This window comes from Nonomuraea sp. NPDC004702, from assembly GCF_053601695.1.
Window position 1 is genome coordinate 109894 of the sequence record NZ_JBSGCE010000018.1, and the last position, 54867, is coordinate 164760.

The following is a 54867-nucleotide window of genomic DNA, read 5'->3' on the forward strand; positions in this document are numbered from 1 at the left end:
GTCCTGGCCCTCGTCCTGCTGCTGGCCGGCTGCGGCCTCACCCGGCCCGCGTCCAGGGACGTCCAGGGGGCCGACACGTTCGAGGACGACATCCGGGCCGCGCGCACGCTCACCGAGTCGTTCTGGACGGAGTTCTTCGACCAGCAGGGGATGACTTATCGGCCTATCGCCGACTTCATCCCTTACTCCGGGAGTTCGGGGCCTTCCTGCGGGGGCGAGCCGTCCGTGCCGAACAACGCCTTCTACTGCCCCGAGGGCCATTTCATCGCCTACGACCAGGCCTGGATGGAGTCCCTGTGGAACGACATGGGCGACGGCTCGGTGTACGTGATCATCCCCCACGAGTTCGGGCACGCCGTCCAGGCCCAGCTCAGGACCGGCTTCGAGCTGAACGTCCAGGCCGAGCTGCAGGCCGACTGCTACGCCGGCGGGACGCTGGCGGCCCTGGTCGGCTCAGGCTCCCTGCGCGCCCAGCCCGGTGACGAGGACGAGCTCATGACCAGCCTGGAGGCCGCCGGCGACCCCACGGACGACTGGCTGGACCCCGCCGCCCACGGCACCGCCGAGCAACGCCAGTCCTCCTTCGCCGGCGGCTACGAGGACGGCGTGGGCGCCTGCTGAGGGTGTACGCGCGGGTCAACCCAGAGGATGATGTGTCTGATCATGACCTGCCTCTACGGTGGAGGCATGCCACTGGAGGAGATCGGCTGGCTGCGCAGAGGCGCGTGCAGGTCCAGCGACCCTGACCTCTTCTTCCCGCTCGCGCCCTCACCGTTGCAGGAGGCCCGCGCGAAGGCGGTCTGCGCCCGCTGCCCGGTCATCGACGAATGCCGCTCCTACGCCTTACGCGAGGGCGAGACGGAAGGCATCTGGGGCGGCCTCACCCCCCAGGAACGCCGCCGCACCCGCTTCCCCGCCGGCTGGCGCAACTCCGCCGCCTCCTGACCCCACCCACCGACCACCCCGCCCTCACCGGGCGCCGGCGTTCTGTGATGCGACGTAGCCTGCAAGGGTGCTGTTGCGCTCGATCGCCGTCCTCACCGCCGCCAACGTCCTCAACAACAAGATCGCCCCCAGGCTCGCTCCGCTGACCTCCGCCGCCGCCACCGCCGCACTCGTGGCCATGGCACGCGGGCACGGGGTGTCGTGGCGTGAGCTGGGGTTCGAGAAGGCGTCCCGCGGAGCGGCCGTCGGCGGCGCGCTGGCGACAGCGGTGGCCGCCGTCTACACCGTGGGCATCTCCGTGCCCCGCACCAGGCCGCTCTTCCACGACGAGCGCGCCCTGTCGCTCTCGCGCGCCCGCGCCCTGGAGGAGGCCCTGCTCCAGGTCCCCCTGGGCACGGTCCTGCTGGAGGAGGTCGGGTTCCGCGGCGCGCTGCACGGCATGCTGGCCCGCCGCCACGGCCCGGCCGCCGCCACGGCGGTCTCCTCGGCCCTGTTCGGCCTCTGGCACATCCTCCCGGCGATCGACATGGCCCGCGCGAACCCGGCGCTCGGCGCGCTGACCGCGGGCGAGTCGCCCGCCCGTCTCGACGTCGCGCGGGTGGTGGCGGGCAGCGTGGTGTCCACGGCGGCGGCGGGGGTGCTCTTCTGCGAGCTCCGACGGCGCGGCGGGCTGCTGGCGCCGTCGATGCTGCACCTGGCGACCAACTCGCTCGGCTACCTCTTCGCGAGGATCTCGGCGAAGGCTGGGCGCGACGGCCGGGGGAAGACTTCCTCCGGCGGGGGATGAGATTTCCACCTCAGAAGATGAGAATCCTTCCTCACGTCCTTGGAACGGTCCAGGAAGTTCGCCTCGCTGCCTTTACCTTCACCCGAGACACGCATCGCGGGAGCTCTCACTGACTCCCTGAATGCGTCTATCAAGATCAGAAGTCCTGATATGCGGTGGAGGTACGGAGGTGGTGCTGCATGCGTACGGTGATCGACGTCGACAAGGAGCTGCTGGAGACCGCGCAGGCCAGGCTTGGCTCGCCGACCATGAAGGAGACGGTGCGTGCCGCGTTGCAGGCAGTCGTCGACCGTGGCCAGGAGAGGGCCGGCGCATTCGAGGCATTCGAGTTCTGGCGTACCGAGGGAAGCCCGGATCTCCTGGACCGGGAGATCATCCGGCATGTGTGGCGACCACAGGACTGACGTACCTCCTCGACAAGAGCGCCCTCACCCGCATCCGGACGAGCGACGCGGTCGCCAGGGCTCTTCACCCGCTCTATCTGGCCCGGGTCGTCGCGACCTGCGCCGTCATCGATCTGGAGGTGCTCCGCAGCGCCTGTGATCTCCCCCATTACCGGCGCATCCTGCGTGCGCAGCGCCAGTGCGTCAGCCTGCCTCTGAACCAGGAGGTGCAGTCGCGGGCCGTCGAGGTGCAGAGGCAGCTGGTCGGGATCTCTCACCACCGCGGCATCGGGCCGAGCGACCTGCTGATCGCCGCCTGTGCCGAGGTGCACCAGGCGACGATCCTGCACTACGACCGGGCCTTCGACATCATCTCCGAGGTCACCGGGCAGCCCGCGCTCTGGGTGGTGCCGCCGGGCTCGATCCCCTGAGCCGGGAGCGGAACGACCGGGTCAGGCCGTGGGCACGACCTGGAAGCCCTCCGCGTAGTGGCCCTCGCCGAAGCCGGCCTGCTCGGCCCAGGCGGCGAAGCGGCCACGGACGAAGTCGACGAAGCCCTCGACGTGGGCGACCTGGCTGACGTGCGACTGCAAGGCCGCGAGCTTGCGGTCCATGACCGCGGTGATGTCCACCCAGTGGTTGGGGGTGGAGCCGCCGTTCAGCCAGACCTCCCTGACCGTCCACGCCTCCAGGCCCTCCTCGCGCAGCAGCTCGGGGAAGGCGTAGGGGTTGCGGGCGTCGGGGTAGACCGCGTCGAGCGCGGCCCCGCCCACGGCCCGGTGGTCGGGGTGGCTGGGGGCGACGAACTGGTAGTTGCGGTCGGGGTGGTGGGTGATGACCAGGTCGGGGCGTACCTGGCGGATCACCCGGGCGATGTCGCGCCGGAGGTCGAGCGAGGGCACCACCCGGCCGTCGGAGTAGCCGAGGAAGCGCACGTCCGTCACGCCGACGGCCTTGGCCGCGGCGAGCTGCTCGGTCCTGCGGAGCTCGGCCATGCCGGAGTTGTCGAGGGTGCGCTCGTTGCCGCCGGCGTCGCCGTCGGTGACGAGCAGGTACGTGACCTCCACGCCCCGCTCCACGAACAGCGCCACGCTTCCCGCCGCCGCGAAGTCGACGTCGTCGGGATGCGCGGTCACGACAAGTACCCGGTTGATCTCGGCTTCCGCCAGCATGGCTTCCCTTCCTGGACCCTGTACGGAGGACAACCGGCACCCCGTCGGAGGCATTCCGGGCGCCGTTTGTCGGTGGCGCGTCTTAACCTAGGTGGGTGCCGACCCAAGTCTCTGTTGACCACCCCTTGCTCGACGGCCTCAACCCCCAGCAGCGCGAGGCCGTGATCCATCATGGCAGCCCCCTGCTCATCGTGGCGGGGGCGGGGTCGGGGAAGACGCGGGTGCTCACCCACCGCATCGCCTACCTGCTGGCCGAGCGCAACGCGCATCCGGGCGAGATCCTGGCCATCACCTTCACCAACAAGGCCGCCCGGGAGATGAAGGAGCGCATCGACAAGCTCGTCGGGCCGCGTTCCAAGGCGATGTGGGTGATGACGTTCCACAGCGCCTGCATGCGCATCCTGCGGCGCGAGGCCAAGCGGCTGGGCTTCCCGTCCAGCTTCTCGATCTACGACCAGGCCGACTCCCAGCGGCTGATGGCGATGGTCTGCAGGGAGATGGAGCTCGATCCGAAGCGCTACCCGCCGCGTTCGTTCTCGGCGCAGGTCAGCAACTTCAAGAACGAGCTGGTCGACTACGAGACCGCGCTCGACAGGGCGGGCTCCCACCTGGAGAAGACGCTCGCGCAGGCGTACAAGGCCTATCAGCTCAAGCTGACCGAGGCCGGCGCGATGGACTTCGACGACATCATCATGAACACGGTGACGTTGTTCCAGCTCTTCCCCGACGTGGCCGAGCACTACCGGATGCGGTTCAGGCACGTGCTGGTCGACGAGTACCAGGACACCAACCACGCCCAGTACATCCTGATCCGCGAGCTGGTGGGCCATCCCGAGCTGCGCACCGCCGACGGCGACGTCGTGCGTCCGGGCGCCGACATGTCCGAGCTGTGCGTGGTGGGCGACGCCGACCAGTCGATCTACGCCTTCCGCGGCGCGACGATCCGCAACATCCTGGAGTTCGAGCGCGACTACCCCGACGCCCGCACGATCCTGCTGGAGCAGAACTACCGCTCCACCCAGAACATCCTGGCCGCGGCCAACGCGGTGATCGCGCGCAACGAGGGCCGCAAGCCGAAGAACCTCTGGTCCGACCAGGGCGACGGCCCCAAGATCGTGGGCTACGTCGCCGACAACGAGCACGACGAGGCCATGTTCGTGGCCCAGGAGGTCGACCGGCTCAGCGACGAGGAGGGCGTCAAGCCGAGCGAGGTCGCGGTGTTCTACCGGACCAACGCCGCCTCCCGCGTGTTCGAGGAGATCTTCATCCGCACCGGGCTGCCGTACAAGGTGGTCGGGGGCGTGCGCTTCTACGAGCGCAAGGAGGTCAAAGACCTGCTGGCCTACCTGCGGGTGCTGGCCAACCCGGCCGACGTCGTGTCGATGCGGCGCATCCTCAACGTGCCCAAGCGCGGCATCGGCGAGCGGGCCGAGGCCATGATCGAGGCGCTGTCCTCGCGCGAGCGCATCTCGTTCTGGGACGCGCTGCGCCGGGCCGACGAGGCGTACGGCATGGCGACGCGCTCGCTCAACGCGGTGCGCGAGTTCGTGGCGATGCTGGAGGAGCTGATCGCCAAGGCCGAGGGCGTGCCGCCGTCGACGCTGGCCGAGGAGATCCTGGTGGCCACCGGCTACCGTGCCGAGCTGGAGGCCTCCGAAGACCCCCAGGACGAGTCCCGCCTGGAGAACCTCAACGAGCTCGTCTCGGTGGCCTCGGAGTTCGAGGAGGCCAACCCCGAGGGCACGCTGGTGGAGTTCCTGGAGCAGGTGTCGCTGGTCGCCGACGCCGACCAGATCCCCGACGCCGACGGCGGGCAGGGCGTCGTCACGCTGATGACGCTGCACACGGCCAAGGGGCTGGAGTTCCCGGTCGTCTTCCTGACCGCGATGGAGGACGGCGTGTTCCCGCACGTCCGGTCGCTGGGCGAGCCGAAGGAGCTGGAGGAGGAGCGGCGGCTGGCCTACGTCGGCATCACCCGGGCGCAGAAGCGGCTCTACCTCACGCGGGCGGCGGTGCGCAGCTCGTGGGGGTCGCCGTCGTTCAACCCCGCCTCGCGGTTCGTCAACGAGGTGCCGGGGCAGCTCATCGACTGGCGTACCGACCCCGAGAAGTCCGCCTGGAGCGCGGCGACGCGGCGGGAGCCGGCTGCGCGGCCGGCGCCCAAGAGTGGCGGGTCGCGGCAGATCCTGTCGCTGACGCCCGGCGATCGGGTGACGCACGACAAGTGGGGGCTCGGCACGGTGGTGGCCGTGGACGGGGTGGCGGAGAAGACCAAGGTCAAGATCGACTTCGGCGCCGACGGGGAGAAGACGCTGCTGCTGGCGTACGCCCCCCTGGAGAAGCTCTGACCCCTGGGGGTCGACGGGCGCCCACCCCTCGCCGGGGGCCGGGCGCCCGACGGCGCAGGGCGGATCGGAGCTCTGAAGCACTGACCCTCGACAGCGGGGGGCCAGGCTCTGAGGAGCCGGGTCCCGGCGGCGGGCCGGGGGTGTGAGGCGCCCGGTTCGCGGTGGTGAGGGCAGGGCGCTTGGAGGTGGCCCTGCCGCTCCGCCTCCGGGTCAGGGCTTGAGGGCGCTGCCCTGCTTCCACTGGGTCCAGTTGAGCTGCCAGTAGCTCCAGCCGTTGCGCCAGTCGAGCTTGCGCTTGGTTCCGGTGATCTTGACGACGTCACCGCGCTGGGCGATGCCGTAGAACCACTTGGCGCCCTGCGGGGTGGCGCGCACGCAGCCGTGGCTCTGGTTGGAGCGGCCGAGGTACTGGTAGTAGCCGGCGCTCTGGTGCACGTACTCGCCGCTGTCGGAGATGCGCACCGCCCAAGGGATCTCCTCCTTGTAGTAGCGCGGGTCCTTGGGGTCGGTCACCCCCATCCAGGACGACGTCATCGTCTCGACGGACTTCTTGCCCATGGTGAGGTGCACGCCGCTGGTGGTGAGGTAGACGTCCACGCCGTTGCGCACGAGACCGCCCCGGCCGGCGCTGATCGCGATCTTCTTGGCGATCTTGCCGTCCCGGTAGACCTTCATCTGGTGCCTGCGGGTGTCGACGACCGAGATGTTCGCGGTGCCGACGGCGAAGCGGCGGGTGACGTCCTCGGCCTTGTTGCCGGGCAGCTGGCTGAGGCGCGCGGTGAACAGCACCTTCTGGTGCGGCTTCCAGTACGTCTTCGTCCGGTAGATGACCTTGCGGGCCGACACCCAGCGCCAGGCGCCCTCGACCGGTTTGTCGGCCTGGACCTCCAGCAGCGCCTCCACGGCGGCCTTGTCCTTCACATCCCGGTCGAACGTGACGATGATCGGGAAACCGACACCGACTTTCTCCGCCGTCTCCGCCATGGGCGTGATGTCGGCGATGTCGAGCTTGACCTTCTTGGCCGGAGCCGCGACGTGGGCAGCCGCGGCGACGCCCACGGGGGCGGTCGTCCGGACCGCCGGGGCCTGCGAGGCTGGCACGCCTTCTGCCGAACAGGCCGCAGCCGAGACCAGTGCGACCATGGCAAGCAACCGGGGGACGCGATTCAAGGGGGTTACTCCTGGATTATGTGCTTCTCCTTCCATGTGTGACTACTGAGACGCCTGATTCGTCTACGAATCGCCGTAACGACCTTGTAACGGTCCAGAAAGCAGGGTCAGACCAGGCGGCGCGCGGTGGCCCAGCGGGACAGCTCGTGCCGGTTGGAGAGCTGGAGCTTGCGCAGCACGGACGACACGTGCGTCTCCACGGTCTTGACCGAGATGAACAGCTCCTTGGCGATCTCCTTGTACGCGTAGCCGCGGGCGATCAGCCGCAGCACCTCGCGCTCGCGCTGGGTCAGCGAGTCGAGCTCGGGATCGATCGAGGGCGCCTCGGAGGAGGCGAAGGCGTCGAGGACGAACCCGGCCAGCCGCGGCGAGAAGACCGCGTCGCCGTCGGCCACCCGGCGGATGGCGTCGGTGAGCTCCTTGCCGCTGATGTTCTTGGTGACGTAGCCGCGCGCGCCGCCCCTGATGACGCCGATGACGTCCTCGGCGGCGTCGGAGACCGACAGCGCGAGAAAGCGCACCTGCGAGCCGGTGCTGAGGACGCGGCGCAGCACCTCCTGGCCGCCGCCGCCGGGCATGTGCACGTCGAGCAGGACCACGTCGGGCTGGTGCTCGGCGATGGCCTTGACCGCCGTCTCGACGTCCTCCGCCTCGCCCACGACCTCGATCGAGTCGCCCAGCTCCGCGCGTACGCCGGATCTGAACAGCCGGTGGTCGTCGACGATCAACACGCGTGTCATTGCTTGTCCACCTTCATCGTCAGCATCACTTCCGTGCCCTCGCCGGGCTCGGTGCGGACCCTGGCCGTGCCGCCGTGACGTTCCATTCTCCCGATGATGGACTCCCTGATGCCCATTCTGTCGAGGGGCACCGCCTCAAGGTCGAAGCCCTTGCCGCGGTCCTTCACGAAGATGGTCACCTCCAAGCCCTCCACCTCCGCGTAGACGGAGATGGCCGGGCTCTCAGAATATTTCGCCGCGTTGACCATCGCCTGCCTGGACGCCTTGAGCATCGCCGCCAGCTTGCCCTGCGGGTCGAGGTCGATGTCGCCGACGCAGACGACCTCGATGGGCACGCCGTGCGAGTCCTCCTCCTCGGCCGCGATCCGGCGTACGGCGGCGGCCACGGTGGCGTCGGCGTCCTGGGCGGGCTGGTAGAGCCAGTTGCGCAGCTCGCGCTCCTGGGAGCGGGCCAGCCGGGTGACCTCGCGGGGGTCGTGGGAGACGCGCTGGATGAGGGTGAGCGTGTGCAGCACGGAGTCGTGCACCATGGCGGCCACCTCGGCGCGTTCCTCCTGGCGGATGCGCTCGCGCCGTTCGAGCTGCAGCTCCTTCCACAGGCCGGCCAGCCAGGGCGCGGCGATGACCGCGATGCCGCCGACCACGACGACGGTGAACAGCAGACCGGGCCTGGCCTGGGCCAGCTCGCCCTGGGCGTACAGGAAGCCGGCCGCGCCGATGACGACCAGCGTCACGCCGAGCAGCGTGCGCACCCGGTTGGTCCGGATGCTCTTGGTGGCCCCGCTGACCCAGTTCTTGCGGCGTTCGGGGTCGGCCTGCTGCCACAGGATGAGCGCGCCGATGCCGCCGACGGCGAACGGCAACATGCCGATCCCGCCCTTCGAGGCCCCGGTCAGCCAGCCGAACGCGGCCAGCGCCACGCCGATCGCGCTGAACGCGGCGAGCTGGCTCCAGTCGCGCTGCGGCGGCTGCCCCTCGTACGGCTCACGCGGAGTGATCATCCACAGCACGGCGTACGCCACCATGCCGACCCCGTCCACGACGCTGAGCAGCACGAACATCAGCCTGATCACGACGGGATCGAGGGAGAGCTGCGCCGCCAGCCCCTGGGCCACGCCGCCGAGCAGGCGGCCCTCCATGGGGCGGAGCATCCGGCGATAGGGTCGATCGCCGGTGGGCTCGGCAAGTGTCTTCTGGTCTGCCATAACATCGCCATCGTCACATGTCGCGGGCACTTCGGGCATCAGGGAACAACCCCCAGGGTCGAGTCAGGGGTCTCCCGGATGCGACCACCCCGCCCGACGGTCCACGATGGTTCCATGACAGAAGCTCCGCCCAGGGAACCCGCCGCCCCGCCCCGGGAGCTGCGACGCAGCAGCGAGGGGCGCTTCCTCATGGGCGTCTGCGCCGGTCTCGGGCGGCACACCGGCATCGACCCCGTGGTGTTCCGCGTGGCGTTCGCCGTGCTCCTGCTCGGTTCGGGCATCGGGATCTTCCTGTACATCGCGGCCTACCTGCTGATGAAGGAGCCCAACGGCGGGCCGGGGATCATCGAGCAGTGGACCCGCCGCGACCTCGACGCCGAGGCCGTGATGGCGCTGCTCACGGCGGTGCTCGGGTTCGGCCTCGCGCTCAACCTCGCGACCGTCTGGCTCGACACCGGCACGCTGGTGGTCGGCGTGCTGCTGGCCGTCTCGCTGCTCGCGGCCCACTCCAGAGGCGTCGACCTGCTGGGCCTGGCCCGCTCGATGCCCGAGCGGCTCGGTCGCCGGCGCTCCCCCGACGCGGAGCCGCCCGCGCCGCCCTACGCGCCGCCCGCGTCCGCACCTCGGGTACGTCCCGCCGAGCCCGGCTGGTCCGGCCTCGGCGACACCGTGGCGGCCCACCCCGAGTCCCCGGCCCCGGCTCCCCGGCCGACGGCCGCCGCGCACGCCGAGGCCGTGGCCGCGCGGCTGCGGGCGATGTCCGCCGGCCGGCAGGCCGGGACACCCCGTACGGACCGGCCCGAAACCCCTGAAGCGGGACAGGCGGAGGCCGGCCGGGCCGAGATGTCGAAGATCGAGGCCGCACAGGCGATGGAGGACGCCGGCGCCGTGACGGCGGAGCACCAGCTCCCCCGCGACGCGACCCGCCAGGCACAGACGCCAGGCACAGAGGCCCCTGAGGCCCCTGAGGCCCCGAAGACACAGGTCGAGGCCCCGCAGCCGCGGCCGCAGGCCGAGGCTCAGGCGGCGTCGCGGCAGGAGCCGTCCGCCTACCGCCCGCAGCCCAGGACCGCGATCGACTACAGCGGCTACGGCGAGCCCTTCGCCCCGAAGGGCCCCTACCGCCCGCTCGACCCGGCCAGGCGGTCCGGCCAGTCGCCCTACGACCCGGCCCTGTACGGCCGCCCGGCCCCCGCCCCGGCCCCCCGGGCCCGGCGCCCCAAGTCGTTCATCGGGGTCATCACCATCTTGCTCGCGATCATAGTGGGAGGGATCGTCGTGGCGGTCCAGGCCAGGTCGGCCGCGGGCGTGAGCCCGACCATCGTCGGCGGCGCCGTGCTCATCACCATCGGCGCCGGGCTGCTCATCGCCGCCTGGTGGGGCCGCGGCGCCGGTCTCGTCGCGGCGGGCACCACGGTCGCGCTGCTGATCGGCGTGGGGCTGATGCTGGGCGGCCTGCCGCGCAACTTCGGCGACTCCACCTGGTACCTGACCAAGCCCTCGGAGGCGGGCAAGGTCTACGACGTCGGCGTCGGCGACGGCCGGCTGGACCTGACGGAGTTGAAGGCGCTGCCGGGGACGAGCCTGACGTTCGACGCCCGGGTCTCCGTGGGCGAGCTGACGGTGATCGTGCCGCCGACGGCCAGGGTCGAGGTGCACGCGATGAACAAGGTCGGCGACATCAAGGTCGACCAGTCGATCAGGGGCGGCGTGGACGTCAAGTTCGACAAGGTGCTGGAGCCCGAGGTCAGGTCCGAGGACGAGGAGTTCACGATCGTGCTGAACCTGCGGGGCGGCCTGGGCGACATGGAGGTGCGGCGTGGCGCGTGACGTCGAGCGGGTCCGGCGCGTGCACCGGACCGACTGGATGGCCCTGCTGAGCGGCACGTTGTTCGTGGTGCTCGGCATCCTGGTGGTGACCCGCGTGCTCACGGACGCGCTGCTCCTGGTCGGGCTGACCGTGGTGGGGCTGGCCTTCGCGGGGGTGGTGGCGATCATCGCTCGGGTGGTTCGCGGCAAGTAACCCTTGACCGGGAAAAACACCGGCGTAGTTTCGGGTGTGTCCGCCTTTCCCCCTGCTCCTGAGGGAGGACGTATGCCCCGAATCACCGTCACCGTCGACGGGATCAAGTACGAGGAGGACGTCGAGCCGCGGCTCCTCCTCGTCCATCTACTCCGTGAGCGGCTCGGCAGGACCGGCACCCCGGTCGGCTGCGACACCAGCAACTGCGGCGCCTGCACGGTGCTGCTCGACGGCAAGAGCGTGAAGAGCTGCTCCGTGCTCGCCGTGCAGGCCGACGGCGGCGACGTCGTCACCGTCGAGGGCCTGGGCGCGAACGGGTCGATGCACCCGATGCAACGGGCCTTCCACGAAGAGCACGCCTTGCAGTGCGGCTACTGCACCCCCGGCATGGTCATGGCCGCGATCGACCTGGTCCGGGAGGACCCGGAGCCGTCGGAGGAGTCGATCAGGCACGGGCTGGAGGGCAACCTGTGCCGCTGCACGGGCTACTGCAACATCGTGCGCGCGGTGAAGCGCGGCGCGCAGGAGATGGGGCAGGCGGTGAGGACGCAGTGAGCGAGCTGAGCCCCGAGGCCGTCGCCGGGCAGATCGCCGGCAGCGGCCAGATCAACGAGCCGGCCGGCGTGCACGAGGTGGGCCGGCCGCGCCGGCGCAAGGAGGACGCCCGGCTGCTGACGGGGCGTACGCGCTGGACGGACAACCTCTCCAGGCCCGGCACGCTGCACGTGATGTTCCTGCGCAGCCCGATGGCCCACGCCCGGATCACCCGGGTGGACGTGTCGGCGGCCCGCGGCCTGCCCGGCGTGGTGGCCGCCTTCAGCGGCCAGGACTTCGCCGCCGAGCAGGGCAGCCTGCCGTGCGCGTGGCCAGTGACCGACGACGTCGTCATCCCCGACCACCCGCCGATGGCCACCTCCGAGGTCCGGTACGTCGGCGAGGCCGTGGCCTGCGTGGTCGCGACCGACCGGTACCGGGCGGCCGACGCGCTGGAGGCCATCGAGGTCGACTACGAGCCGCTGCCCGCGGTGCTCGACATGACCGAGGCGCTGTCGCCGGACAGCCCGAAGGTGCACGAGGCGGGCAACCAGGCGTTCTCCATGAAGATCACCTCTGGTGACGTCGACGCGGCGTTCGAGGGCGCCGCCGTCGTCATCGACCGGACGTACGTGCAGCAGCGGCTCATCCCGACGGCCATGGAGCCGCGGGCGGTGCTGGTGGACACCGACGGCGACTCGTTCACGATGTGGACCTCCACCCAGATCCCGCACATCCTGCGCGTCATGCTCGCGGTGGTGACCGGCATCCCCGAGCACGACCTGCGGGTGATCGCCCCCGACGTGGGCGGCGGCTTCGGCTCGAAGTTGCAGGTCACCGCCGAGGAGGTGCTCTGCCTGCTGATGGCGCGCCGGCTGGGCCGGCCGGTCAAGTGGACGGAGTCCCGCTCCGAGGGCAACCTGACCGTGCACCACGGCCGCGACCAGCTCCAGCACATCCGGCTCGCGGCCGACGCCGACGGGCGCATCCGGGGGCTCCAGGTCGACCTGCTGGCCGACATGGGCGCGTACCTGATGCTGGTGACGCCGGGGGTGCCGCTGCTCGGGGCGTCCATGTTCAACGCGATCTACAAGATGGACGCCTACGAGTTCGGCTGCCGGGGCGTGTTCACCACCAAGATGGCCACGGACGCCTACCGGGGCGCGGGCCGTCCCGAGGCGACGTTCGGCATCGAGCGGACGATGGACGAGCTCGCCGCCGAGCTGGGCCTGGACCCGCTGGAGGTGCGCCGGCGCAACTGGATCAGGCACGAGGAGTTCCCGTACACGACGATCTCGGGGCTGACCTACGACTCGGGCAACTACGAGGCGGCCACGGAGCGGGCGCTGTCGCTGTTCGGCTACGACAAGCTGCGGGCCGAGCAGGCCGACCGGCGGGACCGGGGCGATCCGGTGCAGCTCGGGATCGGGGTCAGCACGTACACGGAGATGTGCGGGCTGGCGCCGTCGAGGCTGCTCGGGGCGGCGCGGTTCGGTGCGGGCGGCTGGGAGCACGGCTCGGTGCGCATGCTGCCGACCGGCAAGGTCGAGGTCATCACCGGCACGTCCCCGCACGGCCAGGGGCACGTGACGGCGTGGAGCCAGATCGTGGCCGACGCGCTGGGCGTGCCGTTCGAGGACGTACGGGTGCTGCACGGCGACACGGCCGTCGCGCACAAGGGCATGGACACCTACGGCTCGCGCTCGCTGGTCGTGGGCGGCATCGCCGTGCTGCAGGCGTGCGAGAAGGTCAGGGAGAAGGCCAGGAAGCTGGCCGCCCACATGCTGGAGTGCTCGCCCGACGACCTGGAGTTCGACGGCGGCGTGTTCAAGGTGCGCGGCACCGGGTCGGGCCGGACGATCCAGGAGCTGGCCTACGCCGCGTTCCAGGCGCACGACCTGCCCGACGGCGTGGAGGCACGGCTGGACTCCGACGCCACCTTCGACCCGGACAACTACTCCTTCCCGCACGGCACGCACCTGTGCGCGATGGAGGTGGACACCGAGACGGGCATGACCAGGATCCGCTCGTACGTGGCCGTGGACGACGTCGGCAAGGTGGTCAACCCGCTGATCGTCGAGGGCCAGGTGCACGGCGGCATCGCGCAGGGCGTGGCGCAGGCGCTGTTCGAGGAGGCCGTCTACGACTCCGAGGGCAACCTGCTGACCGCGACCATGGCCGACTACCTGCTGCCGTCGGCGGCGGACCTGCCGTCGTTCACGACGGACCGCACCGAGACCCCCGCGACCGGCAACCCGCTGGGCGTCAAGGGCGTCGGCGAGGCGGGCACGATCGCCTCCACCCCGGCGGTGGTGAACGCGATCGTGGACGCGCTGCGGCCCTACGGCGTCGGCGACATCCGGATGCCGTGCACGCCCGAGCGTGTCTGGCGAGCGCTGGAAGGAGCGCGGCGATGATCCCCGCACCGTTCGACTACGTGCGTCCCGACTCGCTCTCGGCGGCCTGCGCGGAGCTGGCCGCCGACGAGGACGCCAAGGCGCTGGCCGGTGGGCAGTCGTTGCTGCCGTTGTTGCGGTTGCGGCTGGCGTATCCGTCCAAGCTGGTGGACATCGGGCGGCTGCCCGGCCTGAACGGCGTGCACGACCGGGGCGACCACGTCTTCATCGGCGCGCTGGCCACGCACGACGAGGTGATGCGGTCGCCGGTGGTGAACGCCGGCGCCCCGCTGGTGGCACTGGCCACGGCCAGGGTGGCCGACCCCGCGATCAGGCACCGGGGCACGTTCGGCGGCTCGCTGGCGCACGCCGACCCGGCCGGTGACCTGCCGGCCGTGGTGCTGGCGCTGGACGGCGTGATCGTGGCCGCGTCGGCGCGGGGCGAACGGGAGATCCCGGCCGCCGAGTTCTTCGTCGACTACCTGGAGACGTCGCTGCGCGCCGGGGAGATCCTGGTCGGCGTGAAGGTGCCGAAGCTGGGCGAGGGCTGGGGCTTCCACTACGAGAAGTTCCACCGGACCGCGCAGTCGTGGGCGATCGTCGGCGTGGCGGCCGCGGTCAGGCGTGCCAACGGCTCGATCGCCGAGGCCAGGGTCGCGCTGACGAACATGGGCCCGACCCCGGTGCGCGCCCGCGCGACCGAGGCCGCGTTGCGCGGCGTCGAGCTCGGCGACCGGGTGCGGCAGGCGTGCGAGGAGGCGGCGGAGGGCACCTCGCCCCCCGCCGACCTGCACGCCCAGCCCGACTACCGCCGTCACCTGGCCCGGGTGCTGACCCATCGGGCAGTGCGCACGGCCGCCGGGACCCCCTGAGTGAGGCGGGGGCGCCTCTTCCGGGCGCCCCCGCCCCGACGTAGTGTCGCAACCAACCTCGGAAGGAGCGGATCGATGGCGATGCGGTTCGAGCACGAGTTCACTGTCCCGGTTCCGGTCGAGCAGGCGTGGGCGGTGCTGCTCGACGTCGAACGGGTCGCGCCGTGCCTGCCCGGGGCGACGCTCGACATCTTCGAGGGCGACGAGTTCACCGGCCGGATGAAGGTCAAGGTCGGCCCGATCACCGTCACCTACCGGGGCTCGGCCAGGTTCGAGGACGTCGACAAGGATTCCCACACGCTGGCCATCCAGGCGTCGGGCAAGGAGGCCCGGGGCTCCGGCACGGCCTCGGCCACGGTCAGGGCGCGCATGACGCCGGCCGAGGGAGGCACGTCAGTGGCCGTGGAGACGACGTTCAACGTGACCGGGCGGCCGGCGCAGTTCGGGCGCGGGGTCATGGCCGAGGTCGGGGCCAAGCTGATCGACAGGTTCGCCGGCAACCTGGCCCAACTGCTCTCCGAGCCCATGGTGGAGCCGGTCGCACCCCAGGAGCAGGAGCAGCCTCAGGAGGAGGAGCGGCACCTGAGCACGGTGACCGTCCCCGAGCCGGACGTGCGGCCCGCGGGCACGCTGCGGACCTCGCGCACGCCCGACGAGGAGGCGCTCGACCTGATGGAGATCGCCGGGCAGCCGCTGCTCAGGCGGCTCGCGCCGATCGCGGGCGGCCTGCTGGCGCTCACGATCCTCATCTGGGTGGTTCGTCGCCTTATGCGCTGATTTTCAGCAAAAACCACATAAAGTCCGGTCACTTCCCGCTATCAGGGGGAAGTGCCATTCCCGCAGGTCATTTCTGGGGGGACATGGGCATGCCGGACTGCAGCGTCGTCGTGATCTCGTACAACGACGCGGCCCGCCTGCCCAGGGCCGTGCGTTCGGTGTTGCGGCAGACGTTGCGCGACCTGGAAGTGATCATCTCCGACGACGCGAGCACCGACGGCACGCCCGAGGTGGCCGCGCGGCTCATGGCCGAGGACCCGCGGGTGCGCTACCTGCGCAGGCAGAGCAACAGCGGCGGCTGCGGAGCCCCGCGCAACGACGGCATCGACGCGGCCAGGGCGCCGTACGCCATGTTCCTCGACAGCGACGACGAGCTGCCCAGGCACGCGTGCAAGAGCCTGCTCACCGAGATCGAGCGCACCGGCGCCGACTTCGTGTCGGGGCAGATCTCCCGGCTGTTCGAGCGGGACGGACGGCTGCGCCCGTACTATCCGTCGTTGTTCGCCCGGCGGCGGGTGGTCGAGGGCATCCGCGCGGAGCCCGAGCTCTTCCTCGACTCCTTCAGCACCAACAAGCTCTACGACGTCGCCTGGCTGCGCGACAACGTGCTGCGCTTCCCCGAGGACATCCACTACGAGGACCACGTCTTCGCCACCGAGCTGTACGCGCTGGCCCGCCGGTTCGCGATCGTGCCGTGGGTGGTCTACCACTGGCACCGGGCGAGCTCGAACGAGTCGATCTCCCTGAGCATCGACGAGATGGACAACGTGCGGCAGCGGGTGATCGCGGCGCGGCTGAGCGACGACATCCTGCGCGGCTACGGCGCGCACGACCTGGTGCCGCACCGGCAGTACCGGTTCCTGCGGCAGGACCTGCGGGTCTACCTCAACCCGCTGCCCGCGCGCGACCTGGTGTGGGTCAAGGAGTTCGCCTCGGTCGTGCGGCCGTACCTGGAGGAGATCCCCGGCGCGGTGTTCGACCGGATCGAGCCGATGGACCGGGTCTGCTGCCGGCTCATCCTGGACGACCGGATCGAGGACCTGCGCGTGGCGGCCGGCTCGCTGACCGGCCCCCGGGCCGCGCCGCGGGCGGCCGTGCAGGTGGACGGGCGCACGTACTGGGGAACCACGGCCGCGCCCGGGCTGGACATCACCGCGCTGCGCCTGGCCGAGCTGCCCTACACCGACTCCCGGCTGCGGCACGAGGTGACCGGCCTGGCCACGAACGGCGAGCGGGTGCGGATGACCGTGCGCACCTACGACCCGTTCGGCGTGCTGCCGGCCGAGTGGGACGCCTTCCTGGAGGCGGGCCGGGAACGGGTGCCGATCCGGCCGGTCCCCTCGGGCGACGGCGGCTACGTCAGCGAGGTCGTCTTCGCGCCCTGCGGCAGGAGCGACCCGCGCATCGGCTTCCGGCGCCGCTCCGACGGCCACGTCACCACCGACCGGCTGATCGTGGACCCCAACCTGGAGCCGATCGAGCTGCCCGGCTGCACGGTGAAGGCCGAGGGCTACGCCGCCTACCTGTGCGTGCGCACGCACTCGCGCACCCGCTCGGCGCTGCGGCGGGCGCGACGGCTGCTGCTCAGGAAGCTCAACACGCCGCGCGCCAAGCTGCGCGCGTACAAGCTGCTGATCAGGGTGGTGCCGCGGCGCGAAGACCTCGCCCTGTTCGAGTCGGACGTCGGCAAGGGCTACAACGGCAGCCCCCGCGCCATCTACGAGGAGGTGCGGCGGCGCGGCCTGCCGATCGAGGCGGTCTGGTCGGTCGCCAAGGGCCGCAAGAACTTCCCCGCCGACGTGCGGCTGGTCCGCCGGGGCAGCTGGCGCTACCTGTGGACGATGGCCCGCGCCGGGATCTGGGTGGACAGCCACGGCTTCCCGCTGGACTACCCCAAGCCGCCCGGCACCCGCTATCTGCAGACCTGGCACGGGCAGGGCATCAAGTCGATCGGCTTCGACGCGCCCGACCTGCGCGGCGACTTCGACCGGCCGCGCGAGCAGTGGCGGGCCGCCGTCGCCCGGTGGGACGCGCTGGTCTCGCCGAGCGCCGAGTTCTCGCGGGTGTTCCTGCCCTCCAACGGCTACGACGGCAAGGTCTACCGGTGCGGCACCCCGCGCTGCGACGCGCTGGTGCGGGCGGAGGCGGCCGGCGACGTGCGGGCCCGGCTGGAGATCCCGCCGGGGCGCAAGGTCCTGCTCTACGCGCCCACCTACCGCGACCGGGACAGGATGAGCGGCCGTTCGGTACGCGCCGACCTGGACCTCATGGCCGCGGAGCTGGCCGGCGAGTGGGTGGTGGTGCTGCGCACGCATCCGGTCGAGAAGTACGACCCGCCCGAGCGGCTCAGGCACTTCGTGCGGCCGGCCGCGTCCTATCCGGAGATCAACGACCTGATGCTGGCCTCCGACGCGCTGCTGACCGACTACTCGTCCGTGATGTGCGACTACGCGCTGACCGGCCGGCCGATGGTGTTCCTCATCGACGACTGGGACGACTACCGGCTCTCCGAGCGCGGCGTCTACCACGACCTGCCCGCCATCGCCCCTGGCCCGTGCGTGACGACCACGGCGGAGCTGGTGGACGTGCTGCGGAACCTGCCCGAGGTGCACGCCGCCTTCGCCGCCAAGTACGCCGCCTTCCGCGCCCTGTGGTGCGCCGACGAGCACGGGGACGCCTCCGCCCGCATCGTGGACGACTTCTTCGAAGGGCGCACGCGATGACCGTCGTCTTCGCCTGCCTGGACGCCGACACGCTCGGCGGCGTCCAGCGGGTCACCCACACCCTGGCCCAGGGCCTGGCCGAACGCGGCCACGAGGTGCACGTCGTCGGCCTGCACCGCGCCGCCGCGCCCTTCCGCTACGTGGACCGGCCGCTCTACCGGCAGCACGTCGTGGGCGGCCCGCTCGGCGAGCAGGGCCCGCTGGCCAGGCGGCTGGCCGACCGCAGGGTGAAGGAGCTGCTGCGCGGCGTGCGCCCCGGGTACGCGGTGCTGACGTCGCCGTCGGTGGTGACCAGGCTGTCAGGGTTGCTGCCCGCCGGGTTCCGCTCGATCGGCCAGTACCACGGCTCCTACGACCACGCCCGCGACTGCTGGCACCTGGCCTCGATCAAGAAGCACTACCCCGACCTCGACCAGGCGCTCTTCCTCAGCGACGACGACGCCTGGGCCTTCTCCGAGCACGCCCTGCTGCCCAACGCCTGGACGCTGCCCAACCCGCTGGGCGCCTGGCCGCGGGAGACGTCGCCGCTGGACGTGCCGCGGGTGCTGGGCGTGGGGCGGCTGGAGGGCGTCAAGCGCTTCGACCGGCTGATCAGCGCGTTCGCCCGTGCCGAGCCGCCGCCGTCCTGGGAGCTGCATCTGATCGGCGACGGCGCGGAACGCGAGCGGCTGCGGGCGCACGCGGCCCGGGAGGGCGTCGCGGACCGGGTGGTCTTCCGCGGCCTGGTGCCCGCTCACCGGATGCGGGAGGAGTACCTGAACGCCTCGCTGGTGGCGCTGACCAGCGAGCACGAGGGCCTGCCGGTCGTGCTGCTGGAGGCGTGCGCCCACGGGGTGCCGTCGGTGGCCTTCGACGTGTCGGGCGGCGTGCGCTCGGCGGGCCCGGTACGGGTGCCGCCGGGGGACGTGGACGCGTTCGCCGCCGAGCTGGCCGCGCTGATGGGATCGGCGCCGGAGCGGCGGCGGCTGGGGGCCGCCGCCCGGGCACGGGCCGAGGCGTTCCGCCTCGACCACGTGCTGGACCGCTGGGAGCGGCTGTTCGCGCACATCCAGCGCTAGACGGTCACCTCGGGACGCTGCTGCGGGATGCCGGCCAGCGACTTCTGCGTGGAGGTGAGCAGCGCGCCGACCGGGCTGGGCTCGCGCAGCCGGTTGAAGCGGTCGCGCATGGCCTTGCGCGACCGGCTGGCCTTGCGCTTCTGCATGGTCTTCTGGCAGGCCGTCAGGTGCTCCTTGGCAGGCCTGGGCGCGCCGGTCAGCTCGTAGCCGTTGGCCTGGAGGCGCTCGCCGAGGACCTGCTCGCAGAGCGCGATCTCCCAGTCGTCCAGGCGGTTGGCCCAGCTCCCGACCCGGCTGCGGGTGACCTCGCGGTGGGTGTTGCTGTGCCAGACCTTGTGCTGCGGGACGGCCTGGACGGCGGCCTCACGGGGGGAGATCATCGACGGCGCGAAGTCCTCCTCCAGGAAGTGGCAGAGCTTCTTCATCTCGGTCATCGGGTCGTCGGTGAGGTCTTCGTAGCGCAGCTCGTAGTAGGTGTCGTCGGGCAGCGTGCGCCGCAGCCGCTCGCCGGCGTCGATGGCCTCGGCCCAGGTGGAGATCGCGTGGAAGGAGTCCAGCGTGTACCAGGGCATCTCCTTCAGCGAGGCCACGCAGTCGCGGCCGTCCCTGATCAGGTGGATGAACTGGGCGTCGGGGAAGAGGCGCAGCAGCAGGTCGGTCTGCTTGACGTAGCTGGGCCTCTTGTCGCCCCAGCGGGCCTTGTCGAAGCGGTCGGCGTACATGCGGAAGGCGGTGCCGATGACCGAGCCGAGCGAGCCCGGCCCCTCCACGGCCTGCCGGATGAACTCGTCCTTGTCGATCTTGAGCTCGCGGAACTTCGTGCTGCGGTCGGTCGCGATCCACTGCGCCAGTGCCTTGCGCCGCTGGGGGACCCGCAGGTCGCCCCATGTGCGGCGCCGGTAATAAGCGGGAACGAGGAAGCGCGTCTCCGGCGGCACCGCCATGCGCGGGTGCGAGTGGAGCATGAGCTGGAGCATCGTGGTGCCGGACCGCGGGCATCCAATGACGAAGACTGGCCGGTCGGACATTTCGTACTAACCCCCGAAAACTTAGACGAGAACGTGCTCTCGGCTCTCCTGGGAGGGCACGCTGTGCCTGCGCGTGAAGAGCCACATCCGGTAGACAAGGAAGATCTCGTTGGCCAGGAGCAGGACGCCGGCGGCCATGGCGAGCGGGATCAGCGCCCACGCCCCCGCGAGCGGGGCCACCACGAAGACCGCGGCGTGGAACTCGATGCCGCTGATCAGGTGCGACCGCACCCGGTGCCTGGCCAGGAACCTGTTGAGGCGCCTGAAGAAGGAAGGCAGCCGCCGCCTGCGGCCGCCGGGGCGCGGACCGCGCTCCACGAGCAGGTGCAGGTCGAGGTCCGCGGGCGCACACTCCAGCGGGACGGTGTCCTCGCCGGGCAGCTCCGGCTCGCCCCGCTCCTCCCTGACCGCCTCGCGCACCCGCTTCATCTGCGGGGCGTTGACGTACCTGAACAGGTCGAGCACGGCCACCGCCGCGCCGAGCACCACGTAGCGGACATCGTCCGTCAGGACGTACTGCCCGTACGCCAGCCCCCCGGCGCACAGGACGACCCTGACCCGGTCCCCCACGTAGTCCAGCCAGAGGCCGAAGGGCGTCCCCGTGCCCTTGAGCCGGGCTATCTTGCCGTCCACGCAGTCGATGGTGAAGCTCAGGTAGAACATCAGGGCGCCGGCGACGAGCTGGTCCAGCGCGAAGCAGGCCGCGGACACCATGCCGAGGACCAGCGAGAACACCGTGAGCCCGTTGGGCGTGATCCGGGTGCGGTTGGCGACGGGAAGGGCGACCCGGCAGGCGACCGGATCCACGAAATACACGGTCCACCAGGAGTCTCTCCGCTTGCGTGTCTCGTAGACGTCATCCAGCGAATAGGTCCTCATGGATCCCAGCATGGCTACGGAACGCCGTCTGACGATTACTGTCTGGAACTACTGGGGCATGTCCATGCCGCTTCTTGACCAACCCTGCAGGGAAAACCGCCACGCACCGTGCGCGTCTCCGTCCCGGAACGAGCCCTTGAGCACCAGCCCGCGGGTCTCGGCCTTGACCAGGAGCCGCCAGGTCGGGCCGCCGCCTTCGAGCGCCCTGGGGTCGATGTCGGCCACCACGCCGTGGCGCCCGGTGCGCCGGACCTCCAGGGGCACCCGGCGGCGTCCGTCGCTCAGCCACACGTTGACCTTGCCCACCTTGCGCTCGACCCGGTGGATGGCCACCTCGCCGCGCAGGCGGTACGCGGCGCCCGTCCAGGAGCAGTCGTCCACCCTGGCGATCAGCTTGAGCTCGTCGCGGGCGTCGTAGACGTCGTCGGGGATGCCGAGCCGCCGTCGCCGCCGGAAGTAGGGGTAGTCGCCGTACCAGTTGACCGTGCGGAAGCCGCGGGGGCGCACCCGGGTGCCGTCCACGCGGCTGCGCCGGAAGTCGCGGACCGCGCGCAGCTCGTCGATCATGCCGCGCCGGACGAGGTGCAGCTCCAGGCGGCGCAGCGAGGGCGCGCCGGCCAGCGCGCGGGGGCTCAGCTCGTCCAGCCAGGCGTCGGCCAGCCCCAGCAGCGGCACCAGGTCCTCGCCCGCCTCCCGCGCCGACTCCAGCGCCTGGAACAGGAAGACGATGTCCTTCTCCAGCACCAGGGCGTCGAACTCGGGCAGCAGCTCCGGCGCGCCGTCGTCCAGGAAGGCGCGCACGGCGCGGATGGCGGCCAGGCGCTCGTGCAGGTTGGGCAGCTGCGAGCGGCGTTGCGTGATCGAGGTCTCCCCCTCGTCGCGCCGGCGCCAGTGGTAGACGACGTCGTCCACCATGTCCACGCTGGTGGCCAGGACGTGAGCCTGCATGGCGACCGGCACGTCCTCGTAGATGCCGGCGGGGAAGCGCAGGCCGTGCCGCCGCCAGAAGTCGGCGCGGTAGACCTTGTTCCACACCGTACGGTCCCTGACCAGCACCTTCTTGTCGGTGATGTGGGTGCACAGCACGGGCCGCCGGAAGACGCGCTCGTGCAGGATCGACTCCTCCAGCACGCCGTCCACCATGCGCCTGACCGCGCCGCACGCCAGGTCGGAGCCGGTCTCCCCGAGCTTGGCGATCAGCACCTCGTACGCGTGCGGCGGCACGACGTCGTCGCTGTCGGCGAAGGCCAGGTAGGTGCCCCTGGCCCGCCTGACGCCCTCGTTCCGGGCCGGCCCCGGCCCCAGGTTCTGCTGCTCGATCAGCGTGAAGCGGGGATCTCGGGCCACGAAGTCGTCGGCCAGCCGCCGGCTGCCGTCGATCGAGCCGTCGTCGACCATGATGACCTCGAAGTCCTCCATGGTCTGGGCGGCCAGCGATTTCAGGCACTCCGTCAGGTACGGCTCCACGTTGTGGACCGGGACGACGACACTGAGCAGGGGGATCATGACGCTCCTTGGCTTTCGTGGAAGGCGGTCGAGGGCAGCATGCCGTGGCCGCCTCGCCTGTTCCGCGTTCGATGCCCGTCCCTGATGAGCTCTTTACCCGGCACCGAATCCGCTACGTTGTGCAATGAGTCGAGCACGAATGGTAGGGGGAGCGGTGCTGAGACGCGTCCGGGACGATGATCTGCCCGTTATGCGCCACTGGCGCAACCATCCGAAAGTGCGCGCCGCCAGCTTCACCGGCCACGAGATCTCCGAGGACGAGCACGCCCGCTGGTGGGCCGCCGTCCGCGCCGACGCGACCAGGCAGGTGCTGATCTACGACCACGACGGAACCGGCGCCGGGGTGGTGACGTACTCGGAGCTCGGCGGCGACAGCGCCTACTGGGGCTTCTACCTCGACCTCGACGGCCTCGAACGGTCCGGCGCGGTGCTGAGGGCGTGGGTGGGCCTGGAGCGGGCCGCCATCGACCACGCGTTCGGCCCGCTCGGGCTGACGACCCTGCGCGGCGAGGTGCTGGCCGACAACGAGTCGGTACGGCGGCTGCACAGGCGCTTCGGGTTCGCCGAGGTCGCGACCTACCGGATGCCGGTCGACGGGGTGCCGCGCGAGGTCGTCGCCGTCCAGCTGACCAAGGAGGAGCAAGGATGATGTCCATCGGAGGGCGGACGATCGGGGCCGACCGGCCGCCGTTCGTGATCGCCGAGATGTCCGGCAACCACAACGGCAGCCTGGAGCGGGCCCTCGCCATCGTCGACGCGGCGGCGGCCGGCGGGGCGCACGCGCTGAAGCTGCAGACCTACCGGCCCGACACGATCACCGTCGACGCCGACGGCCCCGCCTTCCGCGTGGGCGACGGGCACGCGCTGTGGGGCGGCGAGAACCTCTACCGGCTGTACGAACGCGCCCACACCCCCTGGGAGTGGCACGAGCCGATCTTCGAGCGGGCCCGCGAGCACGGCCTGCTGGCCTTCTCCGCGCCCTTCGACCCCACGGCCGTGGAGCTGCTGGAGAAGCTCGACACGCCGGCGTACAAGATCGCGTCGTCGGAGATCGTCGACCTGCCGCTGATCAGGCTGGCCGCCTCCACCGGCAAGCCGCTGGTCATCTCCACCGGCATGGCCACGGCGGGCGAGATCGAGGCGGCGGTGACGGCGGCCCGCGAGGCGGGCTGCACGCAGCTCGCCGTGCTGTCCTGCACCGCCTCCTACCCCGCCTCCCCCGCCGAGAGCAACCTGCGCTCGCTGCCGCTGCTGGCCGCGCTCACCGGCGCCGAGGTCGGCGTCTCCGACCACACTCCCGGCATCGGGGCCGCCCTGGCGGCGGTCGCGCTGGGCGCGTGCCTGATCGAGAAGCACGTGACGTTGTCGCGGGCCGACGGCGGCGTCGACGCGGCCTTCTCGCTGGAGCCGCCCGAGCTGGCGGCGCTGGTGGAGGAGAGCGAGCGCGCGTGGCAGTCGCTGGGCCGGCCGGTGCTCGGGCCGCGCGAGTCCGAGCGCGAGGGCCTGCGTTTCCGCCGCTCGCTCCACGTGGTGCGCGACGTACGCGCGGGCGAGGCGGTGACCAGGGAGAACGTCCGGTCGATCCGCCCCGCCGGCGGCCTGCCCCCCGACGCCATCGATGAGGTGACCGGCCGCCGCTTCACCCGTGACGCGCCCCTCGGCACGCCGCTGACCTGGGACCTCATCTGACCCACAGGTCGAGGAAGGCGTCGGCGACGCGTTCCCTGCCCTTGCCGTCGACCAGCCCGCCGCCCCGCCTGCCGTGCTCCTCCCGCAGCGCGGGGTCGGCGAGCAGCCGGGCGAGCACGCCGACGGCCTCGGCGTCGGCCGCCCGGCCCAGCCCGGCGGCCACCCCCCGGCCCACCAGCGCCCGGTAGCCGGCGAGCTGGTTGTCGGCCACCCAGCTCAGCGCCGTGGGCACGCCGAGGTGCAGCAGCTCCCAGATGGCCGACCCGGCGGCGGTGACCACGAGGTCGGCGGCCGCCATCAGCTCGGGCAGGCGGTCGGTGGGCGGGATGACGGTGATGCCCTCGCCCGCCTCGAACGGCTCCGGGCTGACCAGCGTGGCCTGGAACGGCACGCCCGTGCAGGCCAGCGCCTCCGCCCAGGCGGGGGCCACGCCCGCGCTGTCGGTGCCGCCGAAGAAGCACAACACCCGCGGCACCGGCCCCGGCTGCCGCACCCTGCGCCGCCCCCGGACGCTGTCGCGCAGCAGCGCGTACCGGGTGCCGGCGAGCCGCCAGGAGTCGCGCGGCAGCGGGAAGGGCCGGTCCTCGGCCCCGAGGTTCTGGTCGAGGTAGAGGTCGGCCTCCTGGCCCAGCGGGTCGCCGTCGACGATCGCCAGCACCGGGAAGCCCGCCGCCCGCAGCGCCCCGCCGGTGCCCTCGGGCAGCTCGTAGGAGTCCAGCACCACGGCGTCGAGCCGCAGCTCGCACGCCAGCGCGGCGAGCCGGTCGGGCCGCCCGGGGGCCGCCACCAGCGGCAGGCCACGGCTCCTGAGCTGGTCCATGGCCCATTCCGAACCGGAGACCGCGCCGAGGAAGACCACCTCGACGCCCCGCGCGCACAGCTCCTCGGCCAGCGCCACGCACCGCACCAGATGTCCGGCCCCACTCCCCGCCGCGGCGTCGCAGCGCACGCCCACCCGCCCGCTCATGCGTCCTGCAGCTCCTTCTGGCGCACGTGGGCGTTGAGCTCGCAGACCTCGGGCCGGGCCCGCAGCCAGCTCACCAGCGTGCGCACCGGGACGCAGGCGTCGCCCAGCTCCTCGACCACGCGGGCGATGAGCCGCCAGTCGTCCTCGGTGTCGAGGGTGACCCGCAGGTCGTCGGCCGCGGGCTGGTGGGCGAGGCCGAGCAGCCGCGACTCGCCCGGGTGCGCGTAGACGTGAGAGGTCACGTGGGTGCGGTGGAAACCGGTGGCCTCGGCGTCGGCGCGCTCCAGGGCCGCCCGGCCGACGATCTCCACGTCGAGCCCGCGCGGCAGCGTCCTGGCCAGGCTCGTGCTGAGGTAGTCGAGGCCCGGGACCGCGCGGAAGACCAGCGCCGCCTCCCTGATCACGACGGGGTCGAGCAGCGGGCAGTCGGCCGTGAACCGCATCACCGCCTCCGCCTCCCGGCCGGCCAGCGCCTGCATGAACCGGGTGAGCACGTCGTCGACGGGCCCGCGATGGCAGGCCACGCCGAGCCGGTCGCACTCGGCCGCCACCGCGTCGTCGGCGGCCTGCGTCGTCGTGGCCACCACGAGGTCGTCGAGCGCCCGCGACTCGCGCGCGGCGCGCACGACCCAGCCCAGGACGGACCGCCCCCCGAGGTCGCGCAGCACCTTCCCGGGCAGCCGAGTGGAGCCCATCCGAGCCTGGATGATTCCGACAATACGCATCAAAACCACATTCCCCCGTGTGACCATACGTGGTTGATCGATCGCGCTATGCTACCGGCCTGCTCCAACGACCACAGTTCGTCAGCGCGATTTTCAGGGGGCCGCGTGAGCATTCTCAGTGGATCGTCCATTCTGATCACCGGAGGCACGGGGTCGTTCGGGAAGGCGTTCATCCGCCACGCGCTCGACTCGCTCGGGGTGCGCCGCCTGGTGGTCTTCTCCCGCGACGAGCTCAAGCAGTACGAGCTCAAGCAGCTCTTCCGCGACGACGACCGGCTGCGCTGGTTCATCGGCGACGTCCGCGACCGCGACCGCCTCACCCGCGCCATGCACGGCGTCGACCACGTCGTCCACGCCGCCGCGCTCAAGCAGGTCGACACCGCCGAGTACAACCCGTTCGAGTACGTCCGCACCAACGTCGCCGGGTCCCAGAACGTGGTCGAGGCGGCCATCGACTGCGGCGTGCGCAGGGTCGTCGCCCTGTCCACCGACAAGGCGTCCAGCCCGATCAACCTCTACGGCGCCACCAAGCTGGTCGCCGACAAGCTGTTCGTCTCGGCCAACCACTACGCCGCCGCCCACGAGACCCGCTTCGCCGTCGTCCGCTACGGCAACGTCGTGGGCAGCAGGGGCTCGGTGGTGCCGTTCTTCCTGCGGCTGGCCGAGCAGGGCGGCAGCCTGCCGATCACCGACAAGCGCATGACCCGGTTCTGGATCACCCTCGACCAGGCCGTGCGGTTCGTGGTCGACTCCTTCGACCTCATGCAGGGCGGCGAGCTCTACGTGCCGCGCATCCCCAGCATGCGCATCACCGACCTGGCCGAGGCGCTGGCCCCCGACAGCCCAGTCTACGAGATCGGCATCAGGCCGGGTGAGAAGCTGCACGAGGAGATGATCGGCCCCGACGACGGCCGCCGCACCCTCCGCCTGGCCGACCGCTACGTCGTCCAGCCCACGATCGCGACCTGGGGCTACCAGGCGCCGCAGACCGGCGAGCTGCTGCCCGAGGGCTTCTCCTACCGTTCCGACACCAACGACCGGTGGTTGTCCGTGCGCGACCTGCGTGACATGGTGGCCGGCTGATGCTGCCCTACGGACGGCAGTCCATCATCGAGTCCGACATCGAGGCGGTGGCTGAGGTGCTGCGCGGCGACTGGCTGACCACGGGCCCCGCGGTCCGGCTGTTCGAGGACGAGCTGGCCCGCTGGACCGGCGGCGTGCCCTGCGTGTCGGTCACGTCCGGCACGGCCGCGCTGCACGTCGCCTACGTGGCGGCCGGCGTCGGTCAGGGCGACGAGGTGATCACCTCGCCGCTCACGTTCGTCGCCACGGCGGCCACGGCCGTGCTGCGCGGCGCGCGGGTGGCCTTCGCCGACGTCCAGCCCGACACCGGCAACATCGACCCCGACGCGGTCGCCGCGCTGGTCACCCACCGCACGAAGGCCGTCACCGGCGTCGACTACGCGGGCCATCCCGCCGACTACGACGAGCTGCGCACGGTCGCCGAGCGGGCCGGCGCGGTGCTGGTGGCCGACGCGGCCCACTCGATCGGCGCGTCCTACAAGGACCGGCCGGTGGGGTCGGTGGCCGACCTGACGACGTTCTCGTTCTTCCCCACCAAGACCGTCACGACCGCCGAGGGCGGCGCGGTGGCGGTGGCCGACCCCGGCCGTCTCGAACGGGCCGCCCGGTTCCGCGACCACGGCCTGGTCCGCGACCCGGCCGGGCAGCGCGACCCCGGCCACGGCGGCTGGCACCAGGAGGTGCACGAGTTCGGCCTCAACTACCGGCTGCCCGACGTGCTCTGCGCGCTGGGCGTCAGCCAGCTGCGCCGCCTCGAACGGTTCCGCGCCCGCCGCGCCGAGCTGGTCGCCCGGTACGACACGCTGCTGCGCGACGTGCCCGGCCTCACGCTGCCCGGCCGGCGGGCCTACGTCACGCCGAGCTGGCACCTCTACCCCGTCCGGGTGCGCGACGGCCGCCGCCGGGAGGTCTACGACCGCATGCGGGCCGCGGGCATCGGCGTGCAGGTCAACTACATCCCGGCGTACTGGCACCCGGTGTTCGAGGACCTCGGCTACCGGCGTGGGCTGTGCCCGCGCGCGGAGGCGTACTACGCCGAGGAGCTGTCGCTGCCGCTGTTCGCCGACCTGACCGACGGCGAGCAGGACCTCGTCGTCGAGACCCTCACCTCGATCCTCGCCGGATGAGCCCGGCCCTCAGCGTTCGGCCAGCAGCAGGCAGCCGTCCTCGCTGCGGTCGATGAGGAAGCGCCGGTCGTCCACGGTGGCGACCTGGCGCCCGGCCCGCCGCACCAGCGGGCGGATGGGCCGGCCCTGGTCGATGACCACCTCCCACCACGACTCGCGGCCGACGCTCTCGTCGATGCCGGCCAGCGGCACCCGCGCCGAGAAGTCCTGGCCGGCCAGCGCGACGGGGAAGTACATCTCCTCGCCGTCGCTCTTGCGCCGCAGCCGCACCACCGGCTCGCCGTCGCCGAGGTCGTTGATCCGGCCCGAGAACACCAGGTCGCCGTCGTCCACGCGGCACTCGCCGATGAGCGCCTGGGCGTTGCGCAGCCGCAGCCCCCACCCGCCCTTGGAACCGCGCGCCGGCACCAGCCACACGCCCGACCTGCGGCGCGGCGCGGGCACCTGCGGCGGCAGCCAGCGCGGCCCGGCCACCCTGGCGTCGAGCCTCAATCCGTGGCCCCTGAGCTGCACGCGCAGGTCCCAGTGGCCGCGACGGGCGAGCTGGACGGGCGTGAACACCGCAGGATCGACCGCGAACGCGAAAGGGAAGGCGTGCTCGGGCGCCTCGACGCCCTCCTCCAGCTCGACGGTCTCCCAGACCGGGGCGCTCTGCTCGTCCGACAGGCGGATGATCTCGCCGGTCGCGCGCTCGGCCAGCCAGGCGCGCAGGCGCACCCGGCGCAGCGCGCCGGCGTCGAAGCGGCCCAGCGCGGCCCGGCCCGCGCCGGTCAGCACGCCGTCGCGCCACTCCAGCGACACCAGGCGGGCGGTCAGGGCCAGCTCCTCGGAGACCTCCGACAGGTGCGCCGGGATCGCCGGGTGGCGGCCGTACCAGCGCCTGCGCAGCAGGCCCGCCGGTCTGACGCGGGGTTGCAGCCGGCCCTCGCGGGCCTGCTCGTGCACCCCGGCCAGCTCCTGCAGCCGCCGCCGGTGCAGCAGGTGCACCTGGATCCGGTGCTCGAACGGGACGCTCAGCCAGGACTCGCGGGACACGCCGTCGAGGTAGCGGACCATCAGGTCGAGCAGCTCGGGCCGCATCCCCGTCGTGGCGGCCGCCTCGACCGCCACCGTCATGTCGATGTCGAGCGTGTCGCGGTCGAAGTCGGGCTTGAGCCCCGGCGCGTCGCGGGCCAGCAGGTCGGCGGTCTGCAGCACCGACAACATCCGGTCGCGCAGGTTGCCCGGCTCCAGGCGGCGCTGGGTGATCGAGGAGCCGGGCTCGTCGCGCTGCCGCCAGTGGTAGACGACCTTGGACAGCACGTCCACCGACCGGCTCGGCGAGGTGGGCGCGGACCGCGTCCGGCCCCAGCGCGTGGTGCTCCAGGACGGCGACGCCGAGGCCGATCCGCGCCGCGACCGCCGACTCGGCGCTCTCGTAGCGCGCGGCGCCGGGCAGCGGCCCGGTGCGCGCCGGGTCCTCCAGCCAGACGTGGCCGCCGAGCGCGGGGGCCGCCGCGTCCATGTCCTCGGTGAGGCCGGGCACGATCAGGAAGCCGACGCCGCGCGGCCCGGCCAGCCACTTGCGGGAGGTGCCGACGTAGGCGGTGGCCCGCGCGCCGGTGACGTCCAGGTGGCCGAGGGACTGGCACACGTCCAGGACCAGGGGCACGCCAGCCTCCCGGCACAGGCGGCCGATCTCGCCGACCGGCTGCGCGGTGCCCCGGTGGGAGGGCAGGTGCGGCAGGGTGACCAGGTCCAGGCCGCGGCGCAGGGCGGCGGACAGGGCGTCGAGGTCGAGGTGGGCGTCGTCGTCGGCGGGCAGCTCGGCGAGGGTCCAGCCGCGGTCGGCGGCCAGGCGGCGCAGCAGCATGAGCGTGCTGCCGTACTCCGAGCGGGTGAAGCCGACCCGGGCGCCCGGCGGCAGCCGCCAGCCGCCGAGCAGCGCCGCCATCGCGGCCGTGCCGCTCTCCAGGAAGGCGACGTCGGCCGCGTCCGCGCCGGTCAGGGCGGCCAGCGCGGCCCTGGGCGCGGTCAGTCCCGGCACGGCGGCGTACCCGCCGAGCTCGCGTTCGCGCCGCAGGTGCTCGACCGTCGCGTCCAGTGTCCGGTCGCTGGGCACGTTGCAGCCGGCCGCGTCCAGGTGTCCGGGCGGCGCGGCCGAGCGGGCGGCCCGCCAGCGTGCGGCGATCACGCCCCGGCCAGCAGCAACCCGAAGTCGCCGGCGGGGTCGGTCCACGACCGCAGGACGGTGAACCCGGCCGCGGCCAGCTCCTCCCCCAGCGGCTCCAGCCGGAACTTGGCGCTGATCTCGGTCCGCATCTCCTCGCCCGCGGCGAAGTCCACGGTCAGGCCGAGCGCGCCGACCCGTACCCGCATGTCCCGGGTGGCCCGCAGCCGCATCTCGATCCAGTCGTTGCGCTGGTCGTACAGGGCGACGTGCTCGAACGCCTCCGGCTCGAACCCGGCCGCCAGCTCCCGGTTCACCACGCGCAGGACGTTCCGGTTGAACGCGGCCGTCACCCCGGCGGCGTCGTCGTAGGCCGCGACCAGCCGCCCGGTGTCCTTCACCAGGTCGGCGCCGAGCAGGAACGTGTCGCCGGGCCGCAGGGTGGCGCGGACCTCCTTCAGGAACACCTCGCGGGCGGCCGGTTCGAGGTTACCGATCGTGCCGCCGAGGAAGGCCACCATGCGCCTGCCCGAGCGCGGCAGCAGCCGCAGGTGCCGCTCGAAGTCGGCGCACACCGGCCGCACCTCCAAGCCGGGGTGGCGGCCGCCCAGCCGGCGCGCCGCCGCCTCCAGGGTGACGGCGTCCACGTCCACCGGCGTGTAGGCGCGCAGCGTGCCCGCCGCGGTGAGCGCGTCCAGCAGGACCACGGTCTTCTCGCTCGTGCCCGACCCCAGCTCGACCAGCGTGTCGGCGCAGCTCGCGGCGGCGATCTCGGCCGCCCGCGCGCGCAGGATCGTCAGCTCGCGGCGGGTCGGGTAGTACTCGGGCAACCGGGTGATGCGCGAGAACAGGTCGCTGCCCGCCTCGTCGTAGAACCACTTGGGCGGCAGCCACTTGGGCGTGGCCGTCAGCCCGGTCCTGACGTCGTGTTCGAGCGCCTGGCGCAGGTAACCGGGGTCAAGATGGTTGATCACATGGACGGTCGGCTGGGTGACGGGCACGAGATCCTCCTGAAAAGGTCACAACGGCTGGACGCGTACGTCGTCCGGCGTGGCGGTGAGCAGGCTGCGGTCGGGCGCCGCCTGCCAGCCCGGCCGGTCGTCGAGCGGCTCGCTGGCCACGTACACGCCGTCCCGGTCGGCGCGGAAGAAGAGGGTGTCGCCCCAGGCGGTCGCGGCGAGCGCCGTGCCGTCGCAGGCGAGCAGGTTCAGGCGGGCGGCGGGGTCCTTCTCCCCCGCGCGCACGACGACGTCGGCCAGCGCCGCGGCCAGGCCGAGCCCGGCGCTGCCGCGGGCGAACACGGCGGCGGCCAGCCAGGCCGAGTCGCAGGGGCTCTCGGGCAGGTCGTCGGCCAGGTCCATGACCGCGTCGCGCTCGACCCGGCCGTTGTGGCTGAGCAGCCAGCCGCCCCCCGCGAACGGCGCGGTGGCGCTCTCCTCCACCGGCATCCCGGTCGTGGCGCACCGCACGGCCGCGATCAGGCAGCCGGAGCGGGCGATCTCGGCGAGCGCGGGCAGGTTGGCGTCGGCCCAGATGGGGATGGCGCGGCGGTAGCGCACCGGCTCCGGCCTGGCCGGGTCGTACCAGGCCATGCCGTAGCCGTCGGCGTTGACCGTGCCGTGGCGCTGCCGCCGGGGCGCGTACGACTGGGCGAGCAGGCCGTGCGGCGGCTCATGGATCAGCGTGGTCAGCGGGCGCGGGGCGCCCAGCCAGGCTGCGTGCCGGCACATCTAGGCCCGCTCGGCGTCGCGGGCGCAGCGGAAGCCGGTGAAGATCTGCCGCCGGACCGGGTAGTCCCAGTTGCGGAACGTCGTCCGCACCGCCGCCGGGTCGGCCGCCCACGAGCCGCCGCGCAGCACCCGGTACTCCTGCCCGAAGAAGACCTCGCTGTACTCCTTGTACGGGAAGCTACGGAACCCGGGATAGGGCTGGAACCACGACCCGGTCCACTCCCACACGTCGCCGACCATCTGCTCGGCCCCGTACGCGCTCGCCCCGGCGGGGTAGGCCCCCAGCGGGGCCGGCCGGGCCGCCCGGTGACCGAGGTTGGCCAGGTCGGGACGGGGGTCCTCGTCGCCCCACGGGTACTTGCGGGCCCGCCCGGCTTCCGGGTCCCAGCCGCACGCCTTCTCCCACTCGGCCTCGGTGGGCAGCCGCCGGCCCGCCCAGCGGGCGTAGGCGTCGGCCTCGTACCAGCTCACGTGCTGAACCGGCTCGTCCATCGGGACGGGCTCGGCGCGGCCGAAGCGGGTGCGCCACCACGCGCCGCCTTCCCGGGTCCAGAACAGCGGCGCGGTGGCGCCGCTCTCCTGCCGCCAGCGCCAGCCGTCCGGGTGCCACCAGCGCGGGTCGTCGTAGCCGCCGGACTCGACGAACGCCGCGTAGGCGGCGTTGCCGACGGGCAGCCGGTCGATCCAGTAGGCGGGCAGGTGCACCCGGTGGGCGGGGCGCTCGTTGTCGTAGGCCCAGGGCAGGGTGCCGGTGCCCATCTGGAAGGGGCCGGCGGGGACGTACACCTCGGCGGGGCCGGTGGCGCGGCCCGGCGGCAGGTCGCCGTCGCGGACCAGGCCGGGCTGCCGGGACAGCTGCCAGGTGGCCAGCATCGTCTCGTCGTGCTGGTGCTCGTGCTGGATGACCAGGCCGAACACGAACCCGTCGCGGTGCAGCGGCGCGGCGGCCTCCAGGTCGATCGCGTCCAGCACGTCGAGCACCCGGCCGCGCACGCCGCCGATGTACTTCCTGGCCTCCTCGGGGCCGAGGATCGGCAGGGTGGGACGGTCCTTGCGGGGGTGCTTGAAGGCGTCGTAGATGTCGTCGATCTCGGGGCGCAGCGGCGTGATGCCGGCGGCCTCGCGCAGCACCCACAGCTCCTCGTAGTTGCCGACGTGCGCGAGGTCCCACACCAGCGGCGACATCAGCGGGGAGTGCTGGCGCAGCAGGAGGTCGTCCTCGGCCTCGGTGTAGGTCAGCGAACGGTCGCGCACCGCGGTCAGCTCGGCGGCGATGCGTTCCTTGATGTCGTTCATGCCCGTCCTTCTCCGCTCAGCCAGGCCGGCAGGCGCCGTGCCGGGTCCGTCATCAGGTCCATCAGGTCGGCCGCCGGGGAGCGGCCCGCGCTCACGTACCGGGCGGCGAAGCCGGACACGTCGTCGACCAGATCGGCGGGGGCGCCGAGCCGGGGCAGCGCCTCGACCGCGGCGCGGAAGGCCGCCTCGGCGGCGCGGGCGAGCCGCGGGTCGGTCAGGCCGCACCTGGCGGCCACCTCGGCCAGGCCCGCGACGGGCTCGGCGGCCGACAGGGCGGCGTCGGCGGCGCGGTCGTCGGTGATCAGCGCGTGGGTGACGGCGACGCACACCGGCCAGTCGTCCGGGTGCTGGGCGTCGAGGTAGCGGATCTCCAGCCAGCCGCGCGGCCGGACCGGCGGGAACAGCGTGGTGGCGTGGTAGGCCAGGTCGTCGGGGGTGGGCGGGCGCTCGCCCGCGCCGTCGAGCCAGTCGCGGAAGGTCGAGCCGTCGCCGACCGCGCGGTAGCTTCGCTCGTCCTCGCGGACGAGCATGAGCCGGGCGTCGAGCAGGTACGCCGCCCAGGCCGCCGCCGGGTCGCCGGAGCCGTCGACGGGGGCGGTGCGGGTGGGGTCGAGGTTCTCCCAGACGGCCTGGCGGCCCGACATCCAGCCGCAGGGGCGTCCGCGGCTCAGCGGCGAGTTGCTGAAGGCCGCGGTCAGGACGGGCCCGAGCAGCCTGGCGCGCTCCCACCGGACCGCCGGCCGCTCCCCCAGGTCCACGTTCACCTGGACGGACGCGGTCGAGCACATCATCAGCGGCCCGTACGGGCGGCCCAGGAACTCGGCCATGGCGTCGTAGCGCGGCTGGCGGAGCTGCCGCCGGGCCGGGCGCAGCGGGTCGAGCCCCACGCCGCCCAGCACCAGCCCGGCCCGCCCGAGCGCCGCGCGGACGGCGGCCACGTCGGCGGCCAGCCGTCCGATGGCCTCGGCGGGCGGCCCGGCCGGGCCCGACAGCTCGATCTGGCCGCCCGGCTCGTACGTCACCCGGCTCCCGCCGGCCAGCGCCGGGACGACCCGCTTCACCCGGTCCATCGGCACCTGCCGCGCCGGGTCCGCCCGGTCGAAGATCAGGAACTCCAGCTCGGCCCCCACCCGGTCGCCCGGGGCGGGGGCGAAGCACCGGCGTGCGAACTCCTCCACCTCCGGCACGCCCCGGAGCGGCTCGCCGGCCGCTCCCGAGGCGCCGGACCCGCCGGCCGCCGGGCCGGTCATCGCGTGGCGCATGTGCTTACAGACCCGCGAGACCCGCCAGCGTTACACGGAAATCTGATGATCTGCCGAGATTTGCCCCTTTTGCGGCCCTTGGTGCGGAAAAGGGGCCGTCAGCCCCGGTGGGGGCGGCCGTCAGCCCCGGTGGCGGCGGGCTCTGAACGCGGACATCAGGCGGTCGCGCGTGCCGTCGGACAGCTTGCGCTCCGGCGGGAGCTCGCGCAGGGCCCGGACGGTCTCGCGGAACTGGTCGAGCTGCCGCGCGCAGTCGGCGCAGGCCGCCGCGTGCGCCTCGAACCCCTCGCGTTCGGGCCGGTCAAGAGCGCCGTCAAGGTAGGCGGTGATGAGTTCTACCAGCTCGTCGCACGTGAACCGCTTCACGACGTTGACCGCCTCACCTCTGAGCGTTGAACCGTTTAACCTATTCTGACCGCTTCACGGACTGGTAGTAGCCTTCGAGCCGGTCGCGGACCGTGGCCCTTGCCCGGTGCAGGAGCACCCGTTGGTTGGCGGCCGAGATCTCCAGGATCTCGCAAACCTCCTCGGACGTGCATCCCTCCAGGTCACGCAGGGTGATGACGATCCGCTGCCGGGGCGGCAGGCCGGCCAGCGCCTCGCCGATGAGACCGCGCGCCTCCGAGGCGAGCACCGCGCCCTCCGGCGTCGGGCCGTCCACCTTCTGGGCCGGCTCGGCGGGCGGCTCGAACGCGCTCCACGGCAGCGTGCGGCTCTCGCGCAGGCCGCGTTTCTTGGCGGTGTTGACCAGGATGCGGTAGACCCACGTCTTGACCGAGGAGCGGCCCTCGAAGGCGTCGATGGCGCCTATGACCGCCAGCCACGTGTCCTGCACGACCTCCTCGGCCGAGTCGTCGGTGGACACGTAGGACCTGGCCGCCCGCAACATCCCCCGCGACCAGGTGTCGAGGAGCGCGGCGAACATCGACTCGTCCCCGGCCCGCAGCGCCGCGACGACGACGTCGTCCGGGGGCAGCCCACCGCCCGCGAAAGGCCCCACGATCGTTTCCTCCCGGTCGAGCGTCGGGGACATCATGACATCGGGCCGCGCGTCGTCCACGCCCGGCCTGCCGCCGGGCCCGTGCGGGACGTCATGCTCCAGGCTAGCCCTCACCCCCTCGCACCTGAAGATCGCACACCGGTCCACGCCCGCACCTTACGCAGCGGCACCGACAAGGAGCCTTCCCCGGCTCGGGGCGGTCCAGCCCCCGGGGCGCGGGACCGCGGTCGGCGAGGTCGATCGCGGTCGTGGTGGCGGACCGCCTCCAGCATGAGACCGGCGTTCAGCCACGGTGACACCGCCGCGTGCCGCACGTCGTGAGGACGGCTCGCCAGAGGGGTGTCCACCTGCTCGGGAATGAACGCCGGAGTGCGGCCTTCTGCCATCACCACGCGGTGTAGAGAGGCGACCGTAAAAGGCGACGCCGAAGGTTCAATGTGGGCACGCAGGATGGCGACCAGTTCGGGGCGGAATCGGCACTCGGCGGTCCTCATACGCTCCGCGATGTTTGCACAGGGCGGCGAAGTACATGCCGCGAACATCGACAGGAAGGGCGCTGAACTGCGTGTTCCCGCTCAGGCCGGAACATGGCGACGAGCCCGGCCCCGGCGCGATGAACTGGCTCCGGCCACCAGTGCCACGCGCAGAGTTTTGTCTGGATGGCAAATCGGGGTTCCAGACAATTCCGCGGCCGCCGAAGCTGAGAGCCGTCGCCGTCATGACCTGTGACGTCACCGGCTCACCGATCGAACAAAGGAGAGATCCGTGCGGAAATCAAAAGCGCCCAGGCCGAGAAAGGGAAGCATGACTCGCACGCTGGCCAGCGTCCTCGCGGTCATCGGGCTCACGATCACCGGGCTGTCGAGCAGCCCAGCCCACGCCGCCGCCGATCCAATCGTCAGAATCATCAACCAAGGAACCGGCGACTGCATAGACGCCGGTACGGGCAACGTCCACACCAGGGCATGCAACAAAGAAGCAGGCAAGCCAGAAGAGGGGTGGCAGCTCTGGAGACTCCACGAGTGGGCTCTCGACGTCTACTCGCTGGAGAGCGTCAGGTTCCCTGGCCGTTGTCTGACCGGCAGAGACGAAGGGACCGATGGGGTGGTGCTTGCCGGGTGCTCGACAGACGCCTCCCAGCGATGGTTCGCAATGGGTTGGCGCTTCCCCGGAGCATTCAGTTCGATCGATAACTACTTCTCCCGCTGCACCCTCTACGACGAAGCCGGCACGCTCGATCTCCGCGTGCACTGTGGGCCGATAAACCCGGTGCAGAACGGATACTGGACAATCAAACGCTGGTCCTGACTCATTCCCGGACGCGCCCCGTGCATTCTGTGCCGGGATTGAGGCGCGCTGCTGGACCACGGTGGGTCGTCCGCCATATGACGGCCCACCAGAACCTGTTCGGATTGCGTTCGCGAATTCGCACCAGCCGACAACCTTGCCCGGGTGGCGAATCGGGGTTCCAGACCAACCAACGAGGAGATCTCATGCTGAGAAAGTCCATCCCGGCTGCCGTAGCTGCCGCCTCTCTGGCAGGGCTGACGTTCGTGGCGCCTGCGAGCGCGGCCGGCCTTTCCTCTTCCACCCTGTACGGCTGCGCGGCCGGAGACTTCTGCATGTACTCGACAGAGGTCATCTCCGCAGGAACGAAGATCGGCATTGGCCGAGGCGAAACCTGGCCGGACGGCGGCTACTCCAGTGTGGAGGACAGCCCGTACAAGAACGTCCGATCCTTCTTCAACAACGGCCTGCCCGATCCCCATGACAACGTCAAGGTCACATACGTCTATGGGAACGGGTTCGCCGAGAAACAGTGCATTGGCCGCGCCACGGACGCCAACCCTGCGGCGGGACACAAGTGGCCCAGAAGCCGAACCCCCGTGACCGTCATCCAGATCAGGTGGATGAAGACGGGCTGCGTCGAGGACTCGTAATCCGGCCGATGCGGGCCGGCCCGATGCCCCAGAGGCCGTCGGGCCGGCCTTCGGCGGAATCGGTCGATGCAGCCGGCGCGCTCGCTCATGTCCTACGTAGAACATGAGCGCATGGCCGAGAAGGGCACCTCCTCTACGTCCAGGTCGCCGACGACCTCTCCGTTGAGATCCTCGACCGCCGATACCCGCCCGGCAGCGTCCTGCCGTCCTCGCGCGACCTGCGCGAACGCGACGTGATCGGCTCGAACAGCCCCCTCAACAACATCTACAAGAACCTCAAGGGTGAGGGACTGATCCGCCGCAACGCCGCCATAGGCATGGTCGTCCAAGACCCCAACCCGAAGACCGTGGACCTGACTCTGCACAAGCCGACCGGCCACGGCACCCTCCCTGGTCCGAGTGCTGCACCGCGGCCGACCTCGACGGGAGTGACCATCTCCGTCATCTCTCGGCCACGCCGACCGGGAGGTGGCCGCCCTGCTCGGCATCACCACCGACACCTCGACGGCGAGCCGGGTTCGGACCGCCTTCGCCGGCGACCTCCCGGTTCTGCTGGACGAGGCGATCTACCCGCACGAGCCGGTCAGGGGCACACCGGTCGAGGCGAGCAGAAGGTGTCCGGCGGCGTCCACGCCACGCCGGCTCAGGCCGGGCACTTCCCGACGGCGGTCGCGCGTCGCACGGTCGGGGCGCGTCTCGCGACTGGCGATGAGATCTCGCAGCTCGAAGGGCGCGTGGTGGCTGACCACCCGCCAGATCATCGCAGCCTGCGCCGGACTTTCCCGAGCGGGCCGAGATGCACGTGCGCCACGAGACCATCTACCGGGCGCTACGTCCAAGGCCGCGGCGACCTGCACCGCGAGCTGACTCGGGCGCTGCACACGGGCCGCGCCATCCGCAAGCCGCACCGCCTGGCCCAGCAGCGCCAATCCCGCTACAGCAAACCCATGGTCATGATCAGTAAGCGGCCCGCCGAAGCTGACGACAGGGCCATCCCTGGCCACCACCATGGCGAGAAGTGCCCGCTCGGACGCCCCGGCCCTCCCGGCCCTGAAGGACCGGAAGGGTCCAGCGGGACTGCCGGGCCGGTTCAGGCAACTGTCACCGTGTCCGAGTCGGCTGCGATGCAGGCGGGTGGGGCGCGAGTCACAGTAGAGTGTCCGGCCGGCACCAGTGTCACTGGCGGGGGTGGGTCCATATTCCCCTATCCACAAGATGCCGTCCTCATACGCAGCATCCCGAGCGGAACGGCTGGCTCGCAGAGGCCCGTAATCCCAGCGGGAACGCTCACCGTCTACGCTGACGGGTCTGGGGGTTTCTGGCTAGCTTCTCGGGCACGAGTCCAGGCCGATGTCGCCCCACCCCGATCTCAGTGAACGCGTCCTCGTCGGGCCCCCCGCTCGGGTCCGCGTCACCAGCCGCGAACCGCCCACTTGGTGAAGGAGGCGACGGCGGCGCGCTTGCGCTTGCTGGCCGAAGACCGGGCCGGAGTGGCGATGCGGTGGAGCGCCCGGATCACTCGGCGGCACGTGGTGCTCATGGAGTCCTTCTGATCTCGATGCTTCGGATATGCCCGGCCTCGCCGGCCGAGCCGTTGCCGAGGTCGCTCATCGGCTCGCCGTCCGGGCGGGAGTTTCCATGGGTACGGGGGTGGAAGTGAAGCGGCGGGCCGAGACGTACAGAGCCAGGAGAGCGAGAGCCACCGCGACGGCCGCCACGACGGCGAGCACGCCCGGGCCACCCCCCACGGCGAAGGCGCCGACGCCACCGGCCACCGCCTGACCCGCGTAGATCGCCGAGGAGTTCAGCGACAGCGCGATGGGACCGGTGGGGCCGCTCGCACCGAGCAGCCGCTGTTGCTGGGCGGGGTTGAACAGCCAGCCGATCAGCGACCAGAGCCCGAGCGCCACGCACAGCACCACCACGTGGGTCCCGGCGAACCCGAGCGCGGCGAGAACCAGCGTGAGGACCAGCAGACCGGCCATGCCGACCGCCGCTACCCGGGTAGGCGGCATATGGTCGATCAGCCATCCCGCGGCCAGGTTCGACAGCACCGCGGTGATGCCGGCGACCAGGTACAGCACGGTCAGCTCGCTGCCGGAGACACCCGCCGTGCCGCCCGCGAACCAGGCCAGGTAGGAGTAGAGGACGAACACGCCGGCCATCGCCAGCGCGGTGGCGACAAGGGTGGGCAGCACGCCGGGAATCCGGGCCACGGCCAGGCCCTGCGCGAACGAGGCGACACCGGGCGAGGGTATCGAGCCGAGGGTGAAGCTCAGACCGGCCAACGCGATCAGGCCCAGGACCGCGACGAACACGAACGTGCCTCGCCACCCCGCCGTCTGGCCGATCAGGGTTCCCAACGGCACCCCGAGAGCGTTGGCGACCGTCAGGCCGCCCAGCACGGTCGCCAGCGCGCGTCCGCGTTCGCCGGGGGAGGCGAGTGTCGCGGCGGCCGCCGAGGCGGCGGGTGTGAACAACGCCGCCGACAATGCGGCGAGAACCCGGGCGACCACCATGATCGGATAGTTGGAGGCGACGGCGGCGAGCAGGTTGGCCGCGACGAAGACCGCCATGGCCACGAACAGCGCGGTACGCCGGTTCCAGTTGCCTGTCAGCACAGCGAGTACGGGAGCGGCCAGGGCGTAGACCCCTGAGAAGATCGTGATCAGTTGGCCGGCCGCACCGACGCCGACGCCGAGGCTCTGCCCGATCACGGGCAGCACGCCGCTGATGACGAAGGCGTCGGTGCCCAGCGCGAAGGTGCCCAGCGACAGCAGCAGGACCGGCTTGCGGGCCGGCCTTGTCGGCAGTACGGAGTGGAGTTTCATGCTGATTCCGTGATGGTGACAGGTGTGGGGATCCGAGCGGCGAGGCCGGCGATGGTGACCGTGCGCAGCGAGTCCCGCCAGGCGCGTTCGGCCTCACCCATCGCGGCGTTGATGAGGCAGGGGCGGACGCACTGTTCGGGTGAGAGGGCGCCGCTGCCGCGCCGGCGGATCTCCGTGCACACGAACAGCTGGGAGGTGCCGTCGATCGCCTCGACGACGTCGAGCACGGTGATGTCGGCCGCCGGCCGGCCGAGCCGGTAGCCGCCCTTGGGCCCCGGCGCGGCATGCAGTACTCCGGCCCGGGTCAGGGCGTGCAGGTGCTTGGCCAGGTTGGGCTCGGCCAGACCGTGGTAGTCGGCGAGGTCGGCCCGGCGTACGACGGTTTCCGCGGGCAGGCGCGCCAGCAGCACCACGCAGTGCAGACCCCACTCGACGCCTAGGGAGAGCTTCATGTGATCCACCCTAGCCCTATTGTCGATATTATTTATCCACAATGCATCTATTAGATCATCCGAGGTGAAGAGGTTGGAGACTGGCAGGAGTCGTTGATCAAGCGGTCTGTATTCGAGACCACGACCTCGTTGGCACCCCGACACCGGTGAGCAGACCGGCGAGCCCCTCACCAGCCGGCTGGATCAGGTCCAGCGCCCGGCGCCCGGCATTCACCGCCTCCTCCAGATCGGCGGGATCATGAATTCTTCCGTACCTGGCCAGAAGGGCGCCGCTCCGTGCTCAGGCAGCCCCCAAGCACGACGCGGGCCGGCCAGGCGCGGTCGGCCGCCATGGCCGCCGCACATCGCGATCAGCCGCACCAGCACGGTCATGCCTGGCAGCAGGATGCGATCTTGAGCATGTACATCCGGGCTCGGTCGAACAGCGCCTGAGGCCCCTCCGCCGAGGCCCGCACCCGCGCCGCCACGTACCGGCGCACCTCGCTCTCGCACGAGCCGAAGTCGCGGTAACCCAGTAACTCCCGAATATCCCAGGCGTGCTCGTACACCGTCTGCTGCCGCTGCCCGTAGTCGGCCAACTGCGCCGGATCCAGGCCGAGCTGCTCGGCGACGAACACCACCGCCTCCGGCGGAACGGCCAGCGAATCGTCGGTCAGGAACACCCCCAGCATGCGCACCGTGCCCCACTCCACGGCCCAGCCGAACTTCGTGGCCGGACGCCGCTTCGACGCCGGCGCAACCAAAACACTGCGATCCAGCGTGAAGAACTGCTCCAGCTCCGCAGACGAGGGCTCCTCAGGGAGCGGCCATGGCAGGCAATCCGCTCATCAGAGAGAAATTCGAAGGGCATGGCCCAGGAACGTAGACCCCGCGACCTGCCCTAACGAAGTCCGGCCGAATACCTCGCAAAGCTCCTGGCAACCTGCGCCTGAACCCAGAAGCAGTGAGGCTGGAGTACCTGTTCCTACAACCCTTGATCACGGCGTCGTTTGCGCGAGTTCCTCAAGCTGCTGGACGACCTCGTCGATCGGCGCAGAAGCGTCAATCTCGACAGTGGAGGTAGCCCTGAGGAGCGGCTCCACGTTGGCCAAGTCGCGCAATATGGCCTCACGTTCCTCAGGGCGCTTGCCGAAGGGGTTGTTGGTTCGCCTAACGATGCGGGCAAGCATGATCTCAGCAGGAGCGCTGAGCAGTACGACGTGATCGAATTGCGGGTAGAACCGACCCTGATTGGACTTACAGCCGGCCACGAAGAGGGCCCCCTCACCGTGGTCGGCGAGCAGGTCGCTGATGGCCGTCTCCCGCCACACCCAATCAGCAGATCCGTCCGACAGGGTCACCCAGTGGCTCCATTGATCGGTGTCAGTATCGACAGCGCGATGACCCCGGGCCGCCAGCATCTCTAACGCCGTGGACTTGCCGCTGCCTGACATCCCCGTGACCAAGATCTTCGCCATCAGCCGAGATTACCGAACCGCCCCGGTCTCGGTCGGCTTCATGTCGCCCACGTTGACGATCTGCTGACCTCCGGCTACGGGTTTCCGCAGTCCCAGCAACGCGGGAACTGCGAAAGGCCGCTCGGCTCGCCATGCCGGCCGCCACCAGTGATCATCGTGTTGCGACGACTCCTTTAATACACCCGGGCGGGTAGGGGCCTTTGGTCTGCCCCGACAAGGGACTACGGAGGTGAGCACCAGCCAGAAGTGCGAGACGCCGGTGAGGATGGTGTTCACCGCGCCGGTCAGTGTCGAGATCACCCACGGCCGGGGCTGCCAAGTGACGATGAGCGCGAGCACTCCCGCGCCGATGGTGGACATCCAGCCCGCGGCGGTCTCGGTCAGGTTCAGGGCCGGATGGTGACGAGGAAGGCGAGCAGCGCGTTCATCACGTGGACGATGCCGGCGGGGTCTTGTGGCCCAAGATGGTGCGGATGTTGGGGCCGGTCATGAGGGTCCTCCAGGCATGGAAGGGCCGCCACTCGTGCGGGCTTCGAGCGAGGTCGCCGGCGGCCGCGCCAATGGGGGCGACTACCGGGTGACGTAGTCGAGGGTGTCGGTGGCAGCCCTCCAGGTGCAGGACCATGGGCCGTTGCCGGGATAGACGCACCAGATCGGTTCGGCGCCGTCCGCATGGGGGCCACGGCGGCGCCCGTTCGGCCAGGGAGGTGTAGGTGTAGGCCAATTCGGCGTCCCACACCTGCACAAGATCGGACACAGTGCCTCCAAGGCGTGAACGAGACAACGACCGAGAACAAACGAACGACAGGCAAGGGCGCTGACCTGCGTGTTCCAGTCCAGACTGGAACAGCATGACGGTCCTGGGCCCGGCGAGATGAACTGGGCTCTGCGCCCACCAGTACCGCGATCGATTTTTGTCCAGATGGCGAATCGGGGTTCCGGACAAACCATCAGCCGCCAAGACTGCGGCCAGACGTGCCCAATGGGCGCGACACAACGGGAAGATCCCGGCGACGAAAGGATGTAGACCATGCGGCATCGGATCCGAGCAGGCAGGATCAGCATCATGGCGCTCGGCCTCACAGGGCTGCTCATGGCTGCGAGCAGTCCTGCGACGGCCACCACGGCCCTACCTGGCGGTCAGGTAATCAACAGCTCCTCCTGGGGCATGCACATCACCTACAGCCTCGGGGAGGGCAGTGACCGCTGCGACGTCTGGAACTACAGCGGAGGAACCACCCCTAACTGGGTCTACGCCCCGTGCAGGCAAGTGTCACTCCCGGCATACAGTTCGAGCGACTCCCTCAAGGACGCGGACGCCTTCACGTTCAACAACCAGGACTACATGCTGAACTTCAAGGGCGCGCAGTCCTGGAAGACCAAGGGCGTCTGGACGAAGATCAATAGCCTGCAAGCGGCGAAGTGCACTGTCCATGCGGACTTCGGCGTCCCGTACTGCGTCGTGACCGGGTAGCGCAACGACCAACCCCTGTGATCCTCAGCGGAGGATGCTGGGTCAGTGCCGATGGACCCACCAGTAGGCGGCGAACCCGTCTGGGAAGCTGCTGTCGATCCGGAAGAAAGTCCCCTGGGAGTCGGTCACGTACCAGGACCCGGACGGAGTGGGGGAGACCGGGCTGGACAGACCGCGCCTGATCGGGCCGAAATTGCCGTCCATGTCCGCGCCGCACGACACGATCCGGGAGTTCGGCGCGGACCCGGACGGCGAGAACGTGAGCGAGTAAGGATTCCCGCGGTCGGCCCGAGCGCGGTGAAGTCCCACCACTTGCCGACGTGCCAGGTCCGGCCGGAGCTGTCGAACCAGCAGCACTGCTCGTCGGAGCTGTTGTGGAAGTAGCCGTACATGGCGGGGACTCGGCGAGCTCCATCAGCCCGCCGTTGGGGTTCGACAGCGTCGGGTCGCGGACCTGCATCTGCATGTACCCGGCGGCGATCGTCGTCTGGGAGGCGGCCGTCACCAACGAGTGGTGGACTTGATCTCGAACCTGGCCTCGCCGGGGAAGCTGCCGTCCCGCGTGCGGAGCGGGGTGTAGTTCGAGCCCGCCCCGCGGGGGATGAACCGCATCTCGGGGCAGGTGCTGCCGGGCGGCGCGAACTCCAGCCGGCGGCCGGTCGCCGCCGTCATGAACGCATCGGTGATGGTCTTGCCGTCGATCGCCGTGGCGGTCAGCCAGGGGTGCGTCCACCGACCCGGCGGCCTGCTTGTCGAGCGTGACCGCGCTCGTCTTCAGGTGCGGGGTCTCGATGGTCAGGGCTGGGATCAGTCCGCCGGTGATCGTGTTGGCGATCACGGTGTCTTCCGCGTTCGCCGTACCGTCGATGTGTTCGCCCCGCTGAGGACCTTCCCGATGCGTGCTCGCCGGGCGCGCGCACAAGGTCGCGCGGCCGGCAGTGCACGAGCGGCAGCCACCGCGTCGCGCCAGGCGCTTCAGTCGCGGTCGTAGTGGCAGACGGCCTCCAGCATGACGCCGTGCGGGTCGAGCCAGAACGCGGCGTGGTAGGGCGGCGGGTACTCGGGGAACTCCCTGGGCTCGTGCAGCACCTCCGAGCCGAGCTCCACCGCCCGCGCGTGCGCCTCGGCGACCGCGGACCGGCTGCGCAGCGAGAACGCCAGATGCTGGAGCCCGGTGCGGTGCCGCGAGTAGTCGCCGGCCTCCTGCGCGGGGTAGAGGAACAGGTACGTGCCCGGCTTGTCGTCCGCCGGCATGTAGCCGATCTCCTCCTCGCTGCTGAAGAACTCCTTGAAACCGAGGTACGGCAGCAGGGCGTCGTAGTATTCCTTGGCCGCCCGCATGTCGGGGACGTTGATGCCGATATGACCGATCATGCAGGGAGTATCGCGGCCCCCGCCGGGCGACGGCAACGTGTCGGTCCCGGCTGTTACGGTCGCGGGCATGGGAACAGGAGTGCCGCCGTCCGGTGGCGAGAAGGAGAGCCTGCACGCCAGCCTCGACCGGCACCGCGACGTCATCGTGTGGAAGCTGCAGGGCCTGGGCGAGGAGCAGGTCAGGCGGCCGATGACACCGTCCGGCACGTCGCTGCTGGGCATCGTCAAACACCTGGCCGCCGTCGAGTACGGCTGGTTCTGCTCGACGTTCGGCCGCGAGGCCGAGCCGCTGTGGTTCGCCCCCGAGGACGACTTCGCGATCGGCGAGCGGGAGACCACCGAGCAGATCGTCGCCTTCTACGGCCGGGCCCGCGCCGCGGCCGACAAGGCGATCTCCGACCTCCCCCTCGACGAGCCCGGCACCTCGTGGGCGGGCCGCCGGGTGACCCTGCGCTGGGTGCTCATCCACATGATCGAGGACACCGTGCGGCACGCGGGCCACATGGACATCCTGCGCGAGCTGATCGACGGCGCCACCGGCGACCACCCCCGCTGATCGCCTTTCGCTCCCGTCACAGGGTGGTGGGCAGCACCGGGCGGCCGCGCACGCCGGGGTCGGCCGCGAACAGGGCGCCCGCCTCGGGCTGCTCCCGGGCGTCCACCCCGAGCCTCGACGTGGTGACGTACAGCCGGTCGAGGCCGGGGCCGCCGAACGTGACCGCGGTGACCTTGCCGACCGGCAGCTCCACCACGGCGTCGAGCCGCCCGCCGGGGGTGTACCGGTGCACGGCGAACCCCTGCCAGAGCGCCACCCACACCCCGCCCTCGGCGTCGACCGTCAGCCCGTCGGGCGCGCCCTGGGCGGGGTCGATCGTCACGAACGGCCTGCGCCCGGTGAGCCCGCCCGCCGGGTCGTGGTCGAGGACGTCCACCCGGCCGGTGGCGGTGTCGGCGTAGTAGGCGAGGCTGCCGTCGGGGCTGAAGTCGAGGCCGTTGGAGACGGTGACGCCGCTGATCACCGGGCTGAGCGCGCCGTCCGGCCCGGCCACGTAGAGGGAGCCGGCTCCGGGGGTCTCGTCGTAGGGCATGCTGCCGATGTAGAAGCGGCCCTCGGGGTCGCAGCCGCCGTCGTTCATGCGCACGCCGGGATCGCTCCACGCCTGGCCGAGCGGGCACAGCGGCGCGTCGAGGTCGTCGGAGTCGGCCAGCAGCAGCTCGCGTTCGCCGGCGACCACGTAACCGCCGGACACGCGCGGGCGCAGGGCCGCGGCGACCGGGCCGACGTGCCGCCGCCGCACGCCGCCGGAGTCGTCGAGGGCGAGCACGTCGCCGGCCAGCATGTCCACCCACCGCAGGCCGCCCCAGCGGGCGGACCACACGGGCCCCTCGCCGTGCTCGGCCACCGGCCCGGTCACGGGGTACGCCTGCACGCTCATACCGGCCTCCTCGGCCCGATCCTAGCGTCGGACGCGATCATCGTTTCCCGCCCGCGGGCACGGGGGCCTCCAGCGGCTGCGGCGCGGCGCGGTGCCGTACGGGCTGGAGCTGCGCCACGAGGAGGGCGGCGAGCACGATGACGGCGCCGGCGACCTGCGCGAGCGTGAGCCGCTGGCCGAGCACCAGCCAGCCGAGCGCGGTGGCGACGACCGGGCTGAGCAGCCCGAGGAAGGTGACCTTGGTGGCCGACAGCTCGCGGATGCCCCGGAACCACAGGGTGTAGGCCAGGGCCGAGCCGATGATCGCGAGGTAGGCGTACCCGGCGAGGTTCTCGCCGGACAGGTGGGCGGGCGGCGGCCCCTCGACGAGGAACGTCACCGGGGCGAGCAGCAGGCCGCCGGCCGTCAGCTGCCATCCGGTGGTGGCCAGCAGCGGCGCGGGCGACTTCCAGCGCTTGCTGAGCACGACCCCGACGGCCATCACCACCGCGCCGCCCAGCGCGGCGGCCACGCCCAGCAGGTCGAGCCGGGCGTCGGCGCGCAGCACCAGCAGGCTCACCCCGGCCACGCCCGCCGCCGCGGCGAGCGCGACGCGCCAGGTCAGCCGCTCCCCCAGCAGCCCCGCCGACAACAACGCGACCAGCAGCGGCTGGATGGCCCCCACGGTGGCGGCCACCCCTCCGGGCAACCGGTAGGCGCCCACGAACAACAACGCGAAGAACAACCCGATGTTGAGCGCGCCGAGCACCAGGGCACGCCACCACCAGTTCCCCTGGGGCAGCCGGCGGGTGATCGCGATCAGGATCAGCCCCGCCGGCAGGGCGCGGATCAACGCGGCCAGCAAGGGCCGGCCGGGCGGCAGCAGTTCGGTCGTGATCAGATAGGTGGTCCCCCAGATGGCGGGGGTGAGGGCGGTCAGCAGAACGGTTCCCGTTCGATTACTTAGCACTAAGACAAATTAACCGAACGCCGACGTTCCGGCCAGGTGATTTTCCTCACCGCTAAGACACTTGTAGGCTGCGAGGGTGGCTGACCAGGTCGACTACATCCTCAGGCAGTGGCACGCGCAGCGCCCTGACCTGGACGTCTCCCCCATGGCGGTGATCGGGCGGCTGTCGCGGCTGTCCCGGCTCATCGAGGCCGAGCTGGGCCGTACGTTCGCCGGGCACGGGCTCGACCGGGCCTCGTTCGACGTGCTGGCCACGTTGCGGCGCAGCGAACCGCCCCACCGCCTGACCCCCGCCGCCCTGATGCGCGCCTCCATGGTCACCTCCGGGGCCGTCACCCAGCGGCTCGACCGGCTGGAGTCGCGGGGGCTGGTGCGGCGCACGCCCAGCGACTCCGACGGGCGCGGCGTGCACGTGACGCTCACCGCCGAGGGGCTCGCGCTGATCGACCGCGCGCTGCCCGACCATCTGGCGACCGAGCAGCGGATGTTGGCGGCGCTCACCGGGCAACGGCGCGACGAGCTGGCCGCCACCCTGCGCGACCTGCTCGAATCCCTCGGCGACCACACGTCCTGACGCGCCGGTTACTCGGGGGCGCCGCCCGCCGATCTGGTGGCCAGGGCGAACAGCAGGGCGGCGGCCGCCAGCGCCGCGCCGGTCGCGTACGTGAGGGCCGCGCCCGACGGCAGCGTGAGCCCGCCGAGCAGCGTGCCCGCGCCGATCCCCGCGTAGATCGCCGAGGAGTTGAGCGAGACCACCAGCGGCGCCTCCCCGGGCGCGGCGGCGATGAGCCGGTGCTGCTGCGGCGGCGTCTGACACCAGCTGCTCGCACCCCACGCCAGCACCAGCACACCGACCAGCGCCACAGTGCCGACCGCAGGTCCGGCCGCAACACCGGCCGCCGCGCCGACCGCAGGGCCGACCGCAGGGCCGACCGCTGTGCCATCCGCCGGGCCGGCCGCCGGGCCGGCCGCCGCCATCCAGGCGAGCAGCCCCAGGCTGACGGCCATGACCAGGTACGCGACCGGCAGCACCCGGTGCGCGCCCCACCGGTCGGTGGCGTACCCGGCGGCCAGGTTGCCGAGGACGGCGCCCAGCCCGTACAGGAAGAGCATGCCCGCCGTCCCCTCCACGCCCACCGCGCGCAGGGCGGGCACGCTGTAGGCGTACACCGTGTAGCTGCCCGCCATCCCGAGCACGGTGAGCGGCAGGATGGCCGTCACCGCCGGCCGCCGCAGCACCTCCAGCCGGGCGCGCAGCGGCACCCGGGGCGCGCCCGGCAGCACCGGCATGATCGCGTACACCCCGGCGGCGACCGCCAGGCAGGCCACGGCCACCGCCCCCAGCGCGTACCGCCAGCCGAGCCGTTCGCCGGCCAGGTCGCCGAGCGGCACGCCGAGCGCCGTCGCGACCGTCAGCCCGCCCACCACCACGGCCAGCGCCCGCGCCCGCAGCTCGGGCCGCACCAGGACGGCCGCCACCGCGCCCGCGCCCGGCGTGTACGCCGCCGCCCCGGCCGCCGCCAGCACCCGGCTGACCACCAGCACGGGGAACGACGGCGCCAGCGCCGACCCCAGGTTGGCCAGCCCGAGCACGACCAGCGCCGTCACCAGCAGCGCCCGCCGCGGGACCCGCGCGGCGACGGTGGCCAGCACGGGCGACGACAGCGCGTACGCGACGGCGAACACCGTCACCGACTGCCCGGCCGCCCCCTCGGCGACCTCCAGCGACGTGGCCAGGTCCGGCAGGAACCCGGCCACCACGAAGGCGTCCGTGCCGACGGCGAACGTCCCGAGCGCCAGCACCAGCGTCGGGGCGAGGCCCCGGGACTCCGTCTTATTCGGGACATTCAACATCCCGATTCTCCTTCCAGGTGTGCGCCCCACGGGCGGGGTCGAATTCAGCCGCGAAGGCGTTCGTAGTGGCGGCGCGCGCGGTCGGGGGCGTTCGCCGGAGCCGCGTCCATGAGGTCGGCGACCGTCTGGGCGGCCAGCTCGCGCCGCCAGGCGAGCTCGGCCCGGCGCATGGCCGCCGCGACCCCGCACGGGTGCGCGAACTCGCGGGCGGGCGCCTCGGCCCCCGCGCCGCGCTGCCGGATCTCGGTGCACCTGAACGCCTCGTCGGGGCCCTCGACCGCGGCGACGACGTCCATGAGCGTGATCCGGGCGGGCGGCCTGGCCAGCCTGAACCCGCCCTGAGCGCCCGGAACCGAGGTCAGGATGCCCGCGCGGACCAGCGCCTGGAGCCGCTTCTTGAGGTAGACGGGCGGCAGCTCGAACAGCGCCGCCAGCCGCCCGGTGGGCAGCGGGGCCTCGTCCTCCAGCCACGCCAGCACCAGGCAGCAGTGGAGCCCCCACTCGACGCCTTCACCCATGCGCATGAAAGGGGATACTACATGTCCCTTTAAGGTCGGCCGCGGCGGCCCTGCCTGCCGCGCCGGGCGCGCGGCTCCGGCCCGGCGGCGGCCGTCCAGTGGGCGGGACGGGTGAGCGCGGCGGGCAGTTTCGTGGCGGGGGTGCCCTTGGCGGCGTTGAGCTGGGCCTGGGTGAGGAAGACGCAGCCGGTGAGGTCGGCCCCGGACAGGTCGGCGCCCCGCAGGTCGGCGCCGATCAGGTCGGCCAGGCGCAGGTCGGCCCCGCGCAGGTTCGCGCCGATGAGGTAGGCGCCGCGCAGGTTGGCCGCGCGCAGGTCGGCGCCCTTGAGGTTGGCGCCGATCAGGTCGGCGCCGCGGTGCTCCCTGCCCCGCCGACCGGCCCTGACCAGCTCGCTCGTACGCAGCAGCAGCGTGTTGACCTCACCCCGGTGGGCGGCCACGTCGAGCCGCTCCAGGACGCCGGGGCTCTCGCGGGTCAGGCGCTCGGTCTCCTCGTACGCCGCCCGCAACTCCGGGCCGATCTCCGCGGCGGCGTCGAGGGTCAGCGCCTCGGCGAGGTACCACAGCAGCTCGTGGAGCTGCCGCATGACCGGGAACACGGCGAACATCTGCCCGGACGTCTCAGGCGCGGCACGCCAGTCGCGGCCCTCGAAGGTGACCTGGGAGACCTTCTGCCCGGCGCCGAAGCAGTCGAAGACGGTGCAGCCGGGGAAGCCGCGCTCCCGGAGCTGGGCGTGGATGCCGCAGCGGAAGTCGTCGCGCAGGTTGACGCAGGGGCGGCCGGCGTCCTTGGCGACGGCGAAGTCGGCGGAGGCGGCGAACGGCAGGGCCACGCAGCACAGGCCGAAACAGCTCTCGCAGTCGGCCAGCAGGCCGAGCTCGCGCGGGGTCCTCTCGGGCAACGCTCTCCTTGTCACGACGGGGTGTGCCCAGGGTACCGGCGCGGTCAGTCCCGCACGTACGGCGTGGTCGTGGTCAGCGGGACGAACCCGAGCCCGAGCAGGATCGGCCGGCTCTGGTCGGAGGCGTCGACCTGGAGGTAGTCGTAGCCGCGCGCGGCGGCCCGCCGGGCCCGCCAGGCGACCAGCGCCCGGTAGAGCCCGCGCCCCCGCCAGCCCGGCACGGTGCCGCCGCCCCACAACCCGGCGAAGCTCGTGCCCGGGGACAGGTCGAGCCGGGCCGCGCTGACCGCCCGCCCGTCCGCCACCGCGAGGACGGGGACGACGGTGTCGTCGGACAGGCGGGCCAGCAGGTGGTCGCGCAGCCGGCTGCCGTCGGCGCCGAAGGCCAGCTCGTGCACCTCGACCAGCGCCCGCACGCCCGCCGCGTCGGTGACCGGCACCAGGCTCACGCCGTCGGGCGGCCGCACCTCGGTGTCGAGGTCGGCGACCCGGGCGACCATCACGGTCTCGGCCGGTTCGGCGGCGAACCCGGCGGCCAGGAGCCGGTCGGCCAGGTCGGCGGGCCGGTCGTGGGCGTACAGCTTCCACTCGAAGCCCAGGCCGAGGTCGCCGAAGAAGCGCACCTGGCGGGCGACGGCCGCGTCGGCGCCGCCCTCGTCGAGGCCGGACCACAGGACGCCGTTCCACGCGTGCGGCGGGCCGACCTGACGGACGACGTCGGCGTCCCGCTCGACCTTGACGTCCGGCCCGTCGGGGCGCGCCTCCCGCCGCATCTGCCGGTCGAACAGCGCCAGCACCTCATCATGATCCATTCCGCCGACCCTACCGCCCGGCCGGGTCACTCGGCGGCCGGCCAGTCGTCGCCCCAGTCGACGTCGCGGGCCAGCCGGTACAGCTCGCCCTGCCGCTTGGAGACGACCACGTCGCGCACGCCCTCCTCGGCGGTGCACAGGCGCAGCGACACCAGCCCCTTGCGCTTCTGCGGATGGCGCAGGACGCGTGCCGCCGCCCGCGGCCACTCCCCCCCCACGGCGGCCACGTAGGAGAACTTCTCGTCCTCGAAGCCGAGGGTGCCCGACTTGACGCGGCGGTGCAGGGTGGTGCGCGGCAGGCGTACGGAGAAATGGCACCAGTCGCGGCCCGGCCGGATCGGGCACGGGCCGTCGTGCGGGCAGGGGGCGACGACGGTCAGGCCGCACCCGGTCAGCGCCTCCCGGGAGGTGACGATGTTGGCGTACCCGGCGGGGGTGCCGGGCTCGATGACGATCACCATCGTCGCGTCCGCGGCCAGCCAGCGCACGACGTCGGCGTGCCGCTGCGCGGGCAGCTCGTTCAGGGCGTACGACATGGTGACCAGGTCGGCGGCGGGCCGGTCGAGGCCCGGGTCGATCGAGGCGCGCCGCCAGGTGACGTCGCGGACGGGCGCGGTCCTGGCCAGCCGCCGGCCGAGCTCGATGATCTGCGGGTCGTGCTCGACGACGGTGACCCGCTCCAGCGAGGGCCAGACCGGCCCGGCCGCCCAGACCGCCGCGCCGGTGCCGCCGCCCACGTCGAGCTGCGTCCGCGGCGCGAAGCCCGGGGTCATCGCGGCGGCCATGCGCATGGCCGTGCCCGCGGCGGCGTACGTGGCGGGCATGCGGTAGGCGGCGTAGGCCGCGATGTCGGCCGGGGTGCGCAGGTGCGGCGCGGCGGCGGACGGGCCGGTGCGGTAGCGCTCGGTGAGCTGTTCCGTCGCGCGGGACAGGTCGTGCGGCGCGAAGCGGGCCAGGGCCGAGTCCAGGGCGGTCCTGAGCTCGTCGGGCAGCATGGTCATCGTGTGGTCCTGGCGGTCGGGTCGGGGACGGGGCGGGCGACCGCTGCCAGGGGAGGAACGACGCCTCTGACCTGTCCGGCGATGTCGCGACGCAGCGTACCAAGCGGGCGGCGCGCGGCGGCAGCGGAGCTCAGGGCCCGGAGCCCCCTGCACCGGTTTCCGGAGGGCGGCGCGCGGCGGCGGGGCTCAGCCGGGGGCCGGGGGCCGGAACAGGCGCCAGAACGACTGGGCCGCGGCGGCGTCGCGGCGGCCGCCGCACACCCAGTGGGTGATCACGCCGATGAGCGCCCCGGCCAGGAAGGCGGCGTGCACGTCGGCGGGCACGTCCTCGAACCCCGCCGGGCGGCTGCCGGTGGCGAAGCGGCCGGTCAGCTCCTCGGTGAGCCGCTCGCGCATCCGGGCGGCGAAGCGGGCGCTGCCCTGGCCGCCCAGCATGCGCTCGTACAGGGTGGCGTTGGCGGCCACGTGGTCGAACAGCTCCGCCAGCGGGGCCGGCGGCCGGTCGCGGGGGGCGTCGAGCGGGCACAGGGCGGCCGCCCGCGCCACGGCGGTGACGGCGTCCTCCATGGCGTCGGTGACCAGCGCGTCGACGTCCGGATAGTGCAGGTAGATCGTGGCGCGGTTGACCTCGGCGTGCTGCGCCAGCGCCGACATGGTGATGCTGCCCAGTTCCTGCCGGGCGGCCAGGTCCAGCACGGCGGCCTTGAGACGGGCGCGGGTACGCCGCGCCCGCGGATCATCCGGGTTCACGCCGCCACTATACGACACATGTTGACTAATCGACAGTTGTCGCATAGATTGCCCGTCATGCGAATCGAAGTCTGGGCGGACATGGTCTGCGGATGGGCCCACATCGGGAAGCGGCGGCTGGAGAAGGCCCTCGCCTCCTGGGAGGGCGAGCCGGTCGAGGTGGTCTGGCGGCCGTTCCAGATCGATCCGTCGGCGCCGGCGAAGGCCGAGCCGCTGGCCGAGGTGCTGAGCGACCCCATGGTCGAGGAGGCGCTCCAGGTCTGCTCGCCCGGCCTGTCCCCGGCCGACAACCGGCTGCGGGTGGCCGGCATCGCCGCCGACGAGGGGCTCGGGCAGCAGTGGGGCGCGGCCTGGCGGCCCAACACGCTGGAGGCGCACCGGCTGATCGCCGTGGCGTACGAGACGGGCGGCGCGGCGCTGCAGTCCGACGTGGTCGGCCGGGTCCTGTCGGCCCACTTCGTCGAGACCCTCGACATCGGCGACCCGGCCGTGCTGTCGGCGATCGCGGCCGAGACCGGCGTGCCGTGGGACGGCCGGGGCGCCGGCCTGGTGCGCGAGCTGCTGCTCACGGGCAAGGCCAAGGGCGTGCGCACGTCGCCGACCATCGTCGCGGGCGGCCGCGCCCTGGCCGGGGCCCAGCCGCCGGACGTGATCAGGGACTTCCTGGCCGACGCCGCCGCTCACCCGGTCCGGCGGCTGCCCGCCGAGGTGGAGCGCCTGCGCCACGCCGAGTCGCTGCTCGACCAGCGCGACCCGCTCGGCGCGCTCACGCTGCTGCGCCCGCTGCTCGACGAGCACGGCACGGATCGCGGGGTGCGGCTGCTGGCGGCCCGCGCGTACTTCGCCTCGGCCCAGCTCGGCCGGGCGCGTACGGCCCTGGAGAGCCTGGTCGCCGAGGCGCCCGACGACTCCTACGCCCGTCACCTCCTCGGCCGTACCCTGCACCGCCAGGGCCACCCGGAGGAGGCCGCCCCGCACCTGACCCTGGCCGCCGTCATGACCCCGGACTACGCCTGACGCTGAGCCCGTGGCGAACGCGACCTTCTCCCGCACCCCCGCGGGAGTAGGTTGCGGGGATGACGATCGCCTATGACCAGGCCGGGCCCGCGTCGGGCGACGCCGTCGTGCTGGTCCATGCCGGGGTGGCCGATCGGCGCATGTGGGAGCACCAGTTCGCGGCGCTGTCGCGGCGTCATCGGGTGATCCGCTACGACCGGCGCGGCCACGGCGGGTCCGGCGACGCCGAGGGCGAGGTCTGCCACCACGAAGACCTGCTGGAGCTGATGGACACGCTGGAGGTCGAGCGGGCGGCGCTGGTCGGCTGCTCGATGGGCGGCGCGTACGCCGTGGAGGCCGCCCTGGCCGCGCCCGGCCGGGTGGCGGCCCTGGCGTTGGTCGGCTCCGGCCTGGCCGGACATCAGTGGCCGCCGGAGATGCTGGCGCAGGCCCGCGAACGCGTGCACACCTCGGTGCCCGCCGACCGGCTGGCCCGCTACCGCGAGGGCGGGGCGACCGGCGTCGATCCGGGTGACGTGCGGGCGAT

57 protein-coding genes and 3 pseudogenes (2 of these 60 cut by a window edge) are annotated in these 54867 nt (G+C 72.0%); 28 read left to right on the plus strand and 32 right to left on the minus strand.

What is annotated here, in order from left to right; genetic code table 11:
• The 5 genes from ACWEJ6_RS23380 to ACWEJ6_RS23400 form a co-directional block, all read left to right on the plus strand.
• Positions 1-621, plus strand: partial view of a neutral zinc metallopeptidase gene (locus ACWEJ6_RS23380; protein ID WP_358282280.1) — the 3' portion only. It extends 27 nt beyond the left edge of the window; only the last 621 of its 648 coding nucleotides appear in the window; its start codon lies beyond the left edge, outside the window; its stop codon occupies positions 619-621.
• A 66-nt stretch (positions 622-687) separates the two neighbouring features.
• Positions 688-945 (plus strand): WhiB family transcriptional regulator, encoded by a 258-nt coding sequence (locus tag ACWEJ6_RS23385; protein ID WP_352323895.1) that lies wholly within the window; start codon positions 688-690, stop codon positions 943-945.
• A 67-nt stretch (positions 946-1012) separates the two neighbouring features.
• A complete protein-coding gene (locus tag ACWEJ6_RS23390; protein ID WP_358282278.1) occupies positions 1013-1732 on the plus strand; it encodes a CPBP family intramembrane glutamic endopeptidase in 720 nt (239 codons plus the stop codon).
• Between the two features lie 179 nt (positions 1733-1911).
• Entirely contained in the window at positions 1912-2136 is a 225-nt protein-coding gene (locus ACWEJ6_RS23395) for a type II toxin-antitoxin system VapB family antitoxin (protein ID WP_452426110.1), read from the plus strand.
• The gene (locus ACWEJ6_RS23400) at positions 2118-2546 is read left to right on the plus strand and encodes a PIN domain-containing protein (RefSeq protein ID WP_387669150.1); all 429 of its coding nucleotides are present in this window, start codon (positions 2118-2120) and stop codon (positions 2544-2546) included. The genes ACWEJ6_RS23395 and ACWEJ6_RS23400 overlap by 19 nt, the downstream gene beginning before the upstream one ends.
• 21 nt (positions 2547-2567) lie before the next feature.
• Here ACWEJ6_RS23400 and ACWEJ6_RS23405 read toward each other — a convergent pair whose 3' ends face one another.
• Positions 2568-3287 (minus strand): PIG-L deacetylase family protein, encoded by a 720-nt coding sequence (locus ACWEJ6_RS23405; protein ID WP_452426112.1) that lies wholly within the window; start codon positions 3285-3287, stop codon positions 2568-2570.
• A 95-nt stretch (positions 3288-3382) separates the two neighbouring features.
• Here ACWEJ6_RS23405 and pcrA point away from each other — a divergent pair, with 95 nt between their 5' ends.
• Positions 3383-5635 carry a DNA helicase PcrA gene (gene pcrA, locus ACWEJ6_RS23410; protein WP_452426114.1) on the plus strand — a complete coding sequence of 751 codons (2253 nt, stop codon included), beginning with the start codon at positions 3383-3385 and terminating at the stop codon, positions 5633-5635.
• Between the two features lie 210 nt (positions 5636-5845).
• Here the strand turns inward: pcrA and ACWEJ6_RS23415 are convergent, their stop codons facing one another.
• From ACWEJ6_RS23415 to ACWEJ6_RS23425, 3 genes are all read right to left on the minus strand, one after another.
• Complete coding sequence (locus tag ACWEJ6_RS23415) at positions 5846-6736, minus strand: L,D-transpeptidase (RefSeq protein ID WP_387669153.1); 891 nt, start codon at positions 6734-6736, stop codon at positions 5846-5848.
• A 176-nt stretch (positions 6737-6912) separates the two neighbouring features.
• A complete protein-coding gene (locus ACWEJ6_RS23420; protein WP_352323887.1) occupies positions 6913-7545 on the minus strand; it encodes a response regulator transcription factor in 633 nt (210 codons plus the stop codon).
• The gene (locus ACWEJ6_RS23425; RefSeq protein WP_358282268.1) at positions 7542-8750 is read right to left on the minus strand and encodes an ATP-binding protein; all 1209 of its coding nucleotides are present in this window, start codon (positions 8748-8750) and stop codon (positions 7542-7544) included. Before ACWEJ6_RS23425 ends, ACWEJ6_RS23420 begins: the two co-directional genes overlap by 4 nt.
• 114 nt (positions 8751-8864) lie before the next feature.
• On the opposite strand from ACWEJ6_RS23425, the gene ACWEJ6_RS23430 reads away from it, so the two are divergent.
• The 8 genes from ACWEJ6_RS23430 to ACWEJ6_RS23465 all read left to right on the plus strand — a co-directional run bounded on the left by ACWEJ6_RS23430 (position 8865) and on the right by ACWEJ6_RS23465 (position 19133).
• Entirely contained in the window at positions 8865-10580 is a 1716-nt protein-coding gene (locus ACWEJ6_RS23430) for a PspC domain-containing protein (protein WP_452426116.1), read from the plus strand.
• On the plus strand, positions 10570-10773 hold the full coding sequence (locus ACWEJ6_RS23435; RefSeq protein ID WP_452426118.1) for a hypothetical protein: 204 nt from the start codon (positions 10570-10572) through the stop codon (positions 10771-10773). The genes ACWEJ6_RS23430 and ACWEJ6_RS23435 overlap by 11 nt, the downstream gene beginning before the upstream one ends.
• 72 nt (positions 10774-10845) lie before the next feature.
• Positions 10846-11328, plus strand: a complete 483-nt coding sequence (locus ACWEJ6_RS23440; protein ID WP_352362730.1) for a (2Fe-2S)-binding protein — start codon at positions 10846-10848, stop codon at positions 11326-11328.
• Positions 11329-11378: 50 nt separating this feature from the next.
• Entirely contained in the window at positions 11379-13724 is a 2346-nt protein-coding gene (locus tag ACWEJ6_RS23445) for a xanthine dehydrogenase family protein molybdopterin-binding subunit (protein WP_452426182.1), read from the plus strand.
• On the plus strand, positions 13721-14575 hold the full coding sequence (locus tag ACWEJ6_RS23450) for an FAD binding domain-containing protein (protein ID WP_387669158.1): 855 nt from the start codon (positions 13721-13723) through the stop codon (positions 14573-14575). The genes ACWEJ6_RS23445 and ACWEJ6_RS23450 overlap by 4 nt, the downstream gene beginning before the upstream one ends.
• A 75-nt stretch (positions 14576-14650) precedes the next feature.
• Positions 14651-15352 carry an SRPBCC family protein gene (locus tag ACWEJ6_RS23455; RefSeq protein ID WP_387669160.1) on the plus strand — a complete coding sequence of 234 codons (702 nt, stop codon included), beginning with the start codon at positions 14651-14653 and terminating at the stop codon, positions 15350-15352.
• 89 nt (positions 15353-15441) lie between these two features.
• On the plus strand, positions 15442-18075 hold the full coding sequence (locus tag ACWEJ6_RS23460) for a bifunctional glycosyltransferase/CDP-glycerol:glycerophosphate glycerophosphotransferase (protein WP_452426121.1): 2634 nt from the start codon (positions 15442-15444) through the stop codon (positions 18073-18075).
• Positions 18072-19133 carry a glycosyltransferase gene (locus tag ACWEJ6_RS23465; RefSeq protein ID WP_452426123.1) on the plus strand — a complete coding sequence of 354 codons (1062 nt, stop codon included), beginning with the start codon at positions 18072-18074 and terminating at the stop codon, positions 19131-19133. Before ACWEJ6_RS23460 ends, ACWEJ6_RS23465 begins: the two co-directional genes overlap by 4 nt.
• Here the strand turns inward: ACWEJ6_RS23465 and ACWEJ6_RS23470 are convergent.
• From ACWEJ6_RS23470 to ACWEJ6_RS23480, 3 genes are read right to left on the minus strand one after another with little or no spacing between them, the layout of a single operon-like run.
• Entirely contained in the window at positions 19130-20161 is a 1032-nt protein-coding gene (locus ACWEJ6_RS23470; RefSeq protein ID WP_358282256.1) for a sulfotransferase family protein, read from the minus strand. The two genes, ACWEJ6_RS23465 and ACWEJ6_RS23470, sit on opposite strands and share 4 nt — an antisense overlap.
• Positions 20162-20182: 21 nt before the next feature.
• Positions 20183-21040, minus strand: a complete 858-nt coding sequence (locus tag ACWEJ6_RS23475) for a CDP-alcohol phosphatidyltransferase family protein (RefSeq protein WP_358282254.1) — start codon at positions 21038-21040, stop codon at positions 20183-20185.
• Positions 21041-21088: 48 nt separating this feature from the next.
• Positions 21089-22546 carry a glycosyltransferase family 2 protein gene (locus ACWEJ6_RS23480; protein ID WP_452426126.1) on the minus strand — a complete coding sequence of 486 codons (1458 nt, stop codon included), beginning with the start codon at positions 22544-22546 and terminating at the stop codon, positions 21089-21091.
• A gap of 139 nt (positions 22547-22685) precedes the next feature.
• Between ACWEJ6_RS23480 and ACWEJ6_RS23485 the strand changes: the two genes are divergently transcribed.
• On the plus strand, positions 22686-23195 hold the full coding sequence (locus ACWEJ6_RS23485; RefSeq protein WP_452426127.1) for a GNAT family N-acetyltransferase: 510 nt from the start codon (positions 22686-22688) through the stop codon (positions 23193-23195).
• Positions 23192-24235 carry a pseudaminic acid synthase gene (gene pseI, locus ACWEJ6_RS23490; RefSeq protein WP_387669168.1) on the plus strand — a complete coding sequence of 348 codons (1044 nt, stop codon included), beginning with the start codon at positions 23192-23194 and terminating at the stop codon, positions 24233-24235. Before ACWEJ6_RS23485 ends, pseI begins: the two co-directional genes overlap by 4 nt.
• Here pseI and ACWEJ6_RS23495 read toward each other — a convergent pair.
• Together ACWEJ6_RS23495 and ACWEJ6_RS23500 are read right to left on the minus strand one after the other, a co-directional pair.
• Positions 24228-25202, minus strand: coding sequence for a PseG/SpsG family protein (locus ACWEJ6_RS23495; RefSeq protein WP_387669170.1), 975 nt, complete (start codon positions 25200-25202; stop codon positions 24228-24230). The two genes, pseI and ACWEJ6_RS23495, sit on opposite strands and share 8 nt — an antisense overlap.
• Entirely contained in the window at positions 25199-25927 is a 729-nt protein-coding gene (locus ACWEJ6_RS23500) for a glycosyltransferase family protein (RefSeq protein WP_364338195.1), read from the minus strand. Before ACWEJ6_RS23500 ends, ACWEJ6_RS23495 begins: the two co-directional genes overlap by 4 nt.
• Before the next feature lie 105 nt (positions 25928-26032).
• Here ACWEJ6_RS23500 and pseB point away from each other — a divergent pair, with 105 nt between their 5' ends.
• Together pseB and ACWEJ6_RS23510 are read left to right on the plus strand one after the other, a co-directional pair.
• The gene (pseB, locus tag ACWEJ6_RS23505) at positions 26033-27010 is read left to right on the plus strand and encodes a UDP-N-acetylglucosamine 4,6-dehydratase (inverting) (RefSeq protein WP_387669173.1); all 978 of its coding nucleotides are present in this window, start codon (positions 26033-26035) and stop codon (positions 27008-27010) included.
• Positions 27010-28137, plus strand: a complete 1128-nt coding sequence (locus ACWEJ6_RS23510) for a DegT/DnrJ/EryC1/StrS family aminotransferase (RefSeq protein WP_452426130.1) — start codon at positions 27010-27012, stop codon at positions 28135-28137. Before pseB ends, ACWEJ6_RS23510 begins: the two co-directional genes overlap by 1 nt.
• Before the next feature lie 9 nt (positions 28138-28146).
• On the opposite strand, the gene ACWEJ6_RS23515 is transcribed toward ACWEJ6_RS23510, so the two are convergent.
• The 8 genes and pseudogenes from ACWEJ6_RS23515 to ACWEJ6_RS23550 form a co-directional block, all read right to left on the minus strand.
• The gene (locus ACWEJ6_RS23515) at positions 28147-29445 is read right to left on the minus strand and encodes a hypothetical protein (protein WP_452426132.1); all 1299 of its coding nucleotides are present in this window, start codon (positions 29443-29445) and stop codon (positions 28147-28149) included.
• A 79-nt stretch (positions 29446-29524) separates the two neighbouring features.
• Positions 29525-30355: pseudogene (locus tag ACWEJ6_RS23520) on the minus strand (aminotransferase class V-fold PLP-dependent enzyme); the annotation flags it as partial.
• Positions 30307-31287 carry an L-histidine N(alpha)-methyltransferase gene (gene egtD / locus ACWEJ6_RS23525; RefSeq protein ID WP_452426134.1) on the minus strand — a complete coding sequence of 327 codons (981 nt, stop codon included), beginning with the start codon at positions 31285-31287 and terminating at the stop codon, positions 30307-30309. The pseudogene ACWEJ6_RS23520 and the gene egtD, both read right to left, overlap by 49 nt.
• An 18-nt stretch (positions 31288-31305) precedes the next feature.
• Complete coding sequence (egtC, locus tag ACWEJ6_RS23530; protein WP_452426136.1) at positions 31306-32016, minus strand: ergothioneine biosynthesis protein EgtC; 711 nt, start codon at positions 32014-32016, stop codon at positions 31306-31308.
• A complete protein-coding gene (gene egtB / locus ACWEJ6_RS23535) occupies positions 32017-33312 on the minus strand; it encodes an ergothioneine biosynthesis protein EgtB (protein WP_452426138.1) in 1296 nt (431 codons plus the stop codon). It abuts the gene before it with no gap.
• Positions 33309-34574 (minus strand): ergothioneine biosynthesis glutamate--cysteine ligase EgtA, encoded by a 1266-nt coding sequence (gene egtA, locus ACWEJ6_RS23540; RefSeq protein WP_452426140.1) that lies wholly within the window; start codon positions 34572-34574, stop codon positions 33309-33311. Before egtA ends, egtB begins: the two co-directional genes overlap by 4 nt.
• Positions 34575-34694: 120 nt before the next feature.
• On the minus strand, positions 34695-34940 hold the full coding sequence (locus tag ACWEJ6_RS23545; protein ID WP_358299563.1) for an anti-sigma factor family protein: 246 nt from the start codon (positions 34938-34940) through the stop codon (positions 34695-34697).
• Positions 34941-34980: 40 nt separating this feature from the next.
• Entirely contained in the window at positions 34981-35688 is a 708-nt protein-coding gene (locus ACWEJ6_RS23550) for an RNA polymerase sigma factor (protein ID WP_358299560.1), read from the minus strand.
• Positions 35689-36378: 690 nt separating this feature from the next.
• On the opposite strand from ACWEJ6_RS23550, the gene ACWEJ6_RS23555 reads away from it, so the two are divergent.
• The 4 genes and pseudogenes from ACWEJ6_RS23555 to ACWEJ6_RS23570 form a co-directional block, all read left to right on the plus strand.
• Positions 36379-36882, plus strand: a complete 504-nt coding sequence (locus tag ACWEJ6_RS23555) for a hypothetical protein (RefSeq protein WP_452426142.1) — start codon at positions 36379-36381, stop codon at positions 36880-36882.
• Positions 36883-37067: 185 nt separating this feature from the next.
• Positions 37068-37514, plus strand: a complete 447-nt coding sequence (locus ACWEJ6_RS23560) for a hypothetical protein (RefSeq protein ID WP_452426144.1) — start codon at positions 37068-37070, stop codon at positions 37512-37514.
• A gap of 167 nt (positions 37515-37681) precedes the next feature.
• Positions 37682-37780 (plus strand): annotated as a pseudogene (locus ACWEJ6_RS23565) (hypothetical protein); the annotation flags it as partial.
• A gap of 509 nt (positions 37781-38289) precedes the next feature.
• Positions 38290-38530, plus strand: a pseudogene (locus tag ACWEJ6_RS23570) (IS30 family transposase); the annotation flags it as partial.
• Between the two features lie 395 nt (positions 38531-38925).
• Here the strand turns inward: ACWEJ6_RS23570 and ACWEJ6_RS23575 are convergent.
• From ACWEJ6_RS23575 to ACWEJ6_RS23595, 5 genes are all read right to left on the minus strand, one after another.
• A complete protein-coding gene (locus ACWEJ6_RS23575) occupies positions 38926-39054 on the minus strand; it encodes a hypothetical protein (RefSeq protein WP_452426146.1) in 129 nt (42 codons plus the stop codon).
• 67 nt (positions 39055-39121) lie between these two features.
• Positions 39122-40345 carry an MFS transporter gene (locus tag ACWEJ6_RS23580; RefSeq protein ID WP_452426148.1) on the minus strand — a complete coding sequence of 408 codons (1224 nt, stop codon included), beginning with the start codon at positions 40343-40345 and terminating at the stop codon, positions 39122-39124.
• On the minus strand, positions 40342-40797 hold the full coding sequence (locus ACWEJ6_RS23585; protein ID WP_452426150.1) for an RrF2 family transcriptional regulator: 456 nt from the start codon (positions 40795-40797) through the stop codon (positions 40342-40344). The genes ACWEJ6_RS23580 and ACWEJ6_RS23585 overlap by 4 nt, the downstream gene beginning before the upstream one ends.
• A 368-nt stretch (positions 40798-41165) precedes the next feature.
• The gene (locus tag ACWEJ6_RS23590) at positions 41166-41612 is read right to left on the minus strand and encodes a DUF4158 domain-containing protein (RefSeq protein WP_452426184.1); all 447 of its coding nucleotides are present in this window, start codon (positions 41610-41612) and stop codon (positions 41166-41168) included.
• 162 nt (positions 41613-41774) lie between these two features.
• Positions 41775-42254: an AAA family ATPase gene (locus tag ACWEJ6_RS23595; RefSeq protein ID WP_452426152.1), complete on the minus strand. Its 480-nt coding sequence runs from the start codon at positions 42252-42254 to the stop codon at positions 41775-41777.
• Between the two features lie 229 nt (positions 42255-42483).
• Here ACWEJ6_RS23595 and ACWEJ6_RS23600 point away from each other — a divergent pair, with 229 nt between their 5' ends.
• A complete protein-coding gene (locus ACWEJ6_RS23600) occupies positions 42484-42657 on the plus strand; it encodes a hypothetical protein (protein ID WP_452426154.1) in 174 nt (57 codons plus the stop codon).
• Positions 42658-43320: 663 nt separating this feature from the next.
• Complete coding sequence (locus tag ACWEJ6_RS23605) at positions 43321-43728, plus strand: hypothetical protein (RefSeq protein ID WP_452426156.1); 408 nt, start codon at positions 43321-43323, stop codon at positions 43726-43728.
• 501 nt (positions 43729-44229) lie between these two features.
• Here ACWEJ6_RS23605 and ACWEJ6_RS23610 read toward each other — a convergent pair.
• Entirely contained in the window at positions 44230-44400 is a 171-nt protein-coding gene (locus tag ACWEJ6_RS23610) for a hypothetical protein (RefSeq protein ID WP_452426158.1), read from the minus strand.
• A 303-nt stretch (positions 44401-44703) separates the two neighbouring features.
• Positions 44704-45102, minus strand: coding sequence for a VOC family protein (locus ACWEJ6_RS23615; RefSeq protein ID WP_387674040.1), 399 nt, complete (start codon positions 45100-45102; stop codon positions 44704-44706).
• A 67-nt stretch (positions 45103-45169) separates the two neighbouring features.
• Here ACWEJ6_RS23615 and ACWEJ6_RS23620 point away from each other — a divergent pair, with 67 nt between their 5' ends.
• Positions 45170-45658, plus strand: coding sequence for a DinB family protein (locus ACWEJ6_RS23620; protein ID WP_397158404.1), 489 nt, complete (start codon positions 45170-45172; stop codon positions 45656-45658).
• Between the two features lie 16 nt (positions 45659-45674).
• Here ACWEJ6_RS23620 and ACWEJ6_RS23625 read toward each other — a convergent pair whose 3' ends face one another.
• Both ACWEJ6_RS23625 and ACWEJ6_RS23630 read right to left on the minus strand, forming a co-directional pair.
• Positions 45675-46538: an SMP-30/gluconolactonase/LRE family protein gene (locus ACWEJ6_RS23625; protein WP_452426160.1), complete on the minus strand. Its 864-nt coding sequence runs from the start codon at positions 46536-46538 to the stop codon at positions 45675-45677.
• Positions 46539-46575: 37 nt separating this feature from the next.
• The gene (locus tag ACWEJ6_RS23630; RefSeq protein ID WP_452426162.1) at positions 46576-47487 is read right to left on the minus strand and encodes an EamA family transporter; all 912 of its coding nucleotides are present in this window, start codon (positions 47485-47487) and stop codon (positions 46576-46578) included.
• Between the two features lie 76 nt (positions 47488-47563).
• Here ACWEJ6_RS23630 and ACWEJ6_RS23635 point away from each other — a divergent pair, with 76 nt between their 5' ends.
• A complete protein-coding gene (locus ACWEJ6_RS23635; RefSeq protein WP_387674047.1) occupies positions 47564-48061 on the plus strand; it encodes a MarR family winged helix-turn-helix transcriptional regulator in 498 nt (165 codons plus the stop codon).
• Positions 48062-48069: 8 nt separating this feature from the next.
• Here the strand turns inward: ACWEJ6_RS23635 and ACWEJ6_RS23640 are convergent, their stop codons facing one another.
• The 6 genes from ACWEJ6_RS23640 to ACWEJ6_RS23665 all read right to left on the minus strand — a co-directional run bounded on the left by ACWEJ6_RS23640 (position 48070) and on the right by ACWEJ6_RS23665 (position 53324).
• On the minus strand, positions 48070-49341 hold the full coding sequence (locus tag ACWEJ6_RS23640) for an MFS transporter (protein WP_452426164.1): 1272 nt from the start codon (positions 49339-49341) through the stop codon (positions 48070-48072).
• A gap of 44 nt (positions 49342-49385) precedes the next feature.
• Positions 49386-49865, minus strand: a complete 480-nt coding sequence (locus tag ACWEJ6_RS23645; protein WP_357981488.1) for an RrF2 family transcriptional regulator — start codon at positions 49863-49865, stop codon at positions 49386-49388.
• Positions 49866-49888: 23 nt separating this feature from the next.
• Positions 49889-50761 (minus strand): pentapeptide repeat-containing protein, encoded by an 873-nt coding sequence (locus ACWEJ6_RS23650; protein ID WP_452426166.1) that lies wholly within the window; start codon positions 50759-50761, stop codon positions 49889-49891.
• Positions 50762-50805: 44 nt separating this feature from the next.
• Complete coding sequence (locus ACWEJ6_RS23655) at positions 50806-51573, minus strand: GNAT family N-acetyltransferase (RefSeq protein ID WP_452426168.1); 768 nt, start codon at positions 51571-51573, stop codon at positions 50806-50808.
• 26 nt (positions 51574-51599) lie between these two features.
• A complete protein-coding gene (locus ACWEJ6_RS23660; RefSeq protein WP_452426170.1) occupies positions 51600-52574 on the minus strand; it encodes a small ribosomal subunit Rsm22 family protein in 975 nt (324 codons plus the stop codon).
• Between the two features lie 186 nt (positions 52575-52760).
• Positions 52761-53324 (minus strand): TetR/AcrR family transcriptional regulator, encoded by a 564-nt coding sequence (locus ACWEJ6_RS23665; RefSeq protein WP_358299528.1) that lies wholly within the window; start codon positions 53322-53324, stop codon positions 52761-52763.
• A 57-nt stretch (positions 53325-53381) separates the two neighbouring features.
• On the opposite strand from ACWEJ6_RS23665, the gene ACWEJ6_RS23670 reads away from it, so the two are divergent.
• A complete protein-coding gene (locus tag ACWEJ6_RS23670) occupies positions 53382-54341 on the plus strand; it encodes a DsbA family protein (protein WP_452426172.1) in 960 nt (319 codons plus the stop codon).
• A 59-nt stretch (positions 54342-54400) separates the two neighbouring features.
• A protein-coding gene (locus ACWEJ6_RS23675; RefSeq protein WP_452426174.1) for an alpha/beta fold hydrolase crosses the window boundary here: on the plus strand, positions 54401-54867 show its 5' portion. 379 nt of this gene lie beyond the right edge of the window; only the first 467 of its 846 coding nucleotides appear in the window; it begins with the start codon at positions 54401-54403; its stop codon lies beyond the right edge, outside the window.

Coding starts and splice junctions, on each gene's coding strand:
- ACWEJ6_RS23385 (WP_352323895.1), top strand. CDS start 688: ATGCCACTGGAGGAGATCGGCTGGCTGCGCAGAGGCGCGTGCAGGTCC.
- ACWEJ6_RS23395 (WP_452426110.1), top strand. CDS start 1,912: ATGCGTACGGTGATCGACGTCGACAAGGAGCTGCTGGAGACCGCGCAG.
- ACWEJ6_RS23405 (WP_452426112.1), bottom strand. CDS start 3,287: ATGCTGGCGGAAGCCGAGATCAACCGGGTACTTGTCGTGACCGCGCAT.
- ACWEJ6_RS23420 (WP_352323887.1), bottom strand. CDS start 7,545: ATGACACGCGTGTTGATCGTCGACGACCACCGGCTGTTCAGATCCGGC.
- ACWEJ6_RS23425 (WP_358282268.1), bottom strand. CDS start 8,750: ATGGCAGACCAGAAGACACTTGCCGAGCCCACCGGCGATCGACCCTAT.
- ACWEJ6_RS23430 (WP_452426116.1), top strand. CDS start 8,865: ATGACAGAAGCTCCGCCCAGGGAACCCGCCGCCCCGCCCCGGGAGCTG.
- ACWEJ6_RS23440 (WP_352362730.1), top strand. CDS start 10,846: ATGCCCCGAATCACCGTCACCGTCGACGGGATCAAGTACGAGGAGGAC.
- ACWEJ6_RS23450 (WP_387669158.1), top strand. CDS start 13,721: ATGATCCCCGCACCGTTCGACTACGTGCGTCCCGACTCGCTCTCGGCG.
- ACWEJ6_RS23455 (WP_387669160.1), top strand. CDS start 14,651: ATGGCGATGCGGTTCGAGCACGAGTTCACTGTCCCGGTTCCGGTCGAG.
- ACWEJ6_RS23460 (WP_452426121.1), top strand. CDS start 15,442: ATGCCGGACTGCAGCGTCGTCGTGATCTCGTACAACGACGCGGCCCGC.
- ACWEJ6_RS23465 (WP_452426123.1), top strand. CDS start 18,072: ATGACCGTCGTCTTCGCCTGCCTGGACGCCGACACGCTCGGCGGCGTC.
- ACWEJ6_RS23470 (WP_358282256.1), bottom strand. CDS start 20,161: ATGTCCGACCGGCCAGTCTTCGTCATTGGATGCCCGCGGTCCGGCACC.
- ACWEJ6_RS23475 (WP_358282254.1), bottom strand. CDS start 21,040: ATGAGGACCTATTCGCTGGATGACGTCTACGAGACACGCAAGCGGAGA.
- ACWEJ6_RS23480 (WP_452426126.1), bottom strand. CDS start 22,546: ATGATCCCCCTGCTCAGTGTCGTCGTCCCGGTCCACAACGTGGAGCCG.
- ACWEJ6_RS23485 (WP_452426127.1), top strand. CDS start 22,686: ATGGTAGGGGGAGCGGTGCTGAGACGCGTCCGGGACGATGATCTGCCC.
- pseI (WP_387669168.1), top strand. CDS start 23,192: ATGATGTCCATCGGAGGGCGGACGATCGGGGCCGACCGGCCGCCGTTC.
- ACWEJ6_RS23495 (WP_387669170.1), bottom strand. CDS start 25,202: ATGAGCGGGCGGGTGGGCGTGCGCTGCGACGCCGCGGCGGGGAGTGGG.
- ACWEJ6_RS23500 (WP_364338195.1), bottom strand. CDS start 25,927: ATGCGTATTGTCGGAATCATCCAGGCTCGGATGGGCTCCACTCGGCTG.
- ACWEJ6_RS23510 (WP_452426130.1), top strand. CDS start 27,010: ATGCTGCCCTACGGACGGCAGTCCATCATCGAGTCCGACATCGAGGCG.
- egtC (WP_452426136.1), bottom strand. CDS start 32,016: ATGTGCCGGCACGCAGCCTGGCTGGGCGCCCCGCGCCCGCTGACCACG.
- egtB (WP_452426138.1), bottom strand. CDS start 33,312: ATGAACGACATCAAGGAACGCATCGCCGCCGAGCTGACCGCGGTGCGC.
- egtA (WP_452426140.1), bottom strand. CDS start 34,574: ATGCGCCACGCGATGACCGGCCCGGCGGCCGGCGGGTCCGGCGCCTCG.
- ACWEJ6_RS23555 (WP_452426142.1), top strand. CDS start 36,379: ATGACTCGCACGCTGGCCAGCGTCCTCGCGGTCATCGGGCTCACGATC.
- ACWEJ6_RS23560 (WP_452426144.1), top strand. CDS start 37,068: ATGCTGAGAAAGTCCATCCCGGCTGCCGTAGCTGCCGCCTCTCTGGCA.
- ACWEJ6_RS23575 (WP_452426146.1), bottom strand. CDS start 39,054: ATGAGCACCACGTGCCGCCGAGTGATCCGGGCGCTCCACCGCATCGCC.
- ACWEJ6_RS23580 (WP_452426148.1), bottom strand. CDS start 40,345: ATGAAACTCCACTCCGTACTGCCGACAAGGCCGGCCCGCAAGCCGGTC.
- ACWEJ6_RS23585 (WP_452426150.1), bottom strand. CDS start 40,797: ATGAAGCTCTCCCTAGGCGTCGAGTGGGGTCTGCACTGCGTGGTGCTG.
- ACWEJ6_RS23595 (WP_452426152.1), bottom strand. CDS start 42,254: ATGGCGAAGATCTTGGTCACGGGGATGTCAGGCAGCGGCAAGTCCACG.
- ACWEJ6_RS23605 (WP_452426156.1), top strand. CDS start 43,321: ATGGCGCTCGGCCTCACAGGGCTGCTCATGGCTGCGAGCAGTCCTGCG.
- ACWEJ6_RS23610 (WP_452426158.1), bottom strand. CDS start 44,400: ATGACGGCGGCGACCGGCCGCCGGCTGGAGTTCGCGCCGCCCGGCAGC.
- ACWEJ6_RS23615 (WP_387674040.1), bottom strand. CDS start 45,102: ATGATCGGTCATATCGGCATCAACGTCCCCGACATGCGGGCGGCCAAG.
- ACWEJ6_RS23620 (WP_397158404.1), top strand. CDS start 45,170: ATGGGAACAGGAGTGCCGCCGTCCGGTGGCGAGAAGGAGAGCCTGCAC.
- ACWEJ6_RS23625 (WP_452426160.1), bottom strand. CDS start 46,538: ATGAGCGTGCAGGCGTACCCCGTGACCGGGCCGGTGGCCGAGCACGGC.
- ACWEJ6_RS23640 (WP_452426164.1), bottom strand. CDS start 49,341: ATGTTGAATGTCCCGAATAAGACGGAGTCCCGGGGCCTCGCCCCGACG.
- ACWEJ6_RS23645 (WP_357981488.1), bottom strand. CDS start 49,865: ATGCGCATGGGTGAAGGCGTCGAGTGGGGGCTCCACTGCTGCCTGGTG.
- ACWEJ6_RS23655 (WP_452426168.1), bottom strand. CDS start 51,573: ATGGATCATGATGAGGTGCTGGCGCTGTTCGACCGGCAGATGCGGCGG.
- ACWEJ6_RS23660 (WP_452426170.1), bottom strand. CDS start 52,574: ATGACCATGCTGCCCGACGAGCTCAGGACCGCCCTGGACTCGGCCCTG.
- ACWEJ6_RS23670 (WP_452426172.1), top strand. CDS start 53,382: ATGCGAATCGAAGTCTGGGCGGACATGGTCTGCGGATGGGCCCACATC.